51 protein-coding genes and 1 pseudogene (2 of these 52 cut by a window edge) are annotated in these 55,999 nt (G+C 68.9%); 33 read left to right on the top strand and 19 right to left on the bottom strand.

Features of this window, described 5'->3' with window-relative positions; all coding sequences use genetic code 11:
• Both AC0QTQ_RS18040 and AC0QTQ_RS18045 read right to left on the bottom strand, forming a co-directional pair.
• Positions 1-1,643, bottom strand: the 5' portion of a protein-coding gene (locus AC0QTQ_RS18040) for a stimulus-sensing domain-containing protein (protein WP_480257690.1). The gene continues 103 nt to the left of window position 1, outside the view; the window shows 1,643 of its 1,746 coding nt (coding positions 1-1,643); it begins with the start codon at positions 1,641-1,643; its stop codon lies beyond the left edge, outside the window.
• Positions 1,640-2,341 (bottom strand): response regulator transcription factor, encoded by a 702-nt coding sequence (locus tag AC0QTQ_RS18045; RefSeq protein WP_121534110.1) that lies wholly within the window; start codon positions 2,339-2,341, stop codon positions 1,640-1,642. Before AC0QTQ_RS18045 ends, AC0QTQ_RS18040 begins: the two co-directional genes overlap by 4 nt.
• Before the next feature lie 335 nt (positions 2,342-2,676).
• On the opposite strand from AC0QTQ_RS18045, the gene AC0QTQ_RS18050 reads away from it, so the two are divergent.
• Positions 2,677-4,275, top strand: coding sequence for a phosphoenolpyruvate carboxykinase (locus AC0QTQ_RS18050; protein WP_480257691.1), 1,599 nt, complete (start codon positions 2,677-2,679; stop codon positions 4,273-4,275).
• Between the two features lie 82 nt (positions 4,276-4,357).
• Positions 4,358-5,941: a phospholipase D-like domain-containing protein gene (locus tag AC0QTQ_RS18055; RefSeq protein ID WP_480257692.1), complete on the top strand. Its 1,584-nt coding sequence runs from the start codon at positions 4,358-4,360 to the stop codon at positions 5,939-5,941.
• Here the strand turns inward: AC0QTQ_RS18055 and rnr are convergent.
• From rnr to dapE, 3 genes are all read right to left on the bottom strand, one after another.
• Positions 5,938-8,202, bottom strand: a complete 2,265-nt coding sequence (rnr, locus tag AC0QTQ_RS18060; RefSeq protein WP_480257693.1) for a ribonuclease R — start codon at positions 8,200-8,202, stop codon at positions 5,938-5,940. The genes AC0QTQ_RS18055 and rnr overlap by 4 nt on opposite strands.
• A gap of 117 nt (positions 8,203-8,319) precedes the next feature.
• Positions 8,320-8,733, bottom strand: coding sequence for a GNAT family N-acetyltransferase (locus AC0QTQ_RS18065; RefSeq protein WP_121534106.1), 414 nt, complete (start codon positions 8,731-8,733; stop codon positions 8,320-8,322).
• On the bottom strand, positions 8,730-9,869 hold the full coding sequence (gene dapE, locus AC0QTQ_RS18070) for a succinyl-diaminopimelate desuccinylase (RefSeq protein WP_480257694.1): 1,140 nt from the start codon (positions 9,867-9,869) through the stop codon (positions 8,730-8,732). The genes AC0QTQ_RS18065 and dapE overlap by 4 nt, the downstream gene beginning before the upstream one ends.
• 295 nt (positions 9,870-10,164) lie before the next feature.
• Here dapE and AC0QTQ_RS18075 point away from each other — a divergent pair, with 295 nt between their 5' ends.
• Together AC0QTQ_RS18075 and AC0QTQ_RS18080 are read left to right on the top strand one after the other, a co-directional pair.
• Positions 10,165-11,736, top strand: coding sequence for a Hint domain-containing protein (locus AC0QTQ_RS18075; protein ID WP_480257695.1), 1,572 nt, complete (start codon positions 10,165-10,167; stop codon positions 11,734-11,736).
• Positions 11,733-12,842 carry a Hint domain-containing protein gene (locus AC0QTQ_RS18080; protein ID WP_480257696.1) on the top strand — a complete coding sequence of 370 codons (1,110 nt, stop codon included), beginning with the start codon at positions 11,733-11,735 and terminating at the stop codon, positions 12,840-12,842. The genes AC0QTQ_RS18075 and AC0QTQ_RS18080 overlap by 4 nt, the downstream gene beginning before the upstream one ends.
• A gap of 108 nt (positions 12,843-12,950) precedes the next feature.
• Here AC0QTQ_RS18080 and AC0QTQ_RS18085 read toward each other — a convergent pair whose 3' ends face one another.
• On the bottom strand, positions 12,951-13,514 hold the full coding sequence (locus AC0QTQ_RS18085; RefSeq protein WP_480257697.1) for a LabA-like NYN domain-containing protein: 564 nt from the start codon (positions 13,512-13,514) through the stop codon (positions 12,951-12,953).
• 140 nt (positions 13,515-13,654) lie between these two features.
• Here AC0QTQ_RS18085 and folK point away from each other — a divergent pair, with 140 nt between their 5' ends.
• The 11 genes from folK (at position 13,655) to recO (ending at position 22,415) form a co-directional block, all read left to right on the top strand.
• On the top strand, positions 13,655-14,239 hold the full coding sequence (gene folK, locus AC0QTQ_RS18090) for a 2-amino-4-hydroxy-6-hydroxymethyldihydropteridine diphosphokinase (RefSeq protein ID WP_480257698.1): 585 nt from the start codon (positions 13,655-13,657) through the stop codon (positions 14,237-14,239).
• A gap of 70 nt (positions 14,240-14,309) precedes the next feature.
• Complete coding sequence (gene rpoZ, locus AC0QTQ_RS18095) at positions 14,310-14,666, top strand: DNA-directed RNA polymerase subunit omega (protein ID WP_121534100.1); 357 nt, start codon at positions 14,310-14,312, stop codon at positions 14,664-14,666.
• A 31-nt stretch (positions 14,667-14,697) separates the two neighbouring features.
• Positions 14,698-16,815 (top strand): RelA/SpoT family protein, encoded by a 2,118-nt coding sequence (locus AC0QTQ_RS18100; RefSeq protein ID WP_480257699.1) that lies wholly within the window; start codon positions 14,698-14,700, stop codon positions 16,813-16,815.
• A 60-nt stretch (positions 16,816-16,875) separates the two neighbouring features.
• The gene (locus tag AC0QTQ_RS18105) at positions 16,876-17,541 is read left to right on the top strand and encodes a DUF2062 domain-containing protein (RefSeq protein WP_480257701.1); all 666 of its coding nucleotides are present in this window, start codon (positions 16,876-16,878) and stop codon (positions 17,539-17,541) included.
• 91 nt (positions 17,542-17,632) lie between these two features.
• Positions 17,633-18,379, top strand: a complete 747-nt coding sequence (locus tag AC0QTQ_RS18110; RefSeq protein ID WP_480257703.1) for a pyridoxine 5'-phosphate synthase — start codon at positions 17,633-17,635, stop codon at positions 18,377-18,379.
• A gap of 2 nt (positions 18,380-18,381) precedes the next feature.
• Positions 18,382-18,783 (top strand): holo-ACP synthase, encoded by a 402-nt coding sequence (acpS, locus tag AC0QTQ_RS18115; RefSeq protein WP_121534121.1) that lies wholly within the window; start codon positions 18,382-18,384, stop codon positions 18,781-18,783.
• Positions 18,784-18,838: 55 nt separating this feature from the next.
• Positions 18,839-19,621, top strand: coding sequence for a signal peptidase I (gene lepB / locus AC0QTQ_RS18120; protein ID WP_480257705.1), 783 nt, complete (start codon positions 18,839-18,841; stop codon positions 19,619-19,621).
• A gap of 39 nt (positions 19,622-19,660) precedes the next feature.
• Positions 19,661-20,317 (top strand): ribonuclease III, encoded by a 657-nt coding sequence (gene rnc / locus AC0QTQ_RS18125; protein WP_394342965.1) that lies wholly within the window; start codon positions 19,661-19,663, stop codon positions 20,315-20,317.
• On the top strand, positions 20,314-21,243 hold the full coding sequence (gene era / locus AC0QTQ_RS18130) for a GTPase Era (RefSeq protein ID WP_480257707.1): 930 nt from the start codon (positions 20,314-20,316) through the stop codon (positions 21,241-21,243). Before rnc ends, era begins: the two co-directional genes overlap by 4 nt.
• The gene (locus tag AC0QTQ_RS18135) at positions 21,244-21,579 is read left to right on the top strand and encodes a DUF1491 family protein (RefSeq protein WP_480257708.1); all 336 of its coding nucleotides are present in this window, start codon (positions 21,244-21,246) and stop codon (positions 21,577-21,579) included.
• Positions 21,580-21,692: 113 nt separating this feature from the next.
• On the top strand, positions 21,693-22,415 hold the full coding sequence (gene recO / locus AC0QTQ_RS18140) for a DNA repair protein RecO (RefSeq protein ID WP_480257709.1): 723 nt from the start codon (positions 21,693-21,695) through the stop codon (positions 22,413-22,415).
• Here the strand turns inward: recO and AC0QTQ_RS18145 are convergent.
• Both AC0QTQ_RS18145 and AC0QTQ_RS18150 read right to left on the bottom strand, forming a co-directional pair.
• Positions 22,406-22,909 carry an N-acetyltransferase family protein gene (locus AC0QTQ_RS18145; protein WP_480257710.1) on the bottom strand — a complete coding sequence of 168 codons (504 nt, stop codon included), beginning with the start codon at positions 22,907-22,909 and terminating at the stop codon, positions 22,406-22,408. The genes recO and AC0QTQ_RS18145 overlap by 10 nt on opposite strands.
• 96 nt (positions 22,910-23,005) lie before the next feature.
• Positions 23,006-24,649, bottom strand: coding sequence for an acyl-CoA dehydrogenase family protein (locus tag AC0QTQ_RS18150; RefSeq protein WP_480257711.1), 1,644 nt, complete (start codon positions 24,647-24,649; stop codon positions 23,006-23,008).
• Between the two features lie 211 nt (positions 24,650-24,860).
• Here AC0QTQ_RS18150 and ispH point away from each other — a divergent pair, with 211 nt between their 5' ends.
• The 3 genes from ispH (at position 24,861) to AC0QTQ_RS18165 (ending at position 27,050) form a co-directional block, all read left to right on the top strand.
• On the top strand, positions 24,861-25,805 hold the full coding sequence (ispH, locus tag AC0QTQ_RS18155) for a 4-hydroxy-3-methylbut-2-enyl diphosphate reductase (protein WP_121534089.1): 945 nt from the start codon (positions 24,861-24,863) through the stop codon (positions 25,803-25,805).
• 73 nt (positions 25,806-25,878) lie between these two features.
• Positions 25,879-26,337 (top strand): ribonuclease HI, encoded by a 459-nt coding sequence (gene rnhA / locus AC0QTQ_RS18160; protein WP_121534088.1) that lies wholly within the window; start codon positions 25,879-25,881, stop codon positions 26,335-26,337.
• Positions 26,338-26,375: 38 nt separating this feature from the next.
• Positions 26,376-27,050: a trimeric intracellular cation channel family protein gene (locus tag AC0QTQ_RS18165; protein WP_480257712.1), complete on the top strand. Its 675-nt coding sequence runs from the start codon at positions 26,376-26,378 to the stop codon at positions 27,048-27,050.
• On the opposite strand, the gene AC0QTQ_RS18170 is transcribed toward AC0QTQ_RS18165, so the two are convergent.
• Entirely contained in the window at positions 27,047-27,763 is a 717-nt protein-coding gene (locus AC0QTQ_RS18170) for an LrgB family protein (RefSeq protein WP_480257713.1), read from the bottom strand. The genes AC0QTQ_RS18165 and AC0QTQ_RS18170 overlap by 4 nt on opposite strands.
• Positions 27,756-28,112, bottom strand: a complete 357-nt coding sequence (locus tag AC0QTQ_RS18175) for a CidA/LrgA family protein (protein WP_121534085.1) — start codon at positions 28,110-28,112, stop codon at positions 27,756-27,758. The genes AC0QTQ_RS18170 and AC0QTQ_RS18175 overlap by 8 nt, the downstream gene beginning before the upstream one ends.
• A gap of 185 nt (positions 28,113-28,297) precedes the next feature.
• Here AC0QTQ_RS18175 and AC0QTQ_RS18180 point away from each other — a divergent pair, with 185 nt between their 5' ends.
• The 10 genes and pseudogenes from AC0QTQ_RS18180 (at position 28,298) to AC0QTQ_RS18225 (ending at position 43,079) form a co-directional block, all read left to right on the top strand.
• On the top strand, positions 28,298-31,756 hold the full coding sequence (locus tag AC0QTQ_RS18180) for a chromosome segregation SMC family protein (protein ID WP_480257715.1): 3,459 nt from the start codon (positions 28,298-28,300) through the stop codon (positions 31,754-31,756).
• A gap of 71 nt (positions 31,757-31,827) precedes the next feature.
• A complete protein-coding gene (gene msrB / locus AC0QTQ_RS18185) occupies positions 31,828-32,271 on the top strand; it encodes a peptide-methionine (R)-S-oxide reductase MsrB (RefSeq protein ID WP_113901533.1) in 444 nt (147 codons plus the stop codon).
• On the top strand, positions 32,271-32,774 hold the full coding sequence (gene msrA / locus AC0QTQ_RS18190) for a peptide-methionine (S)-S-oxide reductase MsrA (protein ID WP_480257716.1): 504 nt from the start codon (positions 32,271-32,273) through the stop codon (positions 32,772-32,774). The genes msrB and msrA overlap by 1 nt, the downstream gene beginning before the upstream one ends.
• A gap of 156 nt (positions 32,775-32,930) precedes the next feature.
• The gene (locus AC0QTQ_RS18195; RefSeq protein WP_121534082.1) at positions 32,931-33,515 is read left to right on the top strand and encodes an ANTAR domain-containing response regulator; all 585 of its coding nucleotides are present in this window, start codon (positions 32,931-32,933) and stop codon (positions 33,513-33,515) included.
• The gene (locus AC0QTQ_RS18200) at positions 33,512-34,690 is read left to right on the top strand and encodes an ABC transporter substrate-binding protein (protein ID WP_480257717.1); all 1,179 of its coding nucleotides are present in this window, start codon (positions 33,512-33,514) and stop codon (positions 34,688-34,690) included. The genes AC0QTQ_RS18195 and AC0QTQ_RS18200 overlap by 4 nt, the downstream gene beginning before the upstream one ends.
• A gap of 294 nt (positions 34,691-34,984) precedes the next feature.
• A complete protein-coding gene (locus AC0QTQ_RS18205; RefSeq protein ID WP_480257718.1) occupies positions 34,985-36,349 on the top strand; it encodes a CmpA/NrtA family ABC transporter substrate-binding protein in 1,365 nt (454 codons plus the stop codon).
• A 58-nt stretch (positions 36,350-36,407) separates the two neighbouring features.
• Complete coding sequence (locus tag AC0QTQ_RS18210; RefSeq protein ID WP_480257719.1) at positions 36,408-37,499, top strand: ABC transporter permease; 1,092 nt, start codon at positions 36,408-36,410, stop codon at positions 37,497-37,499.
• 5 nt (positions 37,500-37,504) lie between these two features.
• The gene (locus tag AC0QTQ_RS18215; protein WP_480257720.1) at positions 37,505-39,172 is read left to right on the top strand and encodes an ABC transporter ATP-binding protein; all 1,668 of its coding nucleotides are present in this window, start codon (positions 37,505-37,507) and stop codon (positions 39,170-39,172) included.
• A pseudogene (locus AC0QTQ_RS18220) lies at positions 39,172-40,380 on the top strand (NAD(P)/FAD-dependent oxidoreductase); the annotation flags it as partial. The gene AC0QTQ_RS18215 and the pseudogene AC0QTQ_RS18220, both read left to right, overlap by 1 nt.
• A 20-nt stretch (positions 40,381-40,400) precedes the next feature.
• Positions 40,401-43,079 carry a molybdopterin-dependent oxidoreductase gene (locus AC0QTQ_RS18225; RefSeq protein WP_480257721.1) on the top strand — a complete coding sequence of 893 codons (2,679 nt, stop codon included), beginning with the start codon at positions 40,401-40,403 and terminating at the stop codon, positions 43,077-43,079.
• Between the two features lie 4 nt (positions 43,080-43,083).
• Here the strand turns inward: AC0QTQ_RS18225 and fliP are convergent, their stop codons facing one another.
• Genes fliP through fliF form a run of 4 tightly spaced genes read right to left on the bottom strand, consistent with a single transcriptional unit; the run spans position 43,084 to position 46,308 of the window.
• The gene (gene fliP, locus AC0QTQ_RS18230) at positions 43,084-43,809 is read right to left on the bottom strand and encodes a flagellar type III secretion system pore protein FliP (RefSeq protein ID WP_480257722.1); all 726 of its coding nucleotides are present in this window, start codon (positions 43,807-43,809) and stop codon (positions 43,084-43,086) included.
• A gap of 3 nt (positions 43,810-43,812) precedes the next feature.
• On the bottom strand, positions 43,813-44,091 hold the full coding sequence (locus AC0QTQ_RS18235) for a FliM/FliN family flagellar motor switch protein (RefSeq protein WP_121534074.1): 279 nt from the start codon (positions 44,089-44,091) through the stop codon (positions 43,813-43,815).
• Positions 44,084-44,680, bottom strand: a complete 597-nt coding sequence (locus tag AC0QTQ_RS18240; RefSeq protein WP_480257723.1) for a FliH/SctL family protein — start codon at positions 44,678-44,680, stop codon at positions 44,084-44,086. Before AC0QTQ_RS18240 ends, AC0QTQ_RS18235 begins: the two co-directional genes overlap by 8 nt.
• Positions 44,680-46,308 carry a flagellar basal-body MS-ring/collar protein FliF gene (gene fliF / locus AC0QTQ_RS18245; RefSeq protein WP_480257724.1) on the bottom strand — a complete coding sequence of 543 codons (1,629 nt, stop codon included), beginning with the start codon at positions 46,306-46,308 and terminating at the stop codon, positions 44,680-44,682. The genes AC0QTQ_RS18240 and fliF overlap by 1 nt, the downstream gene beginning before the upstream one ends.
• A 123-nt stretch (positions 46,309-46,431) precedes the next feature.
• Here fliF and AC0QTQ_RS18250 point away from each other — a divergent pair, with 123 nt between their 5' ends.
• Genes AC0QTQ_RS18250 through AC0QTQ_RS18270 form a run of 5 tightly spaced genes read left to right on the top strand, consistent with a single transcriptional unit; the run spans position 46,432 to position 50,983 of the window.
• Positions 46,432-46,911 (top strand): flagellar basal body-associated FliL family protein, encoded by a 480-nt coding sequence (locus AC0QTQ_RS18250; RefSeq protein WP_480257725.1) that lies wholly within the window; start codon positions 46,432-46,434, stop codon positions 46,909-46,911.
• A gap of 10 nt (positions 46,912-46,921) precedes the next feature.
• Positions 46,922-47,281 (top strand): hypothetical protein, encoded by a 360-nt coding sequence (locus AC0QTQ_RS18255; protein ID WP_480257727.1) that lies wholly within the window; start codon positions 46,922-46,924, stop codon positions 47,279-47,281.
• A complete protein-coding gene (locus tag AC0QTQ_RS18260; protein WP_480257729.1) occupies positions 47,278-47,862 on the top strand; it encodes a MotE family protein in 585 nt (194 codons plus the stop codon). Before AC0QTQ_RS18255 ends, AC0QTQ_RS18260 begins: the two co-directional genes overlap by 4 nt.
• Before the next feature lie 59 nt (positions 47,863-47,921).
• Positions 47,922-48,791, top strand: a complete 870-nt coding sequence (gene motA / locus AC0QTQ_RS18265; protein ID WP_480257730.1) for a flagellar motor stator protein MotA — start codon at positions 47,922-47,924, stop codon at positions 48,789-48,791.
• Positions 48,788-50,983, top strand: a complete 2,196-nt coding sequence (locus AC0QTQ_RS18270) for a hypothetical protein (protein ID WP_480257731.1) — start codon at positions 48,788-48,790, stop codon at positions 50,981-50,983. The genes motA and AC0QTQ_RS18270 overlap by 4 nt, the downstream gene beginning before the upstream one ends.
• Positions 50,984-51,019: 36 nt before the next feature.
• Here the strand turns inward: AC0QTQ_RS18270 and AC0QTQ_RS18275 are convergent, their stop codons facing one another.
• The 5 genes from AC0QTQ_RS18275 to AC0QTQ_RS18295 all read right to left on the bottom strand — a co-directional run.
• Entirely contained in the window at positions 51,020-52,267 is a 1,248-nt protein-coding gene (locus AC0QTQ_RS18275; protein WP_480257732.1) for an OmpP1/FadL family transporter, read from the bottom strand.
• A gap of 80 nt (positions 52,268-52,347) precedes the next feature.
• Entirely contained in the window at positions 52,348-52,746 is a 399-nt protein-coding gene (locus AC0QTQ_RS18280) for an SCP-2 sterol transfer family protein (protein WP_480257733.1), read from the bottom strand.
• Positions 52,747-52,762: 16 nt separating this feature from the next.
• Positions 52,763-54,484, bottom strand: coding sequence for a nickel-dependent hydrogenase large subunit (locus AC0QTQ_RS18285; RefSeq protein ID WP_480257734.1), 1,722 nt, complete (start codon positions 54,482-54,484; stop codon positions 52,763-52,765).
• Positions 54,481-55,857, bottom strand: coding sequence for a (Fe-S)-binding protein (locus AC0QTQ_RS18290; RefSeq protein WP_121534063.1), 1,377 nt, complete (start codon positions 55,855-55,857; stop codon positions 54,481-54,483). Before AC0QTQ_RS18290 ends, AC0QTQ_RS18285 begins: the two co-directional genes overlap by 4 nt.
• A protein-coding gene (locus AC0QTQ_RS18295; RefSeq protein WP_121534062.1) for a nitrate reductase crosses the window boundary here: on the bottom strand, positions 55,854-55,999 show its end. The gene runs 508 nt beyond the window's last position; the window shows 146 of its 654 coding nt (coding positions 509-654); its start codon lies beyond the right edge, outside the window; the stop codon is at positions 55,854-55,856. Before AC0QTQ_RS18295 ends, AC0QTQ_RS18290 begins: the two co-directional genes overlap by 4 nt.

Genomic DNA, 55,999 nt, shown 5'->3' on the forward strand with positions numbered 1-55,999 from the left:
TCGACGATCTGCTTCGAGATCGCAAGGCCGAGGCCCGAGTGATCGCCGAACTGTCCCGGCGGGCGCTGCGAATAGAAGCGCTTGAAGACCTTGGTCAGCGCCTCGTCGGGGATGCCCGGACCGGTGTCCTCGACCACGACCAGCACCCGGTTCTCGCGCCGCCGCGCCCAGATCCGGACCGCATCGCCCTCCTCGCAGAAGCTGATCGCGTTGGTGATGAGGTTGACGAAGACCTGCGCCAGACGGCCCTCGAGCCCGGTGATGACGATCGGCTCCTTCGGCAGGTCGATGATGAACTCGACCCCCTTCTCGGAAGCCTGCTGCCCCAGATACTCGGCTAGGTTGCCGACCATCTTCATCAGGTCGAAGGTCTCTTCCTCCTCCTTCACCAGCTCGCTGTCGAGCCGCGAGGCATTGGAGATGTCGCTGACCAGCCGGTCGAGGCGGCTCACGTCCTGATCGATCACCTCGAGCAGCTTGGCGCGCTGATCCTCGCGCTTGACCACCTGCAGCGAGGCCACGGCCGAGCGCAGCGAGGCAAGCGGGTTCTTGATCTCGTGCGCGACATCCGCGGCGAACTGCTCGTTCGCGTCGATCCGGTCGTAAAGCGCCGCGACCATGCCGCGCAGCGCCCCCGAGAGCCGCCCGATCTCGTCGGGCCGCGCCGTCAGGTCGGGGATGCGCACCCGGCCGGGCTGCATCTTGCGCGCGTTGCGGTCGCGGCCGATCTCGGCGGCGCGGGCCAGGTCGGCCAGCGGATTGGCGATGGTCGAGGCCAGCACCAGGCTGAGCCCGATCGAGACGATGATCGCCACCACGAACATCTGCAGCACCTGCTCGCGCTCGATCCGGACGAGCTTGTCGATCTCGCCCGCGGCGGAGGTCATGGCGATCATCCCGACCATCCGCTCGTTCTGGTAGATCCCGGTGGCGACCGAGAAGATCGTGGCGCCGCCGCCGTCGCGGTCGGTGGCCATCACCGTCGCCCCCTCGTTCACCCGCGGCACCAGCTTTTCCGCCATCGCGCGGGTGTCGACGATCTCGGGCGCGCGCGGCCGGCCGCCGCGCACCAGCCCCGAAAGCCATTCCCAGCCCCGGTTCAGCATGTCGGTGATCATCGTCGAGCGCTGATCGATGCCCAGCCCCGACACCGCCTCGTGCGGCGCGGTGCCGACCTCGTCGGAATTCGCCAGGAGGTTGCCGCCCATGTCGAAGACATAGAGCGAGGCGCCCTCCGGCAGCTCGATCCCGCGCATCACGTCGGCCACGTCGAGCCCGTCTCCCGCGGCAAGGTTCACCGGTGCCGCAACCGGCATCCGCGCCTCGAACACGTCGGCGATCAGCTCGGCCTCGCTGACGATCGCGCTCTCGCGCTGGAACACCAGACTGTCGCGGAACGGGTTGAGATAGAGCACCCCCGCCACCATCACCAGCATGGCAAGCAGGTTGAAGGTGATGATCTTGCGGGCCAGCGGCGAGCGGTTGAGCGCGATCAGGCTGCGCCGGGCACGGCCACGTGCGAGATCCTCGTCGACCACGCTCTCGGGGCCGACCCAGTCCTCGCCGAGAAGGACCTCCGCCCCTGCCCGCTTCCTGCCCGTCACCTTCGGCCGCTCCGCCCCCATCTGTCCGGAAATCGTCATTCTTCGTTGTAGCGATAGCCGATGCCGTACAGCGTCTCGATCGCCGAGAAATCGTCGTCGGCACTGCGCATCTTCTTGCGCAGGCGCTTGATGTGGCTGTCGATGGTGCGATCGTCGACATAGACCTGATCGTCATAGGCGACGTCCATCAGCTGGTCGCGCGACTTGACGAAGCCCGGGCGCTGCGCCAGCGCCTGCAGCAGCAGGAATTCGGTCACGGTCAGCGTGACTTCCTTGCCCTTCCAGCTCACCGAATGGCGCAGCGGGTCCATCGTCAGGCTGCCGCGGGTGATGACCTTGTTCTCGTCACTCACCGGCGCCTCGCCCGAGGCGATCACCTCCTGCCGGCGCAGCAGCGCCCGGATCCGCTCGACCAGCAGGCGCTGGCTGAAGGGTTTCTTGACATAGTCGTCCGCACCCATGCGCAGGCCCAGGACCTCGTCGATCTCGTCATCCTTCGAGGTCAGGAAGATCACCGGCATCGTGGTCTTCTGGCGCAGCCGCTGCAGCAGTTCCATGCCGTCCATCCGCGGCATCTTGATGTCGAGCACCGCCATGTCGGGCAGCCGCTTGGTGAAGGCATCGAGTGCCGCCTGCCCGTCGTTGTAGGTCTCGACCTCGTAGCCCTCGGCCTCCAGCGTCATCGAAACGGACGTAAGAATGTTGCGATCGTCGTCGACCAGAGCGATCCTCGACATGTCCTGTACCCTCTACTGCTCTCTTATAATTGCCGGACATTGTCCGCTTTCCGGCCCGTGGAATCAACTCTGTATGTGCGAATCAGACCCCCGGCGCGAATCATCTCAGCACAAAAAAAACAAGGTCTGGCCAATTTGCCTCACCTTCCCGTGCTGGTTGCGCTAAACATCGCCTTGGTTGCGCTAACTGGGTCAAAGCGTCCTGTTCCATCACCGAAACGTCATGTTATAGGGGCCCATCCGCGGCGGGTTCCCGCCCCGGATCGGTATTCCATTTGGCCTGGAATGCCGGGAGGAACCCAATGAACGCCGCGCGACGGCATCGGGAGCTACAGATGATCATCGGACGTGTGAACCCGGCGAAACGCCTGGAAGACCAGGGCATCAATGGTCTGGGCAATGTCTATTACAACCTGCTGGAGCCCGCTCTGATCGAAGCGGCCCTGAAACGCGGCGAGGGGACCCTCGGCAAGGGCGGTGCGTTCTACTGCTCGACGGGCGCCCACACCGGCCGTTCTCCGAAGGACAAGTTCGTTGTCCGCACCGCCTCGGTCGAGGACTCGATCTGGTGGGAAAACAACAAGCCGATGGACCCGGCGAAGTTCGACGTGCTCTACGCCGACATGATCGAGTACATGAAGGGCAAGGACTTCTTCGTCGAGGACCTGTTCGGCGGCGCCGACCCGGAACACCGCCTCGACGTGCGTCTCGTGGCCGAACTCGCCTGGCACGGCCTGTTCCTGCGCACCATGCTGCGCCGCCCCGAGCGCAGCGAGCTCGACACCTTCACGCCGGAATGGACGATCATCAACTGCCCGGGCTTCAAGGCCGACCCGGAGCGTCACGGCTGCCGTTCGGAAACCGTCATCGCGCTGAACTTCGACAAGAAGATCATCCTGATCGGCAACACCGCCTATGCCGGCGAGAACAAGAAGGGCGTGTTCACGCTCCTCAACTACATCCTGCCCGGCAAGGGCATCATGGCGATGCACTGCTCGGCCAACCACGCGATCGGCAACCCCGATGACGCCGCGGTCTTCTTCGGCCTCTCGGGCACCGGCAAGACCACGCTCTCGGCCGACCCGTCGCGCACCCTGATCGGCGACGACGAGCACGGCTGGTCGGAAAAGGGCATCTTCAACTTCGAGGGCGGCTGCTACGCCAAGACGATCAACCTCTCGAAGGAAGCCGAGCCGGAAATCTACGCGACCTGCTCGATGTTCGGCACCGTCGTCGAGAACATGGTCTTCGATCCCGAGACGCTGGAACTCGACTTCTTCGACAACTCGCTGACCGACAACATGCGTTGCGCCTATCCGCTGCATTACATCTCGAATGCCTCGGAAAGCTCGATGGGCGGTCACCCGAAGAACGTCATCATGCTGACCTGCGACGCCTATGGCGTGCTGCCGCCGATCGCGCGGCTGACCCCGGCGCAGGCGATGTATCACTTCCTGTCGGGCTTCACCTCGAAGACCCCGGGCACCGAAGTGGGCGTGACCGAGCCGCTGCCGACCTTCTCGACCTGCTTCGGCGCGCCCTTCATGCCGCGTCGCCCCGAGGTCTACGGCAAGCTGCTGCAGGCGAAGATCCTCGAGCAGGGCGCCTCGTGCTGGCTCGTCAACACCGGCTGGACCGGCGGCGCCTTCGGCACCGGAAAGCGCATGCCGATCAAGGCCACCCGCGCGCTGCTGACCGCCGCGCTCGACGGCTCGCTGCATGACGTCGAGTTCCGCAAGTCCGAGAAGTTCGGCTTCGAGGTTCCGGTCTCGGTGCCGGGCGTCGATGCGACCCTGCTGAACCCGCGCGACACCTGGGCCGACAAGGCCGCCTTCGACGCGCAGGCCGACAAGCTGGTCGGCATGTTCAAGGCGAACTTCGAACAGTACATGCCCTACGTCGACGAAGACGTGAAGGCCGCCGCGATCGGCTGAAGACCATAACGGACAGTGAACCGAAGGGGCCGGGATCTCCCGGCCCCTTTGCTTTGTGCGCGCGGCGCGCCAGATTGGGACCATGCACCTGCACGGCCTGCCCCTTTTCCTGCTGATCGCCCTTGCCGTGGCCCTCGTCTCGGTGACGGGCACGCTGCTTGGCGCGCGGCTCAGCCATCCGCGGCCGAAGGGGCCCTTCGCGCCGGGCCTTGCCCTGCCGCCGCCGGCGGGCGGACGGCTGGCCACCACCTTCGCCGCGCGGCTGGCGGCGCATCCGGGACTGAATGCGGTGCATCTGCTGATCGACCCGGTCGATGCGCTCGCCGCCCGGCTCGAGCTGATCGCTGCCGCCGAAAGCACGATCGAGCTGCAATATTACATCTGGCAGGACGACACCGCCGGGGCGCTGATGCTGGGCGCGCTGCGCATGGCCGCCGCGCGCGGAGTGCGGGTGCGCGTGCTGATCGACGACAACGGCACCGCCGGCATGGACGAGATCCTCGCCACGCTCGACACCTTGCCGAATGTCGAGGTGCGGCTCTTCAACCCCTTCCCGCTGCGCCGGATGCGGGTGCTCGGCTATCTCGCCGACTTCCACCGGCTGAACCGGCGCATGCACAACAAGGCGATGGTGGTCGACGGCACCGTGACCATCCTCGGCGGGCGCAACATCGGCGACGACTACTTCAACCGCTTCGCGGCAGGCGGGCTCTACATGGATCTTGATGTGGCGGTGGCCGGGCCCGTGGTGGCCGAGGTGGCGCGGCAGTTCGACCTGTACTGGAACGCCCCGCCCTCGATCCCGTCGACCGTGCTGCTGACGCCGCCCGCCCCCGCCCGGGCCGCGGCGCTGCTTGCGGCCGAGGCCGCCCGCCTGACCAGCCCTGACGCCGCGGCCTATGTCGCGGCGCTTGGCCGCGCCCATGCCGAGGGCCGCATCCTTGCCCCCGACGCGCCCTTCACCTTCGCCCGCGCCGAGCTCGTCTTCGACCCGCCCGAGAAGATCGTCGGCCGGATCGGCAGCCGGCGCATGCTCTGGCGCCACCTGATCCGCGCGCTTGGCACGCCAAAGCGCGACCTCGTGCTGATCTCGCCCTATCTGGTGCCGACCCGCAGCGGGGTGAAGACGCTCGCGCGCTATGCGCAGGAGGGGGTCCGGGTGCGGATCCTGACGAATTCCTTTGCCGCCTCGGACGTGCCGCTGGTGCATTCGGGCTATGCGCACCGGCGCGCGCCGCTGTTGCGTCGCGGGGTCGAGCTGTGGGAATACGCCGCCGACGCCGAGAAGCGTCGCCCCGCCACCGATTTCCTCGCCCGTCGGCTGAAGGGCACCTCGCCCTTCTCGCGCAACAAGCTGCACGCCAAGGTCTTCGCCGTCGACCGGGCGCGGGTGTTCATCGGCTCGTTCAACTTCGACCCGCGCTCGATGCGGCTGAACACCGAGCTCGGCGTGGTGATCGACGCCCCGGCGATCGCCGAGGCGATCACCGATTCCTTCGACGATTTCGTGCCCGAACGGGCCTGGCGCGTCACCCTTGCCCCGACCGGCGGCTTGCGCTGGTCGCGCCCGGGCGAAGCGGAGCGCAGCGCCGAGCCCGGCACCACGCTGGGCGCGCGGCTGGCGCTTGCCATTGCCAAGCGCCTGCCGATCGAGTGGATGCTCTAGCGCGGCTTGCGCGTGCGCTTGACCTTGCGCGCGACGCCACGCTCCTTCGCCTTCAGCGCCACGCTCTTCCGCCCCGGGCGGAACGGCTTGCGCCCGCCCTTGCCGGGCCCGGGCAGGGTCGCGCCCTCGACCTCGAGCAGTTCCAGCTCGAGCCCGCCGGTCAGCGGCACCGCCTCGGCCAGACGCACCCGGACCCGCTGGCCGATGCCGATCACCGTGCCGGTCTCGGCGCCGATCAGCTGCTGCGCCTCGGGGTCGAAGTGGAAGAACTCGCGCCCGATCGAGCGCACCGGCACCAGCCCGTCGGCGCCGGTCTCGTCGAGCTTCACGAACAGGCCGAACTTCTGCACGCCCGAGATCCGGCCGCCGAACTCGCTGCCGACGCGGTCGCTCAGATAGGCCGCAAGATAGCGGTCGGTGGTGTCGCGCTCGGCCGCCATCGAGCGGCGCTCGGTCTCGGAGATATGCTGCGCCGTCTCCTCGAGCGTGTCGATGTCGGCGGGGCTGAGCCCGTCCTTGCCCCAGCCATGGCCCGAGATCAGCGCGCGGTGCACGATCAGGTCCGAATAGCGGCGAATGGGCGAGGTGAAATGCGCGTAAGAGCGCAGCGCCAGCCCGAAGTGGCCGAGGTTATGCGGCGCGTAATAGGCCTGCGTCATCGCCCGCAGCGTCGAGATGTTGACGAGCTCGTCGAACTCGCTGCCCTCGGCCTGCGACAGCAGGCGGTTCAGATGCGCGGTCTTCAGCACCTGCCCCTTGGCCAGCGTGAAGCCCGAGGCCTGCGCCACCTCGCGCAGGGCCTCGATCTTGTCGGGGCTCGGTTCCTCGTGCACACGGTAGAGAAGCGGGCGGCGCAGCCGCTCGAGCTCCTCGGCCGCGGCGACATTCGCAAGCACCATGAATTCCTCGATCAGCCGGTGCGCATCGAGCCGTTCCTTGAACCGCACCGAGGCGACCTTGCCATCCTCGCCGATCACGATCTGCCGTTCGGGCAGGTCGAGGTCGAGCGGCTGGCGCGCCGCACGGGCGCGGGCCAGCGCCGCATAGCACTCGTAGAGCGGCGCAATGACCTCCTGCACCAGCGGCTCGGTCTTCGCGTCGGGGCGGCCCTCGTGGGCGGCCTGCACCTGCGCATATTCCAGCGAGCCCACCGAACGGATGATGCCGCGGGTGAAGCGATGCGAGATCTTGTGGCCCGAGGAATTGACCTTCATCCGCACCGCCAGCACCGCGCGCGGCACATCCTCGTGCAGCGAGCACAGATCGCCCGAGAGCCGGTCGGGCAGCATCGGCACGACGCGGTCGGGGAAATAGGTCGAGTTGCCGCGCCGGCGCGCCTCGCGGTCAAGCGCCGAGCCCGGGCGGACGTAATGCGCGACGTCCGCGATCGCCACCCAGAGCAGGAACCCGCCCTCGTTCGTCGGATCCTCGTCACGCAGCGCAAGGCAGGCGTCGTCGCGGTCGCGCGCGTCGGCCGGGTCGATGGTGACGAAGGGCAGGCCGCTCAGGTCTTCGCGGCCCTCGAAGCCTGCGGGCGTCTCGGCATCGGCCTCGGCCATCACCTCGTCGGGGAAGTCGTCGGGGATGCCGTGCTGATGGATCGCGATCAGCGAAACGGCGCGCGGCGCGGCCGGGTCGCCCAGCCGTTCGAGCACGCGCGCCTTCGGCAGGCCGAGCCGCCCCTTCGGGCCGGATTGCTCCGCCTCGACCAGCTCGCCGTCGCGCGCGTCATTGGTGGCGCCCGCCGGCACGACCCATTCCTTGGTCTCGCCCTTGTCGATCGGCACGATCCGCCCGCCCTCGGCGCCCTTGCGGAAGATGCCGACGATGCGGTGCTGGGTGGTGCCGATCTTGCGGATCGGACGCGCCTCATAGGCGTAGCCGTCGCCCTCGACCGCGGCGATGCGGGCGAGGATGCGGTCGCCCGCACCAAGCGCGGGCTCGCCCTTCGACGGCAGCACGAGACAGCGCGGCGCCTCGCCCTCGCCGCCCCATTCGAGCGGTTTCGCCCAGAGATCGCCCGCGGCGTCGGGCGCCAGCACCTGCAGCACGGTGACCGGCGGCAGCCGCGTGCTGTCGTGGAAGCTGCGCCGGCGGCGCTCGATCACGCCCTCTTCGGCCATTTGCTTGAGCAGGCGTTTCAGCTCGATCTTCTCCGCGCCCTTCAGGCCGAAGGCGCGGGCAATGTCGCGCTTGGCGCCGGCATCGGGATGGTCGGCAAGCCAGGCGAGGATCTGTTCACGGGTGGGTGTCTGGGTCATGCCCCTGACCTAGCACGGGCGCGCGGTGGCGTCACGCGGGGAAGCGGGGCGCTGCCCCGCACCCCGAGGTATTTCAGCCAAGAAGAAAAGGCAGCACAGGAGCGGCCCCGGGCCGGGTCAGAGGCGGCGCTCCATCTCGCGGTGCGGAATGCCGGCATCGTCGTATTCGGGGCCGAAAGCGGTGAAGCCGAGTTTCTCGTAGAAGGGGATGGCGTAGCATTGCGCGCCAAGCAGGATGCGGGTGCAGCCCGCCGCAGCGAGGCGCGCACAGCCCTCGCGGATCAGCGCGGCGCCAAGGCCGGTGCCGCGCGCGGATTTCGCCACGCAGACCCGGCCGATGCGGCCCTCCGTGCCCTCGACGAAAAGCCGCGCGGTGCCGAGGGGGGTGTCGCCCTCGCGCGCAAGAAGATGGACGGCCTGCCCGTCGAGGTCATCCCATTCCTCGGCCTCGGCGATGCCCTGCTCCTCGATGAACACGGCGCGGCGCAGGGCGTGGCAGGCGGCGAGATCGTCGGTTTCGGTGAGGATCATGCGAAATACTCCCGCAGCGCGCGGGCATAGACGCGCTTGAGCGTCTCGATCTGCGCGATCTCGATGCGCTCGTCGACCTGGTGCATCGTGCGCCCGACGAGGCCGAACTCGAGCACCGGGCAATGGTCCTTGACGAAGCGCGCGTCCGAGGTGCCGCCCGAGGTGGAGAGCACGGGTGTCACCCCGGTCTCGGCCTCGACCGCGCGGGCGACGAGCGCGACGAACGCGCCGGGCGGGGTGAGGAAGCTTTCGCCCGAGACCTCGGGGTTCATCGCGAAGGTGACGCCGGTCGCGGCGCTGACCCCGGCCGCCAGCGCCTCGCCCCAGGCGATCAGGCTGGCCGCGCTGTGGGCGTCGTTGAAGCGGATGTTGACGGTGGCGCGCGCCTTCGCCGGGATCACGTTGTTCGCCGGGTTGCCGCAATCGATCGTCGTGACCTGCAGCGTCGAGGGGTCGAAATGCGCGGTGCCAGTGTCGAGCGGCGCGCCGGTCATCCGGCCCAGCAGGTCGATCAGCGCATGAAGCGGGTTCTTCGCCCGGTGCGGATAGGCGGCATGGCCCTGCACCCCCGTCGCCTCGATGTAGAAGGTCATCGAGCCGCGCCGGCCGATCTTCATCATCTCGCCCATCACCTCTGGGCAGGTCGGCTCGCCCACCAGGCACACCGACATCGCCTCGCCGGTCTCGGCCATCCAGTCGAGGAGCGCGCGGGTGCCGTCGCGGCCCGCCCCCTCCTCGTCGCCGGTGATCGCCAGGATCACCGCGCCCTCGGGCGGGGCCTCGGTCACCAGATCGACCGCGGCGGCGACGAAGGCCGCGACGCCCGATTTCATGTCGGTGGCGCCGCGGCCCCAGAGCACGCCGTCATGGATCTCGCCGCCGAAGGGATCATGCGTCCAGGCCGCGGCATCGCCCACCGGCACCACGTCGGTATGGCCGTTGAAGCCGAAGGTCTTCGCTCCCTTCGCGCCCCAGCGGGCAAAGAGATTGGCGATGCCGTTGCGGTCGACGCGGGTGCAGGCGAAGCCGGCCCGGCTCAGCACCTCTTCCAGCAGGACAAGCGCGCCGCCCTCGCTCGGCGTGACCGAGGGGCAGCGGATCAGGTCGGCGGTGAGTTTCACGGGGTCGAGCGGCATCGCGGGCTCCTTCTCATGGCGCCTCAGGCTTAGCCCCGGCCGGATGCAAGCACAACCGCGGCGGCACTGTTGCACCGCAGTCACCCGCCCTGCCCCGCGTGCCCCGTTGAAAGAAAAAGGTTTTCTCGTGGCGAGAGTCGGGCTTAAGCTGAGTGTAACAATGATGACCCGAGGCAGGGCAACGAGCAGGGCCCACGCGCCCCCATGAAACCGAGGCCGAAACGGCCCGACCCCAAGGCCGGAAGCGCGCTTCCGGTGCGGCGTTTGCGCTGCCTCCCTGACTTGCGGGGACGGCATGGCACGAGCGGCAGAGCTGAGCTACAACACCTCCGCCACTGCGATGCAGATGGCGCAGACGATCTTTGGCGACGGCGTCACGGTGGTCAGCGCCTCCTACACCGGTGCGCCGGCCTCCTCGGCGATCTATTCGAAGGGCGATTCGATCTCGCCCGAGGCGACGCCGTCCGACACCGGGGTGATCCTGTCGACCGGCAATGCCGCGAGCTTCACCAACTCGCGTGGCGATCCGAACATCGCGACCAACACCTCGACCAACACCACGGGCGTCGACAACAACGCGGGGTTCAACGCGCTTGCCGGCACGCGCACCTATGACGCGGCCTGGCTCGACGTCGATTTCGTGCCGACGGGCGACCTGATGACGATCAGCTTCACCTTCGCCTCGGATGAATACCCGGAATATGTGAACTCGATCTACAACGACGTGGTGGGGGTCTGGGTGAACGGGACGCCGGTCGCGGTGGACCTGTCGACCTCGACCACCTCGGTCAACAGCGTGAACGGCGCCAACAACGAGAACCTCTACATCTCGAACACCAACGACGCCTACAACACCGAGATGGACGGCTTCACCGTGACGATGACGCTGACCTTCCCGGTGAACGTCGGCGCGCTGAACTCGATCCGCATCGGCATCGCCGACGCGGGCGATGCAAATTACGATTCGAACCTGCTGATCGCGGGAGATTCGATCCAGACCATACTGGTCGCCGTCGATGACGAGACCAACGTCGCGCCGGGCGGCGACAAGACGATCGACGTGCTGGCCAATGACGTGAACCGGACCCATGGCACGCTGACGATCACCGAGATCAACGGCGTCGCGGTGCAGCCGGGCGACACCGTGCAGCTTGCCTCGGGCGAGCGCGTGACGCTGAACGCCGACGGCACGCTGACGATCCATGCCGACCCCGAGGAAGAGACCGTCAACTTCACCTATGGGGTGACGAGTTCCGACGGGCATACCGATGTGGGCTTCGTCACCGTCCATGTCGTGCCCTGCTTCGTCGCCGGCACCTGCGTCGCGACGCCCGAGGGCCCGCGCGCGGTCGAGACGCTGGTGCCGGGCGATCTGGTGCTGACACAGGACGCCGGGCCGCAGCCGCTGCGATGGGTCGGGCGGCGGCGCGTGCCGGCCGAGGGCTCCCTTGCCCCGATCCGCTTCGAGGCCGGCGCCCATGGCGCGGTGCGGCCGCTGATGGTCTCGCCGCAGCATCGGGTGCTGCTGCGCACCCCGGCGGCCGAGCTGCTGTTCGGCGAGGCCGAGGTGCTGGTCGCGGCGAAGGATCTGGTCGACGGCCAATCCGTGCGGGTGGTCGAGGGCGGCACGGTCGACTATGTCCACCTGCTGTTCGATCGCCACCACATCCTCTTCTCCGAAGGCATGGCGAGCGAGAGCTTCCTGCCCGGGCCGCAGGTGCTGGGCGCGATGGAGGCCGCGGTGCAGGCCGAGATCTGCGCCCTCTTCCCCGAACTCGATCCGGAAACCGGCGCGGGCTATGGCCCGGCCGCGCGGCGCAGCCTGCGCGCCTATGAGGCGCGGCTGCTGCAGGGGCGTGCGGCATGACCGGGCGGGGCGAGCCGGGCGGCTGGCTGCGGGCGCATCTGCCGGACGAGGGCGCGATCGCACTGGCGCATCGGGCGCTGCCCGAGCTCTGGCCGCGCGGCAGCCTGATGCTGGAATTCACCCTGCTGCGCGGCGAGGAGGGGCCCCTGCCGTTGCTGCACCTGCCGCAGCTTGCTCGCGACGGGCTGTTCCTGTCGATCGCGATCGGCACCGAGCACCAGCTTGCCCTGATCGAGCGGCGCGGCGCGGCCTTTCACGCGCTGTCGATCGACGCCACCGAGGAATGCCTTGCCGGCGGACGGATGCGGCTGATCTGGAGCTGGGACAGCGCCACCGACACCAGCCTGCTGACGCTCGAGGCGCTCGATCAGGCGACGCTGCGCCAGCGCGCGGGCACGGCCCCGCTGTCGCCGCGCCGTGCCGAGGTGGCGGCCCTCGTCGCCGGGGCGCAAGGCGCGCTCCCCGGGCCGCGGGTCGACTGGCTGGCGATCGGCGATCACCTGCAGCCGGTCGGGCCCGGCGCCTGCTTCGCCCCCGCCACCCCGATCGCCACGCCCGAGGGGCTGCGCCCCGCGGGCAGCCTGCAGCCGGGTGACCTGGTCGAGACCGTCGATGCCGGGCCGCAGCCGGTGCTGTGGTCGGGGCGGGTGATGCTGCCCGCGCTTGGCGCACTGCGTCCGGTGCGGCTGAGCGCGCCGAGCTTTGCCGAGCGCACCGACCTCTGGCTTCTGCCGCAGCACCGCATCGCGCTGGCCGGCCCCGCGGTCGACTATCTCTTCGGCGAGGAGGAGGTGCTGATTGCCGCCCAGCATCTGGTCGACGGCTGCAGCGCGCAGCAACCCGACCGGCCCTGCGTGCTGGGCTGGCAGGGGATCATGCTGGAGGGGCACCATCTGCTGATCGCCGACGGCTGTCGGGTGGAAAGCCTCAGCGCCGGGCGGCTGGCGCGGCAACCCGCGCTTGCCCGCACCACCGCGCTCGCCGCGCTGGCCGAGGCGGGCACGCTGCCGGTGCATGCGACACCCGTGCGCCGCGAGCTGGCCCCGCACGAGGCCCAGGCCCTGGCGCTGGCGCGCGCGCGCGGCCGCGGTCCGCTCGCCGCCTGACCCCCGCGCAGCAGAAAGGGGGCCGAAGCCCCCTTTCGCATCTCGTTTTGCGGTCCCGGCCGGTCCTGTCGCGGAGGAGTGGGTCGCGACGGCCCTGCCGGTTCGGCCTTACGCCTCGGCCACGGCCTCGGGCTCGCGGGTTTCCCGCGGCGGACGACCGATCACCTCGCGCAGCGCGTCCAGCTCGATGAAATTGTCGGCCTGGCGACGCAGCTCGTCGGCGATCATCGGCGGCTGCGAGCGGATCGTCGAGACAACCGACACCCGCACGCCCATCCGCTGCAGCGCCTCGACGAGCGGACGGAAATCGCCGTCGCCCGAGAACAGCACGGCATGGTCGAGACGCGGCGCGAGCTCCATCGCGTTGACCGCGAGCTCGATGTCCATGTTGCCCTTGACCTTCCGCCGACCCATCGAGTCGGTGTATTCCTTCGCCGGTTTCGTCACCATCGCGTAGCCGTTGTAATGCAGCCAGTCGACGAGGGGACGGATCGGCGAATATTCTTCGTTCTCGAGCAGCGCGGTATAGTAGAAGGCCCGCACCAGCTTGCCGCGCCGTTCGAACTCCTGCCGGAGCAGCTTGTAGTCGATGTCGAACCCGAGCGCCTTGGCCGCCGCGTAAAGATTCGAACCATCAATGAACAGCGCAAGCCGCTCGTCCTTGTAAAACATCAACACTTCCTTTCGTCTTTGCCCAGCGGTAGGCGTCGTGTGAGTGGTTGACGCGAGGTAGAATATCCCCAATACGCCGCTGCGCACAGTTCCTGACAGAACTGCATAGCAATCGGGCACGGGCAAGGATATCTGTATTTATGGCCAATGACACATTCCTGATTGCCCTAGGGTCAAATCTGCCCTCGGCGGCCGGGCGGCCCGAGCAAACGTTGGCCGCAGCACTGGAAATGATGGCAGGACGGGGACTTGCGCTGATTGCCGTCAGCCGCTTCTATCGCTCGCCCGCGTTCCCGGCGGGCTCGGGCCCCGATTACGTCAACGCCTGCGCCGTGGTGTCGGCCGAGGCCGCGCCCGCCGAGGTTCTGGCGCGGCTCCACGCGATCGAGGAAGAGCTGGGCCGGATCCGCACCGAGCGCTGGCAGGCGCGCAAGATCGACCTCGACCTGATCGCCGCGGGGCACATGGTGCTGCCCGATGCCGAGGCCCAGGCCGCCTGGCGCGCGCTGCCGCTCGAACGGCAGATGCGCGAGACGCCCGCCGAGCTGATCTTGCCGCACCCGCGGCTGCAGGACCGCGGCTTCGTGCTGATTCCCCTCGCCGAGATCGCGCCCGGCTGGCGTCATCCGGCGACCGGCCGGACCGTCACCGAGATGGCCGCAGCCCTGCCCGAGGCGGAAAAAGCCGCCCTGGCGCCGCTCGAGCCCGCCGGGGCGCCGGATTGACCGCTTGTCAAGCCCCGATATTGCGCCTAAATAGGCGCCTCACACCTCCCAAGTCCGATTGGAGATGCCAATGGCCCGCGTGACGGTTGAAGATTGCGTTGACAAAGTTCCGAACCGGTTCGAGCTGGTGATGCTCGCCGCGCATCGGGCGCGCGAAATCGCCGCCGGCTCGCCGCTGACGGTGGACCGCGACAACGACAAGAACCCGGTGGTCGCCCTGCGCGAGATCGCCGAGGAAACGCAGTCCGCCGAGGATCTGCGCGAACGTCTGATCGAATCCCATCAGACGCAGATCGAAGTCGACGAACCCGAAGACGATTCCATGGCGATGCTGATGTCGGGCGAAACCCCCGACCGTCCGCGCGCCGACGACATGGACGAAGAGCGCATGCTCCGCGCCCTGATGGACGCGCAGGGTCGCGACTGAGTCGCACGACCGGCGGGAGGCGGATGCGCGGATGATCGACGTCGAAGACCTGATCGCGCTCGTTCGCAATTACAACCCGCATACGGATGCCGATCTGATCCGTCGGGCCTATGCCTATGGCATGAAGATGCACGACGGACAGTTCCGGCAGTCGGGTGAATCCTACTTCACCCACCCGGTCGCCGTCGCCGCGATCCTGACCGAGCAGCGGCTGGACGATGCGACGATCGTCACGGCACTTCTGCATGACACGATCGAGGACACCCGCTCGACCTATACCGAGGTCGAGGGGCTGTTCGGCCACGAGATCGCCGAGCTTGTCGACGGCGTCACCAAGCTGACCAACCTGCAGCTGTCCTCGAACGCCTCGAAGCAGGCCGAGAACTTCCGCAAGCTTCTGATGGCGATGTCGAAGGACATCCGCGTGCTGCTGGTCAAGCTGGCCGACCGGCTGCACAACATGCGCACGATCAAGTCGATGCGGCCCGAAAAGCAGGCGCAGAAGGCGCGCGAGACGATGGAGATCTTCGCCCCGCTCGCCGGCCGCATGGGCATGCAGTGGATGCGCGAGGAACTCGAGGACCTCGCCTTCAAGGTGCTGAACCCCGAGGCCCGCACCTCGATCATCCGCCGCTTCGTCTCGCTGCAGAAGGAATCGGGCGACGTGATCTCGAAGATCACGCACGACATCCGCACGCTGATGGACAAGGCCGGGATCGAGGCCGACGTCTTCGGCCGGGCGAAGCGCCCCTATTCGATCTGGCGCAAGATGGAGGAGAAGCAGCTTGCCTTCTCGCGCCTGTCCGACATCTACGGCTTCCGCGTCATCACCGAGAATGTCGAGGATTGCTATCGCGTCGTCGGGCTGATCCATCAGCGCTGGCGCGCCGTGCCGGGCCGGTTCAAGGATTACATCAGCCAGCCGAAGACGAACGGGTACCGCTCGATCCACACCACGGTGACGGGCCGCGACGGCAAGCGCGTCGAGGTGCAGATCCGCACCCGGCAGATGCACGAGGTCGCCGAGGCCGGCGTCGCCGCGCACTGGTCCTATCGCGACGGCGAGCCCGCCGAGAACCCCTTCGCCGTCGATCCGGCGAAATGGCTGTCCTCGCTGACCGAGCGCTTCGCCGAGGGCGATCACGAGGAATTCCTCGAGAACGTCAAGCTCGAGATGTATTCCGACCAGGTGTTCTGCTTCACGCCCAAGGGCGATGTGGTGAAGCTGCCGAAGGGCGCGACGCCGATCGACTTCGCCTATGCGATCCACACCCGGATCGGCAATTCCTGCGTCGGCGCCAAGGTCGACGGCATCCGCGTGCCGCTCTGGACCCGGCTGAAGAACGGCCAGTCGGTCGAGATCATCACCGCCGCCGGCCAACGCCCGCAGGCGACCTGGCTCGACATCGTCGGCACCGGCCGCGCCCGCGCCGCGATCCGCAAGAGCCTGCGCGAGGAAGACCGCTCGCGCTTCGTCAAGCTCGGCGCCGAGCTTGCCCGCGTCGCCTTCGAGCATGTCGGCCGCAAGGTGTCCGACAAGGCGCTGCGCACCGCGGCGAAGACCCTCGGCATGGTCGACGAGATCGAACTGCTCGCCCGCCTCGGCTCGGCCGAATTCACCGCGCGCGAAGTGGTCGAGACGCTCTATCCGGAACTCGCCCAGCACGGCCCCGAGACGGTCGAACCGACCCGCGCGGTGATCGGCCTTGGCGCCGACCAGAGCTTCCGCCGCGCCGATTGCTGCCAGCCGCTGCCCGGCGAGCGCATCGTCGGCATCACCTATCGCGGCCAGGGCGTGGTGATCCACGCGATCGACTGCCCCGCGCTCGAGGAATTCGAGGAAGAACCCGAACGCTGGGTCGACCTGCATTGGCAGCCCGGCCAGCATCCGCCCGCCTATACCGCCTCGCTGAAGATCACGATCTCGAACGACGCGGGCGTGCTTGGCCATATCTGCACCTTGATCGGGCAGCAGAAGGCCAATATCTCGGATCTGCATTTCATCGACCGCAAGCCGGACTTTTACTCACTTGTCGTGGAAGTCGAGCTAAGGGACGTGGAACACCTGCACATGCTGCTCACCGCGCTCGAGGCGGAGACGGACGTGGCGCAGGTGGAGCGGTGGCGCGACATCACGCGCAAGCCCTGAGCGGGCCCGAGGGCACCGCGGACGGAGGGAACGGCCCCCGCAAGGGGGAGAAGGACGACGGTGGTTTTCAAGCGGCGCAACAAACGTCCCTTCCTTCAGGCGCTGCGCGAGGCGGTCTGGCCGCGCGGCGGCTGGACGCGTGCCTTCCATTACATCCGGCACCGGCTGAACCGCCTGCCCGACCGGCCCGAGCGCATCGCCCGCGGCATCTTCGCCGGCGTGCTGATCTCCTTCACCCCGCTTTTCGGCTTTCACCTCGGCGGCGCAGTGGCGCTTGCCTGGCTGGTGCGCGGCAACATCATCGCCGCACTCTTCGGCACGCTGGTCGGCAACCCGCTGACCTTCCCGCTGATCGCGCTCATCTCGATCAAGCTCGGCCACTGGATGCTCGGCCGCCACCTTGCCCAGGTCCGGACCGAGGGGCTGTTCGAGACCTTCGCGCATGCCTTCCACGACCTGCGCCACAATCTTTTCGCCCTGTTCACCCATGAGCCGACGCAATGGCACGGGCTGGCGAATTTCTTCGACGGCATCTTCCTGCCCTATCTCGTGGGCGGGCTGCTGCCGGGCATCGCCGCGGGGCTGGTGTGCTATTTCATCGCCCTGCCGATCGTCACCGCCTATCAGAACCGCCGCCGCACCCGGCTGAAGGAGCGGCTGACGAAGATCCGCGCCAAGATCAGTCCGCGCCGCAAGGACGGCCCGCCGCCGCCCGGCGAGGGCTGAGCCTGCCGAGACGGGCCCGCAACGCCGCGCGCCCCCTTTTCTTCCGCGCGGGCTTGCGCGCATACTCCCGCCGCACTGACCGGAGGATCCCATGCCCCACTCGCTTCGCCTTGGCGTCAACATCGACCACGTCGCCACCCTGCGCAACGCCCGCGGCGCCGCCTATCCCGACCCGCTGCGCGCGGCCCTGCTGGCCGAGGCGGCAGGCGCGGACGGCATCACCGCCCACCTGCGCGAGGATCGCCGCCACATCCGCGACAGCGACATCGCCGCGCTGAAGGCCGGGCTCGGGATCCCGCTCAACTTCGAGATGGCGCCTTCCGACGAGATGCAGGCGATCGCGCTGGCCACCGCGCCGCATGCCTGCTGCCTCGTCCCCGAGAAGCGGCAGGAGGTGACGACCGAGGGCGGGCTCGACGTGGTGGCCGATCTGCCGCGGCTGACCGAGTATGTCGGCGCGCTGAACGAGGCGGGGATCCGCGTCTCGATGTTCATCGGCCATGACCCGGCACAGATCGAGGCCTCGGCGCAGATCGGCGCGGCGGTGATCGAGCTGCACACCGGCCATTACTGCGACATGCATTATGCCGGCCGCTTCGCCGAGCGCGACCTCGAGCTCGAGGCGCTGGCGGCCGGTGCGGCCTATGCCAATTCGCTCGGCCTCGAGGTGCATGCGGGCCATGGCCTGACCTTCGAGACGGTCGGCCCGGTCGCGGCGATGCCCGAGATCCGCGAGCTGAACATCGGCCATTTCCTGATCGGCGAGGCGGTGTTCATCGGCCTCGAGGGCGCGATCGGCCAGATGCGCGCCCTGATGGACGCCGCGCGGGGCGAGTGAGCGTGATTCTCGGCATCGGCTCCGACCTCGCCAATATCGACCGCATCGCCGCGACGCTTGACCGTTTCGGCGATCGGTTCCGCACCCGCGTCTTCACCGAGACCGAGATCGCCAAGGCCGAGCGGCGCGCCGATATCGCCGGCACCTATGCCAAACGCTGGGCGGCAAAGGAGGCCTGCTCGAAGGCGCTCGGCACCGGGTTGCGGATGGGGATCTCCTGGCGCGACATGGCGGTGACGAATCTGCCGACCGGGCAGCCGGTGATGCACCTCACCGGCTGGGCCGCCGAACGGCTTGCCACGATGACCCCGCCCGGCCACGAGGCGATCGTTCACGTCACATTGACCGACGACGCCCCCTGGGCGCAGGCTTTCGTGGTGATCGAGGCACGACCCCTTCCTTGACTTGGGCGCCGCCCCAAGCCTAGGAAGGCGGGACTTTTCACAAGCGGGGCAGGGAATGGCCAAGAAATCCGAAGGCGGCATCGTCGAGACGGTGAAAACCATCGTCTGGGCACTGGTGATCGCGGGGGTGTTCCGCACCCTGTTCTTCCAGCCGTTCTGGATTCCCTCGGGCTCGATGAAGGACACGCTGCTGATCGGCGACTTCCTCTTCGTGAACAAGATGGCCTATGGCTATTCGAGCCATTCCTGCCCGTTCTCCGCCTGCCCGATCTCGGGGCGCCTCTTCGCGCGCGAACCCGAGCGCGGCGATGTCGTCGTCTTCCGTCACCCGACGAAGAACGTCGACTTCATCAAGCGGCTGATCGGCCTGCCCGGCGACAAGATCCAGATGGTGCACGGCGTGCTGCAGATCAACGGCGAGCCGGTGAAGCTCGCCGATGCCGGCACCTTCACCGAGGAGAAGGCACCGCAGGGCCCGCAGCAGCTGATGCCGCGCTGCGAGAACGACCCGGTCGGGATCGGCGGCACCTGCCTGAAGGCACGCCAGACCGAGACCCTGCCGAATGGGGTCAGCCACGACATCCTGAACATCTCGGACAATTGGGTGGCCGACGACACGCCGGTCTTCACCGTGCCCGAGGGTCAGTATTTCTTCATGGGCGACAACCGCGACAATTCCGAGGACAGCCGCTTCCCGGCCGCCGCCGGCGGGCTTGGCTTCGTGCCGGCGGAATACCTGATCGGCCGCGCCGACCGGGTGATGTTCTCCTCGGCGGGCAAGTCGCTCTTCTACTTCTGGACCTGGCGTCCGGACCGTTTCTTCAAGGCGATCGACTGAGGTGAGGGCGTGAAGGTCGGCTCCGACATCGAGGCATTCATGGACAGGCTCGGGCACCGCTTCGCGAAGCCCGAGCTTCTCGTTCGCGCGCTCACCCACAGCTCGATCGGCTCGGCCACCCGGCCCGACAACCAGCGGCTCGAATTCCTGGGCGACCGCGTGCTCGGGCTCAGCATCGCCGAGGCGCTGTTCAAGGCCGACCGCACCGCCTCCGAGGGCCAGCTGGCGCCGCGCTTCAACGCGCTGGTGCGCAAGGAGACCTGCGCCGATGTCGCCCGCCAGATCGACCTCGGCGCGGTGCTGAAGCTCGGCCGGTCGGAAATGATGTCGGGCGGCCGCCGCAAGGAGGCGCTGCTCGGCGACGCGATGGAGGCGGTGATCGCCGCCGTGCATCTCGACGCGGGCTTCGAGACGGCGCGCAAGCTCGTGCTGCGGCTCTGGGGCGAGCGGGTCGAGACCGTCGAGGAAGACGCCCGCGACGCCAAGACCGCGCTGCAGGAATGGGCCCAGGCCCGCGGCCTGCCGCCACCGGCCTACGAGACCGTGTCGCGCACCGGCCCCGACCATGCGCCGGTCTTCACCATCGAGGTGCATCTCGCCTCGGGCGAGAGCGAGCGCGCCAAGGCCGGCTCGAAACGCATCGCCGAACAATCCGCCGCCAAGGCGCTCCTGACCCGCCTGGAGGGCGACACATGACCGAAGACACCCCGCATCCCGAGCACACCCGCGCGGGCTTCGTCGCGCTGATCGGCGAGCCGAACGCCGGCAAGTCGACCCTGCTGAACCGCATGGTCGGCGCCAAGGTCTCGATCGTCACCCACAAGGTGCAGACGACGCGCGCCCGCATCCGCGGCGTGTGCATGGCGGGCGAGACGCAGATCGTCTTCGTCGACACCCCCGGCATCTTCCGCCCGCGCCGCCGGCTCGACCGCGCCATGGTCACCGCGGCCTGGGGCGGCGCCTCGGATGCCGACATCATCGTGCTTCTGATCGAGGCACATCGCGGCCTGACCGACGGCACCCGCGCGATCATCGAGGCGCTGAAGGAACGCGCCGGCGAACAGCCGGTCGCACTTGCGATCAACAAGATCGACAAGGTCAAGGCCGAGCGCCTGCTCGAACTGGCGCAGTCGGCGAACGAGGCCTTCCCCTTCGTCAGGACCTTCATGATCTCGGCCGAGCGCGGCTATGGCGTCGACGATCTGCGCGAATGGCTGGCGGGCGAGCTGCCCGAGGGCCCGTGGTTCTACCCCGAGGACCAGATCGCCGACCTGCCGATGCGCCAGATCGCCGCCGAGGTCACGCGCGAGAAGCTGACCCTGCGTCTGCACGAGGAGCTGCCCTATCAGCTCACCGTCGAGACCGAGAAATGGGAGGACCGCAAGGACGGCTCCACCCGCATCGACCAGCTGATCTATGTCGCGCGCGAGGGCCACAAGGGCATCGTGCTCGGCAAAGGCGGCGAGACGATCAAGGCGATCTCGACCGCGGCCCGCGCCGATCTTGCCGAATTTCTCGGCCGGCCGGTGCATCTCTTCCTGCAGGTGAAGGTGCGCCCGAACTGGCTCGACGAGGCCGAGCGCTATTCCGAGATGGGGCTCGACTTCAAGGACGGCGACTGAATGGGCCTCCGCCTCGCCGCGGAGGTCTGGGTGCGCGCCTATCTGCGACGGCTGGAGATCGCCAATATCCCCGCCTATGTCGCCGCCCGCGGCGAGCCGACCTCCGGCGCGGTGATGGTGAAATGCGCCACCCTCGACGGCCGCGCGACGCTGTGGCAGCGCAGCTTCGATCTGACGACCGGCGCGCGCAAATGGATGATCCTGACCGAGGGCCCGGAACCCGAGGTCGACGCCTCGATCCGCCGCCAGCGCGGCTTCGACCCCGACCTCTGGGTGATCGAGATCGAAAGCCGCGACGGCCGCACCCTGCTCGACGAGGAAGGCCTCAGCGACTGAGCCCCGCCCGGACGCCCCTTTCCCTTTCTCCTTGCCGGAAATACCTTCGGGGGGTCCGGGGGGCAGACGGCCCCCCGGCCTCTCCGCCCGGAACCCCGCCCCGGAACCCCCGCATGGACTGGCAAGACCACGGCACCATCCTCTCGACCCGCCCGCAGGGCGAGACCTCGGCGCTGATCGAGGTGTTCACGGCCGCCCATGGCCGGCACGCGGGCGTGGTGCGCGGCGGCGCCTCGCGGAAGATGGCGGCGACGCTGCAGCCCGGCTCCTCCGTCGCCCTGCGCTGGCGCGCCCGGCTCGAGGACCAGCTCGGCACCTTCACCGTCGAACCGATCGCCTCGCGCGCGGGCGCAATGAGCGACCGGCTGGCGCTTGCGGGGCTGTCCGCCACCTGCGCGATGCTTGCCTTCGCCCTGCCCGAACGCGCCCCCCATCCCGCGCTCTTCGCCGCCACCGAGCCGCTTTTCGCGGTGATCGGCGATGCGGTGCCGGGCTGGCCGCTCGATTATCTCCGCTGGGAGATGCAGCTGCTCGACGAGCTCGGCTATGGGCTCGACCTCGGCCGCTGCGCCGTCACCGGCACGCGCGAGGATCTGGCCTTCGTCAGCCCCCGCAGCGGCCGCGCCGTCAGCCGCGCGGGCGCCGGGGACTGGGCGCCGCGGCTGCTGCCGCTGCCCGCCTGCCTCTTGGGTCAGGGACCGGCAAGCTGGGCGGAGATCTCGGACGGGTTGCGCCTCACCGGTCATTTCCTCGACCGGTTCGCGGCCGAGCACGGCAGCCGGACACTCCCTGCCGCCCGCACCCGGCTGATCGCGGCACTTGCCCGTCAGGGCTGAGTGCGGTCGTCGAGCACCAGCTGCAACAGCGCCAGATCCAGCCAGCGGCCGAATTTCTGCCCGACCTCGGGCATCGTGCCGACGGCGCGGAAGCCGAGCTGCTCGTGCAGCGCGATCGAGGCCGCATTGCCCGCCTCGATCGCCGCCACCATCACATGCAGCCCCTCGGCGCGCGCGAAGGCGATCAGCTGCGTCATCAGCGCCCGGCCCCGGCCGCCACCGCGCCGGTCGGACCGGATGTAGACCGAATGCTCGACCGTCTCGCGATAGCCATCGAAGGCGCGGAACGGGCCATAGCTCGCATAGCCCGTGACCTCGCCCGCCTCCTCGAGCACGAGGACCGGCAGCCCCGCGCCCTGCCGCGCGCTCATCCAGGCGATGCGGTTCGCGGCATCGACCTCGACATCGTTCCAGATCGCCGTCGTGTTGCGCACGGCGTCGTTGTAGATCGCCGCAAGGGCCTCGGCATCTTCGGCAATGGCGTCACGGATCATCGCAATCTCCTTTGCCGCCAGTGAGCGCAAAGAGACCCGCGATGCAATGAAAAACGGGGCCCGAAGGCCCCGTTTCCCTCCCTGTTATGTCGGGCCTCAGCCGAGCAGGCGGCGGGCGATGACCTGCGCCTGGATCTCGGCCGCGCCCTCGAAGATGTTCAGGATGCGCGCGTCGCACAGGATCCGCGAGATCGTGTATTCGAGCGCGAAGCCGTTGCCGCCATGGATCTGCAGCGCGTTGTCGGCCGCCGCCCAGGCGACACGGGCGCCCAGAAGCTTCGCCATCCCCGCCTCGAGGTCGCAGCGCCGGCCGTGATCCTTCTGCCAGGCCGAGAAATAGGTGAACTGGCGCGCGATCATGATCTCGACCGCCATCATCGCCAGCTTGCCCGAGACCCGCGGGAACTCGATCAGCGACTTGCCGAACTGCTTGCGGTCGATCGCATATTGCATGCCGATCTCGCAGGCCGACTGCGCCACGCCGACGGCGCGCGCCGCGGTCTGGATGCGGGCCGATTCGAAGGTCTCCATCAGCTGCTTGAAGCCGCGCCCGGTCTCGCCGCCGAGAAGGTTCTCGCCCTTCACCCGGAAACCGTCGAAGCCGAGCTCGTATTCCTTCATGCCGCGATAGCCCAGCACCTCGATCTCGCCGCCGGTCATGCCGGGCGTCGGGAAGGGGTTGTCGTCGGTGCCCGGGGTCTTTTCGGCCAGGAACATGCTCAGCCCGCGCCAGTCGCTGGTCTCGGGCTCGGTGCGGGCCAGAAGCGTCATCACATGGGTGCGCTGCGCATGGGTGATCCAGGTCTTGTTGCCGGTGATGACCCAGTCATCCCCCTCGCGCACCGCGCGGGTGCGCAGGCTGCCCAGATCCGAACCGGTGTTCGGCTCGGTGAAGACCGCGGTCGACAGGATCTCGCCGCTCGCGAGCGCGGGCAGCCATTTCTTCTTCTGCTCCTCGGTGCCGCCGCACAGGATCAGCTCGGCCGCGATTTCCGAGCGCGTGCCGAGCGAGCCGACGCCGATGTAGCCGCGCGAAAGCTCTTCGGTGACGACCACCATCGAGGCCTTCGACAGGCCAAGCCCACCGTATTCCTCGGGAATGGTCAGGCCGAAGACGCCAAGCTCGGCAAGCTCCTCGATGATCTCCATCGGGATGAGCTCGTCCTTCAGGTGCCACTCATGCGCGTTCGGGATCACCCGTTCCTCGGCATAGCGGTGGAACTGCTCGCGGATCATCTCGAGGTCTTCATCAAGGCCCGAGGCACCGAAGAGCGCCCGCCCCTGATTGTCGCGCATCAGCGCGACAAGGGCCGCGCGGGCGGCGGGGCTGTTGCCCTCGGCCATCAGTTTCGCGGCGGCGTCGGAGGGGCTCCAGCTCAGCCCGAGGTCATGCAGACGCGCCACCTCGCCCTGGCTCATCGGGATGCCGCCGGCGATCTGGTTCAGGTATTCGCCGAAGCCGATCTGCAGCAGCAGCCCTTCCATCTCGCCGAAACCGCCCGCCTCGGCGACGCGGCCGGCCCAGGCCCGCAGCTGCACCAGCGACTGTTCATAGGTCGCCAGCCAGGCCAGCGCATGGGCGGCGAACTGCTCGCGCTCGAGCGCCGATCCCGAGACCTTGCCCTGATGGCTCACCTTCGCGCGCAGGTTGGCGGTGGCCTCGGACAGCAGCGTGGCGAGCTCGGGCAGCGCCGCCTCGGTCAGAGCGAGCAGGTCAGGAAGAACAGTCGTCGTGGTCATGTCAGCCCCATCTTGCGCCCGGAATCGGCGCCTCGTCTTGCGTTGGTCCCGTGCTTAGGCATTTTGCAACCGCAGCGCAATAAAAATTCGCAAGCGCAGCATGATTGGACCGAATATGTCGCGGCGATTTTCACCTTTTCGCTGCCGCGCCGCCCGGGCTGGACGCAGCGGGCGGCGCGCATTAGGTCAGGGGCAGACCAAGGAGAGCGCGATGAAGCCAGCCCTGACCCTCTACCTCGCCGCGCCGCGCGGCTTTTGCGCCGGCGTCGACCGGGCGATCAAGATCGTCGAGATGGCGCTCGAGAAATGGGGGGCGCCGGTCTATGTGCGCCACGAGATCGTGCACAACAAGTTCGTCGTCGACGGGCTGCGCGACAAGGGTGCGGTCTTCGTAGAGGAGCTGGACGAGGTGCCCGCCGACCGGCCGGTGATCTTCTCGGCGCATGGCGTGCCGAAATCGGTGCCGGCCGAGGCGCAGCGGCGCGAGATGATCTGGGTCGATGCCACCTGCCCGCTGGTCAGCAAGGTGCATATCGAGGCCGAGCGCCACCACGAGGCGGGGCTGCAGATGGTGATGATCGGCCATGCCGGCCACCCCGAGGTGCTGGGCACGATGGGGCAGCTGCCCGAGGGCGAGGTGCTTCTGGTCGAGACCGTGGCCGATGTCGCGCATCTGGAACCGCGCGATCCGGCGCGCCTTGCCTTCATCACCCAGACGACGCTCTCGGTCGACGACACCACCGAGATCGTCGCGGCGCTGAAGGCGCGCTTCCCGGCGATCGTCGGGCCGGCAAAGGAAGACATCTGCTATGCCACGACGAACCGGCAGGCGGCGGTGAAGGCGATCGCGCCGAAGATCGACGCGCTGCTGGTGATCGGCGCGCCGAACTCGTCGAACTCGCGCCGTCTGGTCGAGGTGGGCCGCGCCGAGGGCTGCGCCTACAGCCAGCTGGTGCAGCGCGCGACCGACATCGACTGGCGCGCACTCGAGGGCATCCGGGCAGTCGGCGTGACCGCGGGCGCCTCGGCCCCCGAGGTGCTGGTGAACGAGGTGATCGATGCCTTCGCCGAGCACTATGCATTGACCGTCGAACGGGTCGAAACCGCGCGCGAGGATATCGAGTTCAAGGTGCCGCGGGTGTTGCGCACCGCCTGAGGGCGGGGCAAACGGAGCGGACAGATGCGGGGCGCTGCCCCGCACCCCGGGATATTTGGAGCGATTGGAAGACATGGCCGAGTTCTTTGCATGGACCGACGGCGCCTGCTCGGGCAACCCGGGGCCGGGCGGCTGGGGTGTGCTGATGCGCGCGATGGAGGGTGAGAGCGTCGCCAAGGAGCGCGAGCTGAACGGCGGCGAGGCGATGACCACCAACAACCGGATGGAGTTGCTGGCGGCGATCAGCGCGCTCGAGGCGCTGACCCGCGAGGTGGCGATCACCATCACCACCGATTCGGCCTATGTGAAGAACGGGGTGACCGGCTGGATCCACGGCTGGAAGCGCAACGGCTGGAAAACCGCAGACCGCAAGCCGGTGAAGAACGTCGATCTGTGGCAGCGGCTCGATGCGGCGCAGGCGCGCCACAAGGTGACCTGGAAATGGATCAAGGGTCACGCCGGCCACGCCGAGAACGAGCGCGCCGACGAGCTCGCCCGCGCCGGCATGGCCCCCTATAAAGGCGGCAAATAACCCGCTAGCATCGGGCGACACCGCAGCGAGGCGCCGCCATGACCCCCGGGGATCAGCATCCGGTCATCGACTATCTGACGACGCTGCCCGTTGGCATCGCGCTCGATTACGTCTCGGTCTTCGTCTTCGCGCTGACGGGCGCGCTCGTCGCCTCGCGCCAGCAGCTCGACCTGGTGGGGTTCATCTTCATCGCGGCGCTGACCGCCGTTGGCGGCGGCACGCTGCGCGATCTGCTGATCGGGCGGATCCCGGTGTTCTGGGTGGGCAAGCCCGAATACATGGTGCTGATCGCCGGGGCGGCGGTGCTCGTCTTCTTCACCGCGCATCTGCTGGAAAGCCGCTATCGCGCGCTTCTGTGGCTCGATGCCTGCGCGCTCGCCGTCGCCGTGCCGGCGGGCGTCGCGGTGACGATGTCGCGCGGGCACGGGCCGGTCACCGTGCTCATCATGGGGGTGGTCACCGGATCGTTTGGCGGGCTGATGCGCGATGTCGTGTGCAACGAGGTGCCGCTGACGCTGAAACAGGGCGAGCTCTATCTCAGCTGCGCCTTTGCCGGGGCGGGGGCGGCGCTGCTGCTGACCGCCGCCGGCGCGCCGGGGCTGCCCGCGGCGATCGGCTGCGGTCTCGTCACCTTCGCCCTCAGGGCGGGGTCGCTGCGCTGGGGCTGGAAGCTGCCGGTCTACAAGCCCCGCCCGCCCCGCCCGCACGGTTAGAGGAAGAGCTGCAGCACCAGCGGCGCGAGGAAGGCGGTCAGCACCGCATTGAGCCCCATCCCGATCGAGGCGAAGACCCCCGCCGTGTCGTTCACCTGAAAGGCGCGGGCGGTGCCGATGCCATGCGCCGCGACCCCGGTCGCAAAGCCGCGCGCGCGCCAGTCGGTCAGCCCGATCGCGTTCAGCATCGGGGTGACGAAGATCGCCCCGATCATCCCCGTCAGCAGCACCAGCACCGCGGTCAGCGTCGGCGCGCCGCCAAGGCTTTCCGAAATCCCGATGGCGACCGGAGCGGTCGCCGATTTCGGCGCAAGCGTGGCGAGCAGCCCCTTGTCCGCGCCAAGCGCCCAGGCGATCGCCAGCGCCGAGAACACCGCAGTGAACGAGCCCGCGACCAGCGCCACCGCGATCGGCACCAGTGCCTTGCGGATCTTCCCGAGGTTCGCCTGCAGCGGCACGGCGAGGCACACCGTCGCCGGGCCCAGCATGAAGTGCACGAATTGCGCGCCGTCGAAATAGCTTTCGTAATTCGTGCCGGTCAGCCAGAGCAGCACCGCCAGCAGCGCCACCGCGATCATCACCGGGTTGGCGATCGGGTTGCAGCGCGCCAGCCGATAGATGCGGTCGCCCGCCCAATAGGCGATCAGCGTCGCGGCGAGCCACAGGAGCGGCTTCGAGGCGAGATAGGACCAGATCAGCGCGGCGTCAGTCATCGGGGTTGCTCCCCACCAGCCGCGCGACCCAGGTGAAGGTCAACGCCCCCACGGTGATCGCCAGAAGCGTCGAGACGACGAGCGAGACCGCCAGCGCCAGCCCGTGCGCGGCGATCGTCGGCAGGTGCGCGACCACCCCCACCCCCGCCGGCACGAAGAGCAGCGCCAGATTGGCCAGAAGCCCCTGCGCCGCGGGCCGGATCAGCGCACCGAGCGGCGGGATCACCTGCAGCGCCACGACCAGCCCCACCATGCCCAGCACCGGCCCGGGCAGCGGCAGGTGCAGCGCGCGCGAGATCACCTCGCCCACGAGCTGAAAGATCAGGATGATTGACAGAGCCGGGACCATCGGCCTTTCCTTGTTGCGAGGCGTTTTGCCCAGCCTAGGCGAGGCGCGGGCGGGATCAAGCCGAAACCCGCGCAGATCTTGTGGATAACCCCGCCTCTGCCCGCCAGATCGTGGGGGGCGCGGTTGACTCGTCCGCCCCCGCCCCCGAAACTGCCCCACCCTGAACGGAATCGGAAAGATCTGCCTTGCGCTTCTCCCGCCTGCGCCTGAACGGCTTCAAGAGCTTCGTCGACCCGACCGACCTCGTGATCCACGACGGTCTGACCGGCGTCGTCGGGCCGAACGGCTGCGGCAAGTCGAACCTGCTCGAGGCGCTTCGCTGGGTGATGGGCGAAAACCGCGCCTCGGCGATGCGCGGCGGCGGCATGGAGGACGTGATCTTCGCCGGCGCCGCCACCCGGCCCGCGCGCAACTTCGCCGAGGTCTCGCTCAGCATCGACAACACCGAACGGCTGGCGCCCTCGGGCTTCAACGACGCCGACACGCTGGAGATCGTGCGCCGGATCACCCGTGATGCCGGCTCGGCCTACAAGGTGAACGGCAAGGACGTGCGGGCACGTGACGTGCAGATGCTGTTCGCCGATGCCTCGACCGGCTCGCAATCGCCGGCGCTGGTGCGGCAGGGGCAGATTTCCGAACTCATCAACGCCAAGCCGAAGGCGCGGCGGCGGATCCTGGAAGAGGCCGCGGGGATCTCGGGCCTCTATCAGCGCCGGCACGAGGCCGAGCTGAAGCTCAATGGCGCCGAACAGAACCTGCTGCGCGTCGATGATGTGATCGAGCAGCTCGGCGGACAGCTGGCGACGCTTGCCCGGCAGGCCCGGCAGGCGGCGCGCTATCGCGAACTTGGTGCCGCGCTGCGCCGGGCCGAGGGGATGCTGCTCTATCGGCGCTGGCGCGAGGCCGACCTCGCCCGCGAGGAGGCCGAGGCGGGGCTGCGTGCGCGGCTGACCGCGGCGGCGCAGGCCGAAGGCGCGGCGCGCGCCGCCGCGAAGGCGCGCGCGGTGCAGGAAGACGCGCTGCCGCCGCTGCGCGAGGAAGAGGCGATCGCCGGCGCGATCCTGCAGCGGCTGATGCTGCAGCGCGATGCGCTCTCGGATCAGGAAGCGCAGGCCGCCGCCCGGATCGAGACGCTGAAATCGCGCATCACCCAGCTTGACCGCGACATGGAGCGCGAGGCCGGGCTGAACCGCGATGCCGGCGAGACGATCGAGCGGCTCGACTGGGAGATGGGCCAGCTGCTGAAGGCGGCCGAGGGCCAGGACGACAAGCTCGAGGCGGCGGCAGAGGCCTCGGCCGAGGCGGCGGGGGTTCTGGCCGACCGCGAGGCGCAACTCGCCGAGATGACCGAGGACGTGGCGCGGCTGGCGGCCCGGCACGGCTCGGCGCAGCGGCTTTTGTCGGACAGCCGTGCGACCGCGACGCGCGCCGAGGCCGAGGCCGCGCGCGCAGCCGGTCAGGCCGAGGAAGCCGCCGAGGCGCTTGACCGTGCCGGCGAGGCCTTCGAGGCGGCGCAGATCGCGCAGGAAGAGGCGCAGGAGGCGACCGAGACCGCCGAGGAGATGCTGACCGCCGCCGAGGAAGCCCGCGCCGAGGTGCAGGCCCGCGAATCCGCCGCCCGCGCCATGCGCTCCGAGGCCGAGGGCGAGGCCGGCGCGCTGCGCGCCGAGGTGACGGCGCTTGCCCGGCTGGTCGAGCGCGAGGCGGCAAGCGGCCAGCAGCTTCTCGACCGGGTGCAGGTGGAGCCGGGCTATGAGGCAGCGCTTGGCGCGGCGCTGGCCGACGATCTGCGCGCCCCCGAGGTCGGGGAAGACGCCGCCTCGGGCTGGGGGCTTCTGCCCGATTACGACGCGCCGCAACCGCTGCCCGACGGCGTCGCGCCGCTGGCCTCGCATGTCGGCGTGCCCGAGGTTCTGACCCGCCGCATCGGCCAGATCGGCCTTGTGGCGGATGCGGCCGAGGGCGCGCGGTTGCAACCGCTGCTGGCGCCCGGTCAACGGCTCGTGTCGCTGGCGGGCGATCTGTGGCGGTGGGACGGGTTCCGCGCCGGCGCCGAGGATGCACCAAGCGCCGCGGCGCTGCGGCTGCGCCAGCTCAACCGTCTGGTCGAGCTGAAACGCGATCTCGAGGAGGTCGCGGCGCGGGCCGAAGGCGCACGGCAGGCCCATGAGGCGCTGACGCGCGCGCTCGCCGATGCCTCGGCCGCCGATGCCCGCGCCCGCGAGGCGCGCCGTGCCGCCGATCAGCGTCTGGCCGAAGCGGGTCGCGCGCTGAGCCGGGCCGAGGCCGAACGCGCGATCGCGGCGGGCAAACTCGAATCCGCGCGGCTGGCGATGAAACGGCATGGCGACGAGGCGTCGTCGGCGCGGCTCGCCCTTGCCGAGGCCGAGGCGCAATCGGCGGCGCTGCCGGACCTTGATGCCGCGCGCGCCGATGTCGACGCGGTGAAGATGACGGTCGAGGCGGCGCGGGTGACGATGCTGACCCGCCGCTCGGCGCATGACGAGATCCGCCGCGAGGGCGAGGCCCGGCTGAAGCGCCGGCAGGAGATCACCAAGGAGCTGTCGGGCTGGCGCCACCGGCTCGAGACCGCCGAGAAGCGCTCGGCCGAACTCGCCGCGCGCCGGGCCGAGGCAGTGGACGAGCTCTCCGAGGCCGCCGAGGTGCCCGAGGAGCTGGCCGCGAAGCGCGAGGAGCTGTCCGAGGCGATCGAGACGGCCGAGGAGCGCCGCGGCACCGCGTCGGAACGGCTGGGCGCGGCCGAGGCCGCGCTGCGCGAGGCACAACTGGCCGAGCGCGAGGCCGAACGTCAGGCCGGCGAGGCGCGCGAGGGCCGCGCCCGCGCCGAGGCCCGGGTCGAGGCCGCCCGCGCGACGCTGTCGCAGGCCGCCGACCGCATCCTCGAGGTGACCGAGCAATCGCCGCAGGCGCTGTTCGAGAGCCTTGGCGAGGGGGCCGAGGAAATGCCCGGCGCCGAGGAGCTGGAGACCGAGGTCGCCCGGCTGAAGCGCAGCCGCGAGGCGCTTGGCGCGGTGAACCTGCGCGCCGAGGAAGACGCGCGCGAGGTGCAGGGCGAATATGACACGCTGGTGCAGGAGAAGAGCGACCTCGAAGAGGCGATCCGCAAGCTGCGCTCGGGCATCCAGGGGCTGAACCGCGAGGGGCGCGAGCGGCTGCTGACCGCCTTCGAACAGGTGAACCAGAGCTTCCGCAACCTCTTCACCCACCTCTTCGGCGGCGGCGAGGCCAACCTCGTGCTGATCGAATCGGACGACCCGCTCGAGGCGGGGCTCGAGATCATGTGCCAGCCGCCGGGCAAGAAGCTGTCGACGCTGTCGCTTCTGTCGGGCGGCGAGCAGACTCTGACCGCGCTGGCGCTGATCTTCGCGGTGTTCCTGGCGAACCCGGCGCCGATCTGCGTGCTCGACGAGGTCGACGCACCGCTCGACGATGCGAACGTGACCCGGTTCTGCGACCTGATGGACGAGATGACGCGGCGCACCGACACCCGCTTCCTCGTCATCACCCACCACGCGGTGACGATGAGCCGGATGGACCGGCTGTTCGGGGTGACGATGCAGGAGCAGGGCGTGAGCCAGCTCGTCTCGGTCGACCTCAAGCGCGCCGAGCAGCTGGTGGCCTGACAGCCGCGGGGGCTGGACATCCGCCGCCCGCGCCCCATCTTCTGCGCCAGACCGCAACAGGAGGGAACCGCATGAGCAGGACCTATGCGAAGACGCCCGAGGCGCTGGCCCGGCTGACGCCCGAGCAATACCGGGTGACGCAGGAAAGCGGCACCGAACGGCCCTTCACCGGCGAATACACCGACACCACCGAGCCCGGGCTTTACGTCGACGTGGTCTCGGGCGAGCCGCTCTTCGCCTCGCAGGACAAGTTCGACAGCCATTGCGGCTGGCCGTCCTTCACCCGTCCGCTCGAGGCCGAGCACGTCACCGCGCATCGCGACCTCAGCCATGGCATGGTGCGGGTCGAGGTGCGCTCGAAACACGGCGACAGCCATCTGGGCCACGTCTTCCCCGACGGGCCGCAGGACCGCGGCGGGCTGCGCTATTGCATCAACTCGGCCAGCCTGCGCTTCATCCCGCGCGACCGGATGGAGGCCGAAGGCTATGGCGACTATCTGGACATGGTGAAATGATGACCGAGACGGCCCTTCTTGCCGGCGGCTGCTTCTGGGGGATGCAGGATCTGATCCGCAAGCTGCCGGGCGTGGTGTCGACCCGCGTCGGCTATAGCGGCGGCGACGTGGAGAACGCGACCTACCGCCACCACGGCACCCATGCCGAGGCGATCGAGATCACCTTCGACCCGGCGCAGATCAGCTATCGCCGGCTGCTGGAATTCTTCTTCCAGATCCACGACCCGACCACGCCGAACCGGCAGGGCAACGACATCGGCCCCTCCTACCGCTCGGCGATCTTCTACGCCTCCGAGGCGCAGCGCCAGACCGCGCTCGACACCATCGCGGATGTCGACGCCTCGGGCCTGTGGCCGGGCAAGGTGGTGACCGAGCTCGCCCCCGCCGGCCCGTTCTGGCAGGCCGAGCCCGAGCATCAGGACTACCTCGAGCGCTTCCCGAACGGCTATACCTGCCACCGGATCCGGCCGGGCTGGGTGCTGCCGCGGCGCGCGGCCGAGTGACCTGCGGGCGCGCTTCGCGCCTTGCGCAAAAGATGGGCGGGGCGCCGCATTTCCCGGCGCCCCACCCGACGGCCCGCCGGGGCCGCCCCCCCGCCGCGGCAGCGCGCTTGCCTTCCGCCCCGGCCCGGTCCACCCGGACAGAAAAGAGGCCACGCCATGACCCGTCCCCTCTCCATCGTCGTCGTCGAGAAGGACCGCGACCGCGCACGGATGATCGTCGACGGCCTGCGCGAGGCCGGCGCGCATGAGGTCGTGGTGATCGGCGACGAGGTCGGCCTTGCCCGCCGCATCGCCGAGCGCAACCCCGACATCGTGCTGATCGACCTCGCCTCGCCCTCGCGCGACGTGCTCGAGGAGCTGACGCTTGCCACCGCGCCGATGGAGCGCCCGGTGGCGATGTTCGTCGACCGCACCGACGGCGGGCTGACCCGGGCGGCGATCGAGGCCGGGGTCTCGGCCTATGTCGTCGACGGGCTGCGGCCGGAACGGCTGACGCCGATCCTCGATGCCGCGATCGCGCGCTTTGCGCTGCTGCAGAAGATGCGCGCGGAACTGGCCGCGACGCGGCGCGCGCTGGAAGAGCGCAAGGTGATCGACCGCGCCAAGGGCCTTCTGATGCGGGCGCGCAACATTGACGAGGACGCGGCCTATGCGCTGCTGCGCAAGACGGCGATGGCGCAGGGGCGCAAGATCGCCGATGTGGCGCAGGCGCTGGTCACCGCCGCGGAGCTGCTGAAATGAGCGAGACGCTGCGCCTTGGCTATATCCCGCTGATCGACGCGGCGCCCTTCTTCATCGCGCAATCGCTGGGCTTTGCCGAGGCCGAGGGGCTGGTGCTTGACCTGCGTCCCGCGCCGTCGTGGTCGGCGCTGCGCGACATGCTGGCCATGGGCGCGGTCGAGGCGGCGCAGATGCTGTCGCCGGTGCCGGTCGCAGCCGCGCTCGGTCTGGGCGCCAGCCAGGCCCGGTTCGAGGCGCTGCAGCTGCTGAACGCGAATGGCGACGTGATCGGCGTGTCGCGGGCGCTCGCTGCCACGATGCGCGCGGCGGGCCACCCGTTCGATTTCGCGGATGCCCGCACGGCGGGGGCGGCGCTGCTGGCCGCGGCCGGAGCCCGGCTGCGCATCGGCGTGCCCTTCCCCTTCTCGATGCATGCCGAGCTGGTGCATTACTGGCTCGAGAACCTCGGCCTGCCGCTGCCGGCCGAGCTCGACATCCGCACCGTGCCGCCGCCGCGCATGACCGAGGCGCTGGCCGCGGGCGAGATCGACGCCTTCGCCGTGGGCGAGCCCTGGGGTAGCCAGGCGGTCGAACGCGGCGTGGGCGAGCTGCTGCTGCCCGGCACCGCGATCTGGGCCTTTGCACCCGAGAAGGTGCTGGCGGTGCGGCAGGGCTGGGCCGACGAGAACGAAGACCTCGCCGGCCGGCTGATGCGCGCGGTCTGGCACGCCTGCGGCTGGCTTGGCGCGCCGGAAAACCGCTTCCTCGTCTCCGACCTGCTCTCTGGCTCCGACCGGCTGCCGATCGCCGCCGAGGTGATCGACCGCGCGCTGTCGGGGCGGATGGTGATCTCGGCCGAGGGCGAGGAGCGCGAAAGCGCCAACATGATCGTCTTCTCGGGCGGCGCCGCGACCTTCCCCTGGCGCAGCCAGGCGGCCTGGATCGGCGCACAGCTGGCCCGCCGCTATGGTCTCGATCCGGTGGCGGCAGCGCAAAGCGCGGCCGAGGTCTATCGCCCCGATCTCTACCGCCGCCACCTGCGCGCGGCGGGCGCCGATCTGCCCGGCGCCTCGGCCAAGCTGGAAGGCGCGCTGACCGCGCCGACCGCCGTGGCCTCGGAACGCGGGCAGATGATTCTCCCCGCCGATCGGTTCTTCGACTGCCGCATTTTTGACCCTGACGCCGCCGGCGCCTGAGGAACCGGCCCGTTTCCCGTGCAGCCGGCGTCTCGCGGCCGGAAACCGGGGGCATCATCCGCCACGATGATTGACGCATTGCCCGCCCTGCTGGCATTCGTAAATCAAGCGCAGGGACAACGATGTCCCCCGCGGTCTGTCCCCCGCTGACGGGGGCTTTCCGATCATAGTTCCCGCTGTCGGGGACACCGAACAAAGCCGTTCGATCCGTTGCCGCACCTCCTCCCGCGGCGACCGATTGAGCGGCTTTTTTTCATTTTCCGCGCCCCGAGGGGCCAACTGGACAGGGACGACATGAAACGCATCGCACTGCTTCTCGCCGCCACCACGTGCCTCGCGGGCCCCGCGCTCGCCTTCGACGTCGAAAAGGACGAGCTCACCCTCGGCTTCATCAAGCTGACCGACATGGCGCCACTGGCCATCGCCAAAGAGAAGGGCTTCTTCGAGGACGAGGGGCTTTACGTCACCCTCGAGGCGCAGTCGAACTGGAAGGTGCTGCTCGACCGGGTGATCTCGGGCGAGCTTGACGGCGCGCACATGCTGGCCGGTCAGCCGATCGCCGCCACCATCGGCTATGGCACCAAGGGCAGCATCATCACCCCCTTCTCGATGGACCTGAACGGCAACGGCATCACCGTGTCGAACGAGGTCTGGGAGATGATGAAGCCGAACCTGAAGCTCGACGCCGAGGGCCGGCCGCTGCACCCGATCTCGGCCGCCGCGCTGAAGCCGGTGATCGAGACGTTCAAGGCCGCGGGCAGGCCCTTCAACATGGGCATGGTGTTCCCGGTCTCGACCCACAATTACGAACTGCGCTACTGGCTCGCCGCGGGCGGCATCGACCCGGGCCTCTACAGCCCCGATGACGTCTCGGGCCAGATCGGCGCCGAGGCGCTGCTCTCCGTCACCCCGCCGCCGCAGATGCCGGCGACGCTCGAGGCCGGCACGATCTCGGGCTATTGCGTGGGCGAGCCGTGGAACCAGGCTGCCGTCTTCAAGGGCATCGGCGTGCCGGTCGTGACCGATTACGAGATCTGGAAGAACAATCCCGAGAAGGTCTTCGGCATCACCGAGGCCTTCAACGAGGAGAACCCCGAGACGGTGAAGGCGCTGACCCGCGCGCTGATCCGGGCGGGCGAATGGCTCGATGCCGACAACGGCGCCCATCGCGCCGAGGCGGTCGAGATCCTCAGCCGCCCGGAATATGTCGGCGCCGACAAGGCGGTGATCGCGAACTCGATGACCGGCACGTTTGAGTATGAGAAGGGCGACACCCGCGACGTGCCCGATTTCAACGTCTTCTTCCGCTACAACGCGACCTATCCCTATTACTCGGACGCGGTGTGGTATCTGACGCAGATGCGCCGCTGGGGCCAGATCCCCGAGGCGCATCCGGATGCCTGGTATGACGAGACGGCGAAGGCGGTCTATCGCCCCGACATCTACAAGGCCGCGGCGCAGTCGCTGATCGACGACGGCACGTTGCCGGCCGCGGACTTCGATCTTGATGCGGACGGCTACCGCGAGCCCACCCCGGGCGCGGACGTGATCGACGGCATCGGCTTCGATGCCCATGCGCCGAACGCCTATATCGACAGCCTGCCGATCGGCCTGAAGGACGACCAGACGGTCGTCGGCGGCCAGGTCGTCACCAACTGAGCGGGCGGGGTCCCACCCCCGTTCCCTGTTCCCCGCCATGACAGCCAGGAAACCCGACATGACCGCGATCGACCCCACCGCGCCCACCCCCGCCCTCGATGCGGCCCGCGACGCCCGGCGCGCCCGCCGCTTCGCCCGGATCAGCAAGCTCGACAGCTGGTTCAAGGTTCTCGGCCTGCCCTGGCTGACGCCGATCCTGCGCCTTGCCGCGGGCGACACCCCGCGCGCCCAGCTGCGCGAGATCTGGCGGCTACTCGGCGTGCCGCTGGTGGCGATCGTGCTCTTCCTCGGCATCTGGGCGGCGCTGGCACCGAAGGTGCAGACCTCGCTTGGCGCGATCCCGGGGCCGGCGCAGGTCTGGGACCAGGTCAGGGTGCTGAACGCCGATGCCGCGGCCGAACGCGCGAAGGCCGCCGAGTTCTACGCCCGGCAGGACGAGCGCAACGCCCAGCTGGTGGCCGACGGCAAGGCCGACAAGGTCAAGACCCGCGCCTATACCGGCAAGCCGACCTATTACCAGCAGATCTGGACCTCGATCCAGACGGTGTTCTTCGGCTTCCTGATCGGCACCGCGGTGGCCGTGCCGCTGGGCATCGTCTCGGGCCTGTCGCCCACCGCGAATGCCGCGATCAACCCGCTGGTGCAGGTGTTCAAGCCGGTCTCGCCGCTCGCCTGGCTGCCGATCGTGACGATGATCGTCTCGGCCGTCTATGTCGGCGGCGAGGGCGCGATGCCGAAAAGCTTCATCATCTCGGCCGTCACCGTGACGCTGTGCTCGCTCTGGCCGACGCTGATCAACACCGCGCTTGGCGTCGCCTCGATCGACAAGGACCTGGTGAACGTGTCGAAGGTGCTCAAGCTCGGCCCCTGGACGAAGATCACCCGCCTCGTGCTGCCCTCGGCGCTGCCGCTGATCTTCACCGGGCTGCGGCTGAGCCTCGGCGTGGGCTGGATGGTGCTGATCGCGGCCGAAATGCTGGCGCAGAACCCCGGCCTTGGCAAATTCGTCTGGGACGAGTTCCAGAACGGGTCTTCGCAGTCGCTCGCCCGGATCATGGTCGCCGTCTTCACCATCGGCATCATCGGCTTCCTGCTCGACCGGGTGATGTTCGCGCTGCAGTCGCTCTTCACCTTCTCGAACAACCGGTGAGCGCCATGGCCATTCTCGAGCTGAAGAACGTTTCCAAATCCTACGGCGAGGGCGATGCCGCCACGCATGTTCTGCGCAACATCTCGCTTGCCGTGGAGGACGGGGAATTCCTGGTCATCCTGGGGTTCTCCGGCACCGGCAAGACCACGCTGATCAACCTGATCGCCGGGCTCGAACGGCCCGACCGGGGTGATGTGCTGTTCAAGGGGCACCCGGTTACCGGCCCCGGCCCCGAGCGTGGTCTTGTCTTCCAATCCTACGCGCTGATGCCGTGGCTGACGGTCGAGGGCAACATCGCCCTTGCCGTCGAGGCGGTGCACCGCAAGGCCTCAAAGGCCGAGCGCGCGCGGATCGTCGCCGAGGCGATCCGCATGGTGGGCCTGGCGCACGCCACCGACCGCCGCCCGGCGGAACTCTCGGGCGGCATGCGCCAGCGCGTCGCCGTGGCGCGCGCGCTGGCGATGAAGCCCGAGGTTCTGCTGATGGACGAGCCGCTCTCGGCGCTCGATGCACTCACCCGCGCCAATGTCGCGACCGAAATCGAGCAGATCTGGGAGGCTGACCGCCGCACCGCGATCCTGATCACCAACGACGTCGACGAGGCGCTGGTTCTGGCCGACCGCATCGTCTGCCTCAACCCCGACGGCACGCTGGGCGACGTCTTCAAGGTCGACCTCGCCCGCCCGCGCGACCGCGCCGCGATGAACGAGGATGCGCGCTTCATGCAGCTGCGCGCCGCCGTCACCAGCTATCTGATGGACGTGGGCATCTCGGCCAAGACCGAGGAGACCCGCCGCCTGCCGAACGTCACGCCACGCCACGCCCTGCTGCCGCGCGCCTATGAGACTGCGGCGGCCGGCACGAGTCTTGCCGACGAGCGCTATCTGCAGTTCTCGCAGCTGCACAAGATCTATGCCACGCCGAAGGGCCCGCTGACCGTGGTCGAGGATTTCAACCTCACCGTGAAGAAGGGCGAGTTCATCTCGCTGATCGGTCACTCGGGCTGCGGCAAGTCGACGGTGCTGACGATGACCGCCGGGCTCAACAGCATCTCGAAGGGCGCGATCAAGCTGGACGGTATCCACGTCGAGGGCGCCGACCCGGAGCGCGCCGTGGTGTTCCAGTCGCCCAACCTCTTCCCCTGGCTCACCGCCAAGGAGAATGTCGCGATCGGCGTCGACAAGGTCTATCCCAAGGCCAGCCAGGCCGAGCGGCAGGAGGTGGTCGAATATTACCTCGAACGGGTCGGGCTGGCCGACAGCATGGACAAGCCTGCGTCAAGCATGTCGAACGGCATGCGGCAGCGGGTGGGCATCGCCCGCGCCTTCGCGCTCAGCCCGAAACTGCTGCTGTTGGACGAGCCCTTCGGCATGCTCGACAGCCTCACCCGCTGGGAGCTGCAGGAGGTGCTGATGGAGGTCTGGTCGCGCACCAACGTCACCGCGATCTGCGTCACCCATGACGTCGACGAGGCGATCCTGCTCGCCGATCGGGTGGTGATGATGACGAACGGGCCGCGCGCCACGATCGGCAAGATCACCGAGATCAGGCTGCCCCGCCCACGCACGCGCAAGGCGCTGCTCGATCACCCCGATTACTATGGCTACCGCCAGGACGTGCTCGATTTCCTCGAGGAATACGAGCATGGCGCGACCAAGAAGGATGCCGCGTGATGACCGGGCGGCTGGTGGTGATCGGCGCCGGCATGGCCTCGGGGCGGATGCTCGAGCACCTCTTCGACGAGGCGCCGGGCCACTGGGAGGTGACCCTCTTCAACGCCGAGCCGCGCGGCACTTACAACCGCATCCTGCTGAGCCCGGTGCTGTCGGGCGAGAAGCGCTTTGACGAGATCGTCACCCATGATGCCGACTGGTATGCCCGCGCCGGCGTCACCTGCCGCTTCGGCGAGCGGGTGACGGCGATCGACACCGCGGCCCGCGTGGTCACCGGCGAGAAGGGCGCGGTGCCCTATGACCGGCTGGTGATCGCCACCGGCTCGACCCCGTTCATCGTGCCGCTGCCCGGCCGCGACCTGAAGGGCGTGATCGCCTATCGCGATTTCGAGGATACCTCGGCGATGATCGCGGCGGCCGAGACGGGCGGGCGCGCGGTGGTGATCGGCGGCGGCCTGCTTGGCCTCGAGGCTGCGGCGGGGCTTGCCACCCGCGGCATGGCGGTCACCGTCATCCATATCGCGCCGCATCTGATGGAGCGGCAGCTCGACCCCGAGGCGGGACGGCTGCTGCAGGCCGATCTCGAGGCGCGCGGCATCCGCGTGCTGTGCGCCGCGCAGTCCGAGGAGATCCTCGGCGAGGGGGGCGTGGTGCGGGCGCTGCGGCTGACCGACGGCACCGAGATCGCCTGCGACATCCTGGTGATGGCGGTCGGCATCCGCCCGAACATCGCGCTGGCGCAGGCGGCGGGTCTGGCGTGCAACCGCGGCATCGTGGTGAACGACCGGATGGAGACCTCGGCCCCCGGGGTGCTGGCGCTTGGCGAATGCGTCGAACACGACGGCGCGCTCTTCGGCCTTGTCGCGCCGCTTTACGATCAGGCGCAGGTCGCGGCGGCGACGCTTTCCGGGCGCGAGGCCTGCTTCGTGCCGCGCGAGGTCTCGACCAAGCTCAAGGTGACGGGCTGCGACCTGTTCTCGGCGGGCGATTTCACCGCCGGCCCCGGGCGCGAGGAGATCATCCTGCGCGACCCCGCCCGCGCCGTCTACAAGCGGCTGATCCTCGAAGGCGACCGGCTGATCGGCGCCGTGATGTATGGCGATACCGCCGAGGGCAGCTGGTTCTTCAACCTGATCCGCGCGGGCGGCGACGTTTCCGCCTTCCGCGACACCGTGATCTTCGGCCCGGCCTTTCAGGACGCGGCCCCAGCCCTGCGGAGTGCCGCCTGATGACCTCGCCCGCGCCCCCCCCCCGCCGCGCCCGCACCGCCCGGCTTGATCCCGAGACCGCGATCCGCACCACCTGCCCCTATTGCGGCGTCGGCTGCGGCGTGCTGCTGGGCCGCGACGGCGCGGGCCGGATCGCGGTGAAGGGCGACCCCGACCACCCGGCGAATTTCGGCCGGCTGTGCTCGAAGGGCACGGCGCTGGCCGAGACGCTCGACCTTGACGACCGGCTGCGCACGCCGCGGGTGCTCGGCCATGAAACCGGCTGGGACACCGCGCTTGATCTGGTGGCGGCCCGCTTTTCCGAGGTGATCCGCGAACACGGCCCCGATGCGGTCGCCTTCTACGTCTCGGGTCAGCTGCTGAGCGAGGATTACTACGTCGCCAACAAACTGATGAAGGGCTTCATCGGATCGGCCAATATCGACACCAATTCGCGGCTGTGCATGGCCTCCTCGGTCGCGGGCCACCGCCGCGCCTTCGGCACCGACACCGTGCCCGGGCTTTATACCGACCTCGAAGAGGCGGATCTGGTGGTGCTGACCGGCTCGAACCTCGCGTGGTGCCACCCGGTGCTCTATCAGCGCCTCGTCGCGGCCAAGGCCGCGCGGCCCCAGATGCGGGTGGTGGTGATCGACCCGCGCCGCACCGCAAGCTGTGACATCGCCGACCTGCATCTGGCCGTGGCACCGGGTGGCGATGCGGCGATTTTCAACGCCCTGCTGGCCGAGATCGACCGGCGCAGCGCGACCGACACGGCCTTCCTGCGCAACGTCACCGGCTATGCCGAGGCGCTTGCCGCCGCGCAGACCTCGGACCGGGCCGCGAGCGGGCTGAGCCCCGCCGAGCTGGAGGCCTTTTGCGATCTGTGGATCGGCACGCCGAAGGTGGTCACCGTCTACAGTCAGGGCATCAACCAGTCGTCTTCGGGCACCGACAAGGTGAACGCGATCCTCAATTGCCACCTTGCCACCGGGCGGATCGGGCAGCCCGGCATGGGCCCCTTCTCGGTCACCGGCCAGCCCAACGCCATGGGCGGGCGCGAGGTCGGCGGGCTTGCCAACATGCTGGCGTGCCACCTCGACCTCGGGGCCCCCGCGCATCGCGCTGCCGTTCAGGCCTTCTGGGACGCGCCGGCGATGCCCGAGCGCGCCGGGCTGAAGGCGGTCGAGATGTTTCGCGCGCTTGGCGAGGGACGGATCAAGGCGATCTGGATCATCCACACCAACCCCGTCGTCTCGATGCCCGAGGCAGATGCGGTGCGCGCCGCGCTGGAAGGCGCCGAATTCGTCGTCGTCTCGGACATCACCGGGTGCACCGACACCGCCCGACTCGCCCATGTGCTGCTGCCCGCCGCCGCATGGGCCGAGAAGGACGGCACCGTCACCAATTCCGAGCGCTGCATCAGCCGCCAGCGCGCCGCCCTGCCCGCCCCCGGCAGCGCCCGGCCGGACTGGGAAATCCTTGCCGAGGTCGGGCGCCGCATGGGCTGGCCCGCGGCGTTTGGCTGGTCCTCGGCCGCCGAGGTCTTTGCCGAATATGCGGCGCTGTCGGGCGTGGCCGGGTCGCTTGGGTCCGATTTCGACATCTCCGACCTCGCCGGGATTGATGCCGCCGATTATGACACGCTTGCCCCCTTCGTCTGGCCGCGCAATGCCCGCAAGAGCGGCGGGCGCTTCTTCGGCGATGGCCGCTTTCACACCCCCGACGGCAAGGGGCGGATGCTGCCCGTCACGCCGCGCGGGCCCGAAAGCCGGCCAAGCGCCGCCTTCCCGTTCCGGCTGAACACCGGCCGCACCCGCGACCAGTGGCACACGATGACCCGCACCGCCAAGGCGCCGCGGCTGAACCAGCATCTGGGCGAGCCCTACTGCGAGATCCACCCCGAGGACGCCACCCGGCTTGGCCTTGGCGCGGGCGATCTGGTGCGGCTGCACAACCCGCTCGGTGCGGTGATCGCGCGCGCCGCGATCTCGGACGCGGTGCGCCCGGGCGAGGTCTTCGTGCCGATGCACTGGACCGCGGAAACCGCCTCGGCCGCGCGCATCGACACGCTGGTGCGGGCGGTGACCGACCCCATCTCGGGCCAGCCCGAAAGCAAGGGCTCGGTCGTCGCGATCGAGCGCTTCGCGGCAGGCTGGCATGGGTTCGCGGTGAGCGGCGAGATCCGACCCGAGCCCGAGGCGCCCTACTGGACGCGACTGCGCTCGGCCAGTGGCTGGCAGATGGAGCTCGCCGGCAGCGACCCCGCCCCCGACTGGGAGGCGCTGGCGCGGCGGATGTTCGGCCTGCCCGGCGCCACCGCCGCCACCGTCACCGACGCGGCGCGCGGCACGGTCCGCATCGCGCTGCATGAAGAGGGCGTGCTGCGCGCGGCGCTGTTCATCTCGCCCCGCCCGATCGCGGTGGCGCGCAGCCATGTCGTGGCGGCCGTGGGCGGGCCCGACGCGGTGCGGGTTCTGGCCGGCCGCCCCGGCGCCGACGCGCCCGACCCGGGGCCTACCGTCTGCGCCTGCCTGAACGTCGGGCTGAACCAGATCTGCGCCGCGATCACCTCGGGTCAGGCGAGCAGCGTCGAGGCGATCGGCGCGGCGCTTGGTGCGGGCACGTCGTGCGGCTCGTGCCGGCCCGAACTTGCGGCGCTGCTCGCCCGCTTCGGCACCAAGGGGGCGGCGGCCTGAGCCGCTAGAGATAGCTGCGCACCAGCGCCCCCGAGACCAGAACCCAGCCGTTCGCCACCACGAAGAAGGCAAGCTTGAAGGGCAGCGCCACCGCGGCGGGCGGCACCATCATCATCCCCATCGACATCAGGATCGCCGAGACCACGAGGTCGATGACGAGGAAGGGCAGATAGACGAGAAAGCCGATCTCGAAGGCTCGGGTGATCTCGGACAGCATGAAGGCCGGCACCAGGGTGGAGAGCGGCGCCGCCTTCAGTTCGCCCGCGAAGGGGGTGCCGTCGCGCAGCCCCGACAGCTGGGCGAAAGTGTCGGGGTTGACCCGCCCCGCCATGAAGCCGCGAAACGGCGCCACGCCGCGCTCGAACGCGGTGGCAAGGTCGATCGTGCCGTCGAGGAGCGGGCTGATGCCGGCGTTCCAGCTTTCGGTGAAGGTCGGTTCCATGATGAACCAGCTCAGGAACAGCGCGAGGCTGACGATCAGCATGTTCGGCGGCGACTGCTGCAGCCCCATCGCCTGACGCAGGATCGACAGCACGGTGACCACGAAGGGAAAGCAGGTCACCATGATCGCCAGCCCCGGCGCGATGCTGAGCAGGGTGATCCCCGCGATCATCAGCATCGAGCGGCCGGCCAGGCTGTCGCTGCCGCCAAGATCGAGCGAGATCTGCTGCGCCCCGGCGGGCAGCGCGACAAGGCAGATCAGCGCGGCCAGAACCGCGGCGCGGCGCATCGGTCAAAGACCGTTCTGCAGGTCGACCACCTCGGTCAGGCGCACGGCAAGCTGGCCGGCCTGATCGCCCTCGAGCTCGGTCAGCTCGCCGCGCGCAATCAGCTTATCGCCGACATAGAGCTCGACCGGGTCCTCGACCTTGCGGTCGAGCGGCAGGATCGCGTCACGCTTCATCCGCAGCAGATCGCGCACCAGCGGGCGCGCCTTGCCGACCGAGATCGTGATCTCGATCGGGATCTGCGAGAACGGGCTCGCGGCAGGGTCTTGGCGGATCTCATCCATGGTCGGTCTCCTGCAAGGTTGCATCGAAATAGCTGCGGATCGCCTCGGTGATCGCGGCGGTCACCCCGTCGAGGTCGATGCGCGTCTCGGCCTCGGGGAATTTGACGAAGGCCTGGCCATCTCCCAGGCTCGGCTCCTCGGTGAAGGTCAGCGGCAGCGCCACCTCCTGCGGCATCAGCGCGCGCAGCTGCGCAAGGCTTGCGGCGTTCGCGACCACCGTCACCGGCCGGTCGAGCAGCGTGCCGGCAAGCGGCAGAAGCTCGTCCGCGACGATCTGCGGCAGCGCCTCCCTCGCGGCGGCGGGCAACACCTTCGCGGTCATTTCCAGAAGCAGCGGCTGCAACGCGGCCAGAAGGTTGCGCCGCGCCTCAAGGAAGGTGAAGGACATCTCCTGCAGCTGCCGGCCGAGCTGCGTGCGCAGCTTGGCGACCTCGGCATCCTGCGCGGCGATGGCATCGTCCCAGCCGGCGGAATAGCCCTTCTCGAAGGCCGCAAGACGCGCCTCCTCGAACTCGGCCGGCGCGATCTCGATCTGTTGCGGCTCGAGCGCCTCGGTCTCGAAGGTTTCCAGACGGACGGGGTTCTTCATCAGCCGCGCTCCTCCGGTTTCTCCATCCAGCCGCGCAGGATCTCGACCGATTCGGCCTGACGCTGGCCGATCAGCCGCTTCAGCCGGGCGACCGGGTCATCCTCGATCTCGGCCTGCGCATCGAGGGCGGAGGCCATGGCGAAGGGCACCGGCAGGTCGGCCATCGGGAAATCGGACACCACCGACATCTCGGTCGCCGGCATCTCGTCGCCCGCGATCTCGCCGGTCAGGGCCGCCGGCCCGCCCGGCATCGCGGGCACCGGCAGCCCGGCCAGCTGCGGCTGCGCAGGCGTGCGCGGGGCAAGCGCCGGGCGCATCACGAACAGCGCAAGCACCACCGCCACCACGACCAGCGCGGCGATCTGGATCAGCTGCATCACGTCGAGCGACGTGCCACCCAGCATCCCCGCCGTCGCCACCGCGCCGCTTTCGGCGATCGGCTGGAAGGCCATCGAGCGGATGGTGATGACGTCGCCGCGCCCCTCGTCAAAACCCACCGCCGAGGCGACGAGGTCGCGCAGCGCGGCAATCTCGTCCTCCGAACGCGGCACCACCGAGACCTGCCCGTTCGCGTCCTTGCCCTCGGTGCCGTCGACCAGCACCGCCACGGTGATCCGCTTGACGTCGCCGGGATTGCGCACCACCTCGCGCGTGGTTTCCGACAGGTCGTAATTCGTCCGTTCGCGCGTCTCGTTGCCCTGCCGCTGCGAGCTGCCGCCATTCGCCCCCTGCCCGTCGGGCAGGTTCGAGGCGACCGAGACGCCGCCGGTCTTGCTCTCGTCGGCCTTGTTCGAGCTTTCGGAGGTGTCGGTCGAGATCATCGTGCGGCTGGTCGGGTCGATGCGCCGCTCGGTGATCGCCTCGCGCTCGGTCACCGTCTCGACCGCGACCTCGACCACCGCATTGCCATAGCCGACCCGCGCCTCGAGCAGCCGCTCGATGTTGCGGCGCAGCGTCTCGGCCCGGTCGGTGCCCGAGGCGGCGGGGCTCTCGTCGCCCGCCGCGACCAGCCCGCTTGCCGTGTCGATCACCGAGACGTCGTCGGGCGTCATTCCGGCCACGGCCGAGGACACAAGATATTTCAGCGCCTTGGCCTGCGGCGGCGACAGCCCGCCGGCGTTCGTGGTGACCGTCACCGAGGCCGTGGGGCGATTCTGCGCGCGAAAGGACACGCCCGAAGGCGGCGCGATATGCACCCGCGCCGCGCGGATCGCCGGATTGGCAAGGATGGTGCGCGCCAGCTCGCCTTCCTTGGCGCGCCAATAGGCGGCGTCGAACATCTGCGAGGTGGTGCCGAAGCCCGAGAGCGAATCGAGCAGCTCATAGCCCGCGCCGCCGGTCGCGGGCAGCCCCTCGGCCGCAAGCGTCATCCGCAGCTCGTCGCGCTTCGGCGCCTCGACATAGATCGAATCGCCGCGCACCTCGTATTTCGCCGCGCGCTGGTCCAGCGCCGAGATCACCTCACCCGCCTTCGCGCCATCGAGCCCGGCATAAAGCAACGCCATGTCGGGCCGCGCGGCAAGGCTGGACAGGGCCAGGACCGCCGCAAAGACGAAGGCCGTTGCCCCCACCACGATGATCCGGCGACGCGTGTCGAGGGCACTCCATACCGTCGTCAACTGTTGCAACACCAAGCCTCCACGCGAGCGGACGTCTGCCCCGTCGTCCCGGGCATCTTTCGCCGATCGCCCTTAACAATCGGTTAGTCGACTCGGGGCTATAGGTGGGGCGACGAAGAAATCGGTGACGCCATGGCGCAGACACAGACAGAGCCGGAAGCGGCCCCCTCCAAGAGCTTGAAACTGCCGCTGATTCTCGGCCTTGCGCTGATGATCGCCGGCGGCGGGGCCAGCTTTGCGGCACTCTATCTCGGGCTGATCCCGCTCGGCCATGCGCCGGCACCGAGCGCAGCCACGGGGCCCGATGCGCTGCCCGACATCGCCTATGTGGCGCTTGATCCGATGGTGATCTCGCTCTCGGATCCGGCGGCGCGACACCTGCGCTTTTCGGCGCAGATCGAGGTGCCGGCGGCCTATCAGAAGGACGTGGAGCTCCTGAAGCCGCGGGTGGTCGACGTGCTCAACGGCTATCTGCGGGCCGTCGACCTGCACGACCTCGAAGATCCCGCCGCGCTGATCCGGCTGCGCGCGCAGATGCTGCGCCGGGTGCAGATCGTGTGCGGAGAGGACCGCGTGCGCGACCTGCTGATCATGGAATTCGTTCTGAACTGAGGAGAGCCCGATGCAACTGATTGCCGATCTTCTGGCCGGGCTCGGCGCGCTTGGGGCGGCGGTCTATTGCCTTGTGCTGTCGCGCCGGCTGAAGCGCTTCAATCAGCTCGAGAACGGCATGGGCGGGGCGATTGCGGTGCTGTCTGCCCAGGTCGACGACATGACGAAGGCGCTGAACCGGGCGCAATCCACCGCCGCGCTCTCGGCCGAGCAGCTGACGGCGCTGACCGAGCGCGCCGAGCAGGGGGCCGAGCGGCTCGAGCTGATGCTGGCCGCGCTGCATGACCTGCCCGAGGCGGAAACCGACCCGCGCCGCCACCGCGTGCTGCGCCGCCGGCCGCGCAGCACGGACATGGAGGCGGCGGAATGAAACCGCCCGCCCCGCGCACACCGCGCCGGCGCTGGCGCCCGGGCCGCTCGCTGCTGCCGCTGATCGCGGCGGCCTTCGCGCTGGCGGCGGTGCTGCGGATCGGCGACGGCATCGGGCTCGCCCTGGCGCTCGACACCCGAAGCGGCGCCTCGCCCGCGACCTGCCCCGACCCCGCCGCGAATGCCGCGCTGTTGCGTGCGCTCGAGGACCGCGAGCAGAAGCTTGCCCTGCGCGAGGGCATCATCGCCGACCGCGCGCAGGCGCTGCGACTGGCCGAAGCGCGCATCGACGAGCGTCTGGCCACCCTGATCGCGGCCGAGGACGCGTTGTCGAAGACCGTGGCGGTGGCCGATTCCGGCGCGGATGCGGATGTTTCGCGCCTGGTCACCGTCTACGAGAACATGAAACCCAAGGAGGCGGCGCCGCTGTTCGAGGCGATGGCGCCCGAATTCGCGGCGGGCTTCCTGGCCCGGATGCGGCCCGAACAGGCCGCCGCCGTCCTTGCCAATCTGACGCCGGAGGTCGGCTATTCGATCAGCGTCATCATGGCCGGCAGGAACGCCGGTGCCCCCGGCCGCTAAAGCGCGGCCAAGATCAATCCTCCCGTGCGGAACGCCGGGCGAGCTGTGGAGAAAGATGAATGGTCGGCATTGTCGGGATGATCGTCATCTTCGTGATGGTGTTCGGGGGCTTTGTCGCCGCGGGCGGCAAGATCGGCATCATCCTGAAGGCGCTGCCCTTCGAGATGATCATGATCGGTGGCGCCGCGGCGGGCTCGTTCCTGCTGTCGAACGATCTGGCCGCGGTCAAGCGGACGCTGCGCGACATGGGCAAGGTGTTCAAGGGACCGATCTGGCAGCCCGCCGATTACCGTGACCTGCTGTGCCTGCTGTTCGAACTGATCCGTCTGGTGCGGCAGAATCCGGTGGCGATCGAGGAACATATCGAGGCGCCGCAAAGCTCCTCGATTTTCCAGAAATATCCGAAAATCCTGAAGGATCACGAGGCGATCGAGATGATCTGCGACACGATGCGCGCCGCCTCGATGAATTACGACGACCCGCATCAGGTCGAGGAGATCCTCGACAAGCAGCTCGAGGCCAATTACGAACACGCGATGCACTCGAGCCACGCGATCCAGACCGTGGCCGACGCGATGCCCGCGCTCGGCATCGTCGCTGCGGTTCTGGGCGTCATCAAGACCATGGCGGCAATCGACCAGCCGCCCGAGATTCTCGGCCACATGATCGGCGGCGCATTGGTCGGCACCTTCCTCGGCGTCTTCCTCGCCTATGGCTTCGTCGGCCCCTTCGCCAGCCGCATCGGCGCGGTGATCGAGGAGGACAGCCATTTCTACAAGCTGATCCGGGAGGTTCTGGTCGCCAATCTCTACAACCACGCGACCAATATCTGCATCGAGGTCGGCCGGCAGAACACACCCCATCACATCCGCCCGAGCTTTTCCGAACTGGAAGAGGCGCTGCGGACGGTGAAGGCGGAGGCGGCATGAGGATCGGGCAGATCCTTGCCGCCGGCGCACTGATCTGCGCGGCGGGCACAGCGCAGGCACAGCAGGTCACCGTGCGATCGGGCGAGCATGACGGCTTCTCGCGCCTCGTCTTCATGCTGCCCCCCGGCACCGACTGGCAGTTGAGCGAGGGCGTGGGTGCGCTCACCCTGCGCACCCCGGGCGAAAGCTTCGGCTATGACACCGCGGGGGTCTTCCGGCTGATCCCGCGCACCCGGATCACCGGGGTTGCGCCGCAGGCCGAGGGGCTGCGCATCGCCACCGCGCCCGGCACGGTGCACGAGGCGTTCCAGCTTGCCTCGGGGGCCGTGGTGCTCGACATCCTCGATGCGCCCGCGCTGCCGATGCCCGCCAGTGGCCCCCGTGCCGCGACCAGCACGCCGCTGCGCCTTGACCATCTCGAGACCTACTGGCGCAATCGTGCCATCCCCGCACCCGCCGGGGCGGAGCCAACCGGGGCGGGCGACCTGCGGCCCGGCTTTGCGCCACCTGACCCGCGCGTGCGCGAGGCGGAAACCGAGCTGCTCGCGCAGCTCAGCCGCGCCGCCTCGCAAGGCGTGATCAGCGCCTTCGTCGCCCCGAAGGCGGAGGCGCCCGCGCCGCTGCCGCCGGACGCCGCCCCGCCCGAGGGCGCCGCCCCGCATCTGGCGATCGAATCGCAGACGGTCTTCGATCGCGACATGCTCGGCAACGGCCCCGCGCCACAGCTGCTGGCAAACGGGCTGCGCTGCCTGCCGGACCGGCTTTTCGCGGTGGAAAGCTGGGTTTCCGACGCCCCCGCGGGCGTGCAGATCGCGACGGCGCGGCAGGGGCTGGTGGGCGAGTTCGACCGCCCCGACACTGCCGCGGTCGAGCGGCTTGCACACACCTATCTCGGCCTTGGCTTCGGCACCGAAGCCCGCGCCACGCTGCGCGGCTTCGGCCTTGGAACGCCGTCCGCCGGCGCGATCGCCTATGTCGCGGCGGTGCTCGACGACCTGCCGGTGCCCGACTCGCCGATCTCGCGCATGGCCGCCTGCCACGGCAAGGTCGCGCTCTGGGCCCTGCTCGGGCGCGACGATGCGGAGGGCGAGGCGCCGAACCTTGCCGCCGTGCGGCGCAGCTTCTCGGCGCTGCCGCTGCCGATCCGCAAGATCGTCGGGCCCGAGCTGGTGCGCCGGCTGCTTGCGCTTGGCGCCGACAGCGACGCGCGCGAGATCGGCTCGATGCTTGCCCGCGGGGTCGCGCCCGGCGATCCGGCGCTCGGCCTGATCGACGCGCGGATCGACATCGCCCGCGGCGAACCGGCGCAGGCCGAGCCGGTTCTGGCCGGGATGATCGACCGCAACAGCGCCGATGCGGCGCAGGCGCTGGTCCTGCTGATCGATTCCCGGATCGCGCGCGGCGAGCCGGTCGATGCGGCGAATATCGAACTGGCAACCTCGCTTGCCCGCGAATTGCGCGGCTCGCCCGAGGGGGCGCGGCTGTTGCGCGCGCAGATCTTGGGCGAGGGCTCGGTCGGACGGTTTTCCGAGGCCTTCGCCGCGCTCGATGCCTGGCCGGCGCAGGACACGCCCACGCTGCGGCAGGAAACCCGGCGCAGCCTCTGGGAGCTGCTCGCCAAGGTGCCGGACGACCCGCTGTTTCTGGGCCAGCTCCTTGCCCGGCAGGATCAGGTGCCGGAGGATCTGCCGAACCTCGTGCGGCTCCGGATGGCGGACCGGCTGACCGCCGCGGGCCTGACCGGCCCGGTGCGCGATCTGCTGGGCGGGCCGCTTGGCCGCACGCCCGACGGGCGGGTGGCACTCGCCGCCGCCGCCATCGCCGAGCGGGACGGCCCGGCGGCGCTGTCCTATCTCGACACGCTCGACAGCAGCCGCGCCACCGCGCTGAAGGCCCGCGCTCATGCGCTGCTGAACGAACATGCCATCGCGCAGGCGGTCTTTGCCATGGCAGGCGACCTGCCGAATGCAACGGCCGAGGCCTGGCGTGGCGGCGACTGGAGCTTTGTTGCCGCGAACGGCAGCGAGGCCGAACAGGCGCTGGTGCGGCTTTACGACCTGACGGCCGAGGAGCCGACCGCCCCGCCGCCCTCTCCGGCCGATGGGGTCGCGGGGTTCAAGGACCTGATCGCACGCAGCCAAGCCGAGCGCGAGGCCCTGACCCGGCTGCTCGCCGATTTCCCCAACCCCTGAGGCGCCCCGAGCGGGGGCGCCCCGTGTGCGAAAGGCTCAGAACCGCCGCGTCCAGCCGACCGACGCGCTGAACTGGTGCATCTCGAGCTTGACGGTGCCGCCGCCCATCGAGGCCGGCAGCGTGCCCTTGACCGAATTCGACAGCGCATAGCCCACCGAGAAGTCGAGCCGGTCGTTGTCGCTCAGCATCTTCGAGCCGCCGAAGCTGACGTGATCCTCGACGATGCCGGGGGCGAGGATGTTCAGGCTGACGTCCTCGGGGCCGACCGGATTCGTGGCATGGGCATAGCCCACACGCCAGGTCATGTCGGGCGTCTGCTGCCATTCGGCGCCAAGCCGGATCACATCGACGTCGTCCCAGCCAAAGCCCGCACCGCCCGGCGCCCCCATCGGGCCGGCATCGGTCGCATTGCCGACCGCGCCGACGTCGCTGTAGAAGATCCGCGAATAGTCGAGCAGCAGCGTCACGTCCGGGCGCGGGTGATAGGCGAGGCCGGCGGTGATCGAGGCGGGAATATCGAAATCGCCGCCATTCTCGAACAGGTTCGAATAGTCCTTGAGCTTCGACATCTCGAAGCGGGTCTGCGCCGAAAGGCCCAGCGTCAGCTGCGGCGAGGCCTCGTATTGCACGCCCGCCCTGAGACCGACGCCCGTCGAATAATCCGTGTCATTCGCCATCACGCCGAAGGCCGCAAGGCCACGTGCCGAGAAGCTCTGCACCGCGACCGTCGGCGCGATACCCCAGGACAGCCGCCCCATCTTCTGCGCATAGGTCACCGACAGGAACAGCTGGTTCAGGTTCACCCCGGCCTTGCCGCCGCACAGCACGCCCGAGCCGCCGCCGAAATAGCCGCAATTCGGGTTCGCAACCGCCGGATAGGAGGTGTTCATCCCGCCGTTGCCATAGGCCGCGAAGTTCAGCACCGCGCCATTCTGCAACGGCTTGTTGAAGGAGAAGTTCGGCACCAGGAAATACTCATGCCCGCTTTCCACCTTGCCCGGGGCGACGAAGCCGGTCCCCGTGCCCGTGTAGCTGCGCCGCGGCGAGAACACCTGCACGCCCAGGCTGAACTCCTGCCCGACCGAGGCCACCGCGGCGGGGTTGATCGCGCTCGACATCCCGTCCTGGCTGTAGGCGACGCCCGCGCCCGCCACGCCGCGCTGCGCGACGCCGTAGCCCAGGGCAAAATATCCTTCGGTGGCCGAGGCGACTTCCGGCACCAGTGCCGCCACAAGGCACAGCGCCGCCGTTCCCGCGAGGCGGGGTTTCAGGGTGGACTTCATTCAAGCCTCCATGGGCTGGAGTTGGTCAAAATCTTCCGCGTCGCCCCGGTCCGAACCGGAGGCGCCCCGGAAGTGACAGGTTATCCGACGCGCGACATTGCTGCGAAGGATTTGATGAAGGGACCGGCCATCCGCGGGTCCTTGATCATCGCCGTGTAATCGCCGACGTCGAACTTCATCTTGCCGGTGGTATAGGCGACGCCCAGATCCATCATGGTCGGCGGCTTCTTCAGCCACTTGTCCCAATGTTCAGGCGTGCAGCGGATGTCCCAGCTCAGCGGCTCGCCGGCATAGGCGCCGCTCGAGACCACCTTGCCGCCCTCGATCACCATCACGCCCTTCGGCGCCGGGTCGCCCTTGAAGCCATAGGCGATGGTCGACTTGAAGCCGATCTGCTCGAGCGCGCCGGCCAGTGCCGGCTCCTTGTTCCATTCGGCGGCGAAACCGGCCATCCATTCGGGGCTGAAAATCTCGCTCATCTTGTCTTTCTCCTGTTCAGCAGACCTTGACCTGCAGCCGTTCTTCGCCGTCGGGGTCCATCACATGCACCGCGCAGGCAAGGCAGGGGTCGAAGCTGTGGATCGTGCGCAGGATCTCGAGCGGCTGGTCCTCGACCGCCATCGTGTGATTGTCCTGCAGCGCGGCCTCATAGGCGCCCGACTGGCCCTGCGCATCGCGCGGCCCGGCGTTCCAGGTCGAGGGAACCACGGCCTGGTAATTGGCGATCTTGCCATCCTCGATCACGATCCAATGGCCCAGACCGCCGCGCGGCGCCTCCATGAAGCCGACGCCCTTGGCCTGTTTCGGCCAGCTTGACGGATCCCATTTCGTGCCGTTGAAGGTGGTGGTGTCGCCGGCCTTGATGTTGGCGATCAGCGCCGCGTACCAATCCTGCATCGCATCGACGATCAGCTTGGTTTCGAGCGTCCGCGCCGCCACCCGGCCGAGCGTCGAATACAGCCCGCGCACCGGCAGATCGAGCGTGGTGAGCGCGCTGTCGACCAGCGCCTTCGCCTGTTCCTGCCCCGAGGCATACATCATCAGCACGCGCGCCAGCGGGCCGACCTCGACCGGCTTGCCCTTCCAGCGCGGCGCCTTGATCCAGGAATAGGCGCCCTCGACATCCAGCTGATCGAAGGGCGGCTTCGGCCCGGTGTAGTCAAGCGCGGTCTCGCCGGCCCAGGGGTGCAGGCCCTTGTCCTTGCCGCCCTCGTATTCATACCAGGAATGGGCGACATATTCCTCGATCTCGCCCTCGGCCGACAGGTCGACCGGGTGGATCGTCGACAGGTCGCGGTCAAGGATCACGCCCGGCGGCACCAGCCAGCTCGAGCGGTCCGAGGTCAGCCCGGTCGACGGGAAGTCGCCATAGGTCAGGAAGTTGCCCAGCCCCTCGCCGCGCGTCGCCCAATCCTTGTAGAAACCGGCGATCGCCAGCGTGTCGGGCAGATAGACCTCGTCGACGAAGCTTTGCGCCATGTCGAGGATGTTCTTCACCTTGGCGAGCTTCTCGGCGTTGATCGCGCTGTCCGAGTTCAGGTCGATCGGGCTCGGCACGCCGCCGACGACAAAGTTCGGATGCGGGTTCTTGCCGCCGAAGATCGCGTGCAGCTTCGCCACCTCGCGCTGCCAGGCGAGCGCCTCGAAGTAATGCGCGACGGCCATCAGGTTCGCCTCGGGCGGCAGCTTGTAGCCCGGGTGGCCCCAGTAGCCCTGATTGAAGATGCCGATCTGCCCGCTTTCGACGAAATTCTTCAGCTTCGTCTTCATGTCCGAGAAATAGCCCGGAGACGAGTTCGGATGTTTCGAGATCGACTGCGCCAGCGCCGAGGTCGCCGCCGGGTCGGCATCGAGCGCCGAGACCACGTCGACCCAGTCGAGCGCATGCAGGTGATAGAAGTGCATCACGTGGTCATGCACGTATTGCGCCCCGATCATCAGGTTGCGGATCAGCTGCGCGTTGGTCGGGATGTCGATCTTCAGGGCATCCTCGACCGCGCGGATCGAGGCCATGCCATGCACCAGCGTGCACACGCCGCAGATCCGCTGTGCGAAGGCCCAGGCGTCGCGCGGGTCGCGGCCCTTCAGGATGATCTCGAGACCGCGCACCGAGGTACCCGAGGAGAAGGCCTGCGCGATGCGACCGTCCTCCATCTGCGCCTCGATGCGCAGGTGCCCCTCGATGCGGGTGATCGGATCGACGACGATGCGGCTCATGCCTTGGCTCCTTCCTTCTTCGGCAGATGCGCCGCGATGATCGCAGCGAGGCTTTCCACCGGGATCGTGTCACCGGCATTGACCTTGCCGACCTCGAAATTCATCCGGCACGAGCCACAGGAGACGACGAGGGTCTTCGCCTCGGTCTTCTCGATCTCGGCCATCTTCACCCGATAGCCCGCGCGCTTGAGCGGGTTGGCGCGTTCGATCAGGAAGTTGCCGGCCCCGCCGCCACAGCAGAAGTTGTAGGCGCGGTTGCTTTCGGTCTCGTGCAGCTCCCAGCCGATCGCCTTCAGGATGGCGCGGGGCTCCTCGAAGACGCCGCCCCAGCGGCCGACCTTGCACGGATCGTGCAGGGCGACGACGCGCGGCTCCTTGTCCTTCTCGAGTTTCAGCCGACCGTCCATCACCGCCTTGCCGAAATATTCGGACACGGTCATCACGTCGAACTCGACAGGCTTGCCGAGCGCCTCGGCCGCGCCCCAGCGCAGCGCCGGGAAGGCGTGGCCGCATTCGGGCACGATCACCACCTTGGCACCGACCTCGATCGCGGCATTGGCAAGCTTTGCCGCCATCTTCTTCTTCGTGCCCTCGTGGCCCGAGAGAAGGCCGAAGTTCGCCCCCTCGTAGGCATCCGAGCGCAGGGTGTAATCGACGCCCATGTGGTGCAGCGTCTCGATCGTGCCGCCGGTCGCATCCTGGAACAGGTGGATGTCGAGCCCGGTGGTGACGAGCAGCACGTCGGCCTTCGGCTTGTCGATCGGGATCTCGAAGCCGAGCTTTTCCTGCAGCGCATCCATGCGGAAGCGGAACAGATCCTCGTCGGCGCCGAAGATGGTGCCGTCGGCCTCCTGCCCTTCCTGCATGAAGCGCAGCTCGTCCGGCATCAGCCGCGCCGCGGCGAGCGCCGAGCGGTTCAGCGCCACCATGTCGGCGATGTTGATGCCCGCCGGACAGACCAGGTTGCACCGCCCGCACATCGTGCAGGAATCATAGACCAGCTCCTGCTGGGCGCGCAGATCGTCGGCGGTGATGTCCTTCACGATGAATTTCTTCAGCCAGCTCAGCGGCGATATCTCGCGGTCATAGACCCGCTTCATCAGGTCGAGCTTGTGCACCGGCGTGTATTTCGGATCATCCGTGCCGAGGTAGAACTGGCACGCCTGGGCACAGGCGCCGCAATGCACGCAGGCGTCGAGCTGGGTGGCGAAATTCGCGTCGATGCCCTTCAGGAAGACCCGCTTCGCCGCGGCGACACGCTCCTCGTCAGCCACTTCGACCGGGGGGCTGGCCAGATCCTTCAGGCTCGCGGCCATGCCGTAGAACATGGCGAAGGCTTCGTCGAGTTCCTGCTTGGTGACGACTTCGGTCATGCTTGGACCCCCCTGCGCCAGAACTTCACGCCCAGAATATAGCGGGACGGAAGAAGCGTGATGACATGGATCAGTTTCGAGAACGGGAACCACACCAGCAGCAGCGAGATCGACAGGATGTGCAGCGCCAGCATCGTTTCAT

The sequence above is a fragment of the Paenirhodobacter sp. YD-8 genome (genome assembly GCF_056590935.1).

Excerpts from the sequence above, each read along its gene's own strand:
- AC0QTQ_RS18200 (WP_480257717.1), top strand. The coding sequence starts at position 33,512 with ATGAGCGAGACGCTGCGCCTTGGCTATATCCCGCTGATCGACGCGGCG.
- AC0QTQ_RS18205 (WP_480257718.1), top strand. The coding sequence starts at position 34,985 with ATGAAACGCATCGCACTGCTTCTCGCCGCCACCACGTGCCTCGCGGGC.
- AC0QTQ_RS18270 (WP_480257731.1), top strand. The coding sequence starts at position 48,788 with ATGAGGATCGGGCAGATCCTTGCCGCCGGCGCACTGATCTGCGCGGCG.
- AC0QTQ_RS18170 (WP_480257713.1), bottom strand. The coding sequence starts at position 27,763 with ATGACTGACGCCGCGCTGATCTGGTCCTATCTCGCCTCGAAGCCGCTC.
- rpoZ (WP_121534100.1), top strand. The coding sequence starts at position 14,310 with ATGGCCCGCGTGACGGTTGAAGATTGCGTTGACAAAGTTCCGAACCGG.
- rnc (WP_394342965.1), top strand. The coding sequence starts at position 19,661 with ATGGACAGGCTCGGGCACCGCTTCGCGAAGCCCGAGCTTCTCGTTCGC.
- AC0QTQ_RS18210 (WP_480257719.1), top strand. The coding sequence starts at position 36,408 with ATGACCGCGATCGACCCCACCGCGCCCACCCCCGCCCTCGATGCGGCC.
- lepB (WP_480257705.1), top strand. The coding sequence starts at position 18,839 with ATGGCCAAGAAATCCGAAGGCGGCATCGTCGAGACGGTGAAAACCATC.
- AC0QTQ_RS18285 (WP_480257734.1), bottom strand. The coding sequence starts at position 54,484 with ATGAGCCGCATCGTCGTCGATCCGATCACCCGCATCGAGGGGCACCTG.
- AC0QTQ_RS18235 (WP_121534074.1), bottom strand. The coding sequence starts at position 44,091 with ATGGATGAGATCCGCCAAGACCCTGCCGCGAGCCCGTTCTCGCAGATC.
- AC0QTQ_RS18075 (WP_480257695.1), top strand. The coding sequence starts at position 10,165 with ATGGCACGAGCGGCAGAGCTGAGCTACAACACCTCCGCCACTGCGATG.
- AC0QTQ_RS18100 (WP_480257699.1), top strand. The coding sequence starts at position 14,698 with ATGATCGACGTCGAAGACCTGATCGCGCTCGTTCGCAATTACAACCCG.
- folK (WP_480257698.1), top strand. The coding sequence starts at position 13,655 with ATGGCCAATGACACATTCCTGATTGCCCTAGGGTCAAATCTGCCCTCG.
- rnhA (WP_121534088.1), top strand. The coding sequence starts at position 25,879 with ATGGCCGAGTTCTTTGCATGGACCGACGGCGCCTGCTCGGGCAACCCG.
- msrA (WP_480257716.1), top strand. The coding sequence starts at position 32,271 with ATGACCGAGACGGCCCTTCTTGCCGGCGGCTGCTTCTGGGGGATGCAG.
- AC0QTQ_RS18195 (WP_121534082.1), top strand. The coding sequence starts at position 32,931 with ATGACCCGTCCCCTCTCCATCGTCGTCGTCGAGAAGGACCGCGACCGC.
- AC0QTQ_RS18055 (WP_480257692.1), top strand. The coding sequence starts at position 4,358 with ATGCACCTGCACGGCCTGCCCCTTTTCCTGCTGATCGCCCTTGCCGTG.
- AC0QTQ_RS18260 (WP_480257729.1), top strand. The coding sequence starts at position 47,278 with ATGAAACCGCCCGCCCCGCGCACACCGCGCCGGCGCTGGCGCCCGGGC.
- AC0QTQ_RS18045 (WP_121534110.1), bottom strand. The coding sequence starts at position 2,341 with ATGTCGAGGATCGCTCTGGTCGACGACGATCGCAACATTCTTACGTCC.
- AC0QTQ_RS18080 (WP_480257696.1), top strand. The coding sequence starts at position 11,733 with ATGACCGGGCGGGGCGAGCCGGGCGGCTGGCTGCGGGCGCATCTGCCG.
- recO (WP_480257709.1), top strand. The coding sequence starts at position 21,693 with ATGGACTGGCAAGACCACGGCACCATCCTCTCGACCCGCCCGCAGGGC.
- AC0QTQ_RS18250 (WP_480257725.1), top strand. The coding sequence starts at position 46,432 with ATGGCGCAGACACAGACAGAGCCGGAAGCGGCCCCCTCCAAGAGCTTG.
- dapE (WP_480257694.1), bottom strand. The coding sequence starts at position 9,869 with ATGCCGCTCGACCCCGTGAAACTCACCGCCGACCTGATCCGCTGCCCC.
- AC0QTQ_RS18145 (WP_480257710.1), bottom strand. The coding sequence starts at position 22,909 with ATGATCCGTGACGCCATTGCCGAAGATGCCGAGGCCCTTGCGGCGATC.
- msrB (WP_113901533.1), top strand. The coding sequence starts at position 31,828 with ATGAGCAGGACCTATGCGAAGACGCCCGAGGCGCTGGCCCGGCTGACG.
- AC0QTQ_RS18065 (WP_121534106.1), bottom strand. The coding sequence starts at position 8,733 with ATGATCCTCACCGAAACCGACGATCTCGCCGCCTGCCACGCCCTGCGC.
- AC0QTQ_RS18215 (WP_480257720.1), top strand. The coding sequence starts at position 37,505 with ATGGCCATTCTCGAGCTGAAGAACGTTTCCAAATCCTACGGCGAGGGC.
- rnr (WP_480257693.1), bottom strand. The coding sequence starts at position 8,202 with ATGACCCAGACACCCACCCGTGAACAGATCCTCGCCTGGCTTGCCGAC.
- fliP (WP_480257722.1), bottom strand. The coding sequence starts at position 43,809 with ATGCGCCGCGCCGCGGTTCTGGCCGCGCTGATCTGCCTTGTCGCGCTG.
- AC0QTQ_RS18225 (WP_480257721.1), top strand. The coding sequence starts at position 40,401 with ATGACCTCGCCCGCGCCCCCCCCCCGCCGCGCCCGCACCGCCCGGCTT.
- AC0QTQ_RS18175 (WP_121534085.1), bottom strand. The coding sequence starts at position 28,112 with ATGGTCCCGGCTCTGTCAATCATCCTGATCTTTCAGCTCGTGGGCGAG.
- AC0QTQ_RS18085 (WP_480257697.1), bottom strand. The coding sequence starts at position 13,514 with ATGTTTTACAAGGACGAGCGGCTTGCGCTGTTCATTGATGGTTCGAAT.
- AC0QTQ_RS18290 (WP_121534063.1), bottom strand. The coding sequence starts at position 55,857 with ATGACCGAAGTCGTCACCAAGCAGGAACTCGACGAAGCCTTCGCCATG.
- AC0QTQ_RS18240 (WP_480257723.1), bottom strand. The coding sequence starts at position 44,680 with ATGAAGAACCCCGTCCGTCTGGAAACCTTCGAGACCGAGGCGCTCGAG.
- motA (WP_480257730.1), top strand. The coding sequence starts at position 47,922 with ATGGTCGGCATTGTCGGGATGATCGTCATCTTCGTGATGGTGTTCGGG.
- AC0QTQ_RS18135 (WP_480257708.1), top strand. The coding sequence starts at position 21,244 with ATGGGCCTCCGCCTCGCCGCGGAGGTCTGGGTGCGCGCCTATCTGCGA.
- AC0QTQ_RS18110 (WP_480257703.1), top strand. The coding sequence starts at position 17,633 with ATGCCCCACTCGCTTCGCCTTGGCGTCAACATCGACCACGTCGCCACC.
- AC0QTQ_RS18150 (WP_480257711.1), bottom strand. The coding sequence starts at position 24,649 with ATGACCACGACGACTGTTCTTCCTGACCTGCTCGCTCTGACCGAGGCG.
- ispH (WP_121534089.1), top strand. The coding sequence starts at position 24,861 with ATGAAGCCAGCCCTGACCCTCTACCTCGCCGCGCCGCGCGGCTTTTGC.
- AC0QTQ_RS18255 (WP_480257727.1), top strand. The coding sequence starts at position 46,922 with ATGCAACTGATTGCCGATCTTCTGGCCGGGCTCGGCGCGCTTGGGGCG.
- AC0QTQ_RS18165 (WP_480257712.1), top strand. The coding sequence starts at position 26,376 with ATGACCCCCGGGGATCAGCATCCGGTCATCGACTATCTGACGACGCTG.
- AC0QTQ_RS18280 (WP_480257733.1), bottom strand. The coding sequence starts at position 52,746 with ATGAGCGAGATTTTCAGCCCCGAATGGATGGCCGGTTTCGCCGCCGAA.
- AC0QTQ_RS18275 (WP_480257732.1), bottom strand. The coding sequence starts at position 52,267 with ATGAAGTCCACCCTGAAACCCCGCCTCGCGGGAACGGCGGCGCTGTGC.
- era (WP_480257707.1), top strand. The coding sequence starts at position 20,314 with ATGACCGAAGACACCCCGCATCCCGAGCACACCCGCGCGGGCTTCGTC.
- AC0QTQ_RS18050 (WP_480257691.1), top strand. The coding sequence starts at position 2,677 with ATGATCATCGGACGTGTGAACCCGGCGAAACGCCTGGAAGACCAGGGC.